Source organism: Vibrio sp. 3-2(1) (assembly GCF_963887575.1).
Classification (GTDB): domain Bacteria; phylum Pseudomonadota; class Gammaproteobacteria; order Enterobacterales; family Vibrionaceae; genus Vibrio; species Vibrio anguillarum.
Genome location: NZ_CAWPGB010000008.1, coordinates 1 through 43,949 on the forward strand (window position 1 = coordinate 1; position 43,949 = coordinate 43,949).

Below are 43,949 nucleotides of genomic sequence, written 5' to 3' on the forward strand. Positions count from 1 at the left end.
GTCTAACCAGACACGCTGCGGAGCGGTAGTTCAGTTGGTTAGAATACCGGCCTGTCACGCCGGGGGTCGCGGGTTCGAGTCCCGTCCGCTCCGCCACTTATTAAGAGCCTCAGCAGTCATGTTGAGGCTTTATTCAATGAGTAAGATAAAGTTTTAGGGGTGTAGCTCCAACTGGCAGAGCAGCGGATTCCAAATCCGCGTGTTGGGAGTTCGAATCTCTCCACCCCTGCCATCTATCAAGCCTCCGCAGAAATGCTGAGGCTTTTTGCTATCTGTTCACTTCCTCTATGATAGCAATCCGAAAAATTAACTAATTCCGTTTACCTCATTCCTTCGGCACATTTTTGTGGCCAGCTCTCTGTACTCAAGCTGTATCCAAGAAAGCGATCCCGAGCGTGAAATAGCCTTAATTAGATCATATTGTTACTTCAATTGGCATTAAGAGCGGTTTAGCTTATCCATTTACTCAGTAAGTGACGGATGTAACTTTTAAAAGCACTAGATTATCAGCATAACTTTCCTTGATTATTTTAGTAATTAGGTTCGATTTATTATGCTTAGCGGTTAAAATAACGACGGTTACTTTTAGGAATTCGTTATGGGACAGCTGTCTATTTTAGGTTTTATTGCATTAGGTGGCGCATTTGGCGCATGTGCACGTTATCTAGTTACCGAGCTATGTGTGTTCTTGTTAGGACGCGGGTTTCCTTATGGAACGCTCACCGTTAACGTTGTCGGCTCATTTATTATGGGATTATTGATCGCTGCTTTTGAGAGTGAATTACTTGCAACTGAGCCATGGCGCCAGATTATTGGTTTGGGTTTCTTGGGTGCATTAACCACATTTTCTACATTCTCTATGGATAATGTATTGCTGATGCAGCAAGGAGCCTTTCTGAAAATGGGTGTTAATGTCTTATTAAACGTGGTGTTAAGTATCTCAGCGGCTTGGATAGGTTTCCAGTTGTTGATGAGAAGTTAACGAAATCATAATTTCATCTTGGTTAATGGATAGTCTTTCCCTATAATCGTGACTCAACTTGTCGGAGTGCCATAAGGCTGAGACCGTATTTTCGGGATCCGTTGAACCTGATCAGGCTAATACCTGCGAAGGGAACAAGAGAATATAACCTGCTGGTGATCTATCTAGCGTTATATCCTTAAGATCAAAATTCCATTTTGATCAACTCTTGTGCATTAATCCGTCAAGCATTTATCCCTAGTACAAAAAAGGAAGATGCTATGTCGAGTCGCAAACAAGCGAGACTGAAAGCCAAACAATTCATTGACACATTGTCTGTCGAACCCTACCCAAATTCCTCTAAAATCTATATTACTGGTTCACGTTCGGATATCCGCGTGCCAATGCGTGAGATTAAACTAGCTGACAGCTTGGTCGGGGGCACAAAGTCCTCACCGATTTATCAACCGAATGAATCTATATGCGTTTATGACACTTCAGGTGTCTATACCGACCCATCTCATACTATCGACTTATATCAGGGTTTGCCTAAATTAAGGGATAAATGGATCGCTGATCGGGATGATACCGAGTGGCTTGATGTGGTCAGTTCTGCTTACACTAAAGAACGTTTATCTGATGATACATTGGACGAACTACGTTATGGGAACCTGCCAGCCATACGCCGAGCAAAGAAAGGGAAGTGCGTTACTCAACTTCATTATGCGCGGCAAGGTGTTATCACACCCGAAATGGAATACATTGCCATTCGCGAAAATACGCGACGTGGAGAGTGTATGGATGCACAGCTGAGCCAGCAACATGCAGGGATTCATTTGGGGGCTAATTTACCAAAGCAAATAACTCCTGAGTTTGTGCGTCGTGAAGTTGCCGAAGGACGAGCCATTATCCCGTCGAATATTAACCATCCTGAATCAGAGCCGATGATCATTGGTCGTAATTTTCTCGTCAAAGTGAATGCGAATATCGGTAACTCATCTGTCTCTTCATCAATTGAAGAAGAAGTTGAAAAATTGGTATGGGCAACCCGCTGGGGTGGGGATACCGTGATGGATCTTTCTACTGGTCGCAATATTCACGAAACTCGAGAATGGATTTTGCGTAATAGCCCCGTACCGATTGGGACTGTGCCTATGTATCAAGCATTGGAAAAAGTAAATGGTATTGCGGAGGATTTATCATGGGAAGTAATGCGCGATACCTTACTTGAGCAAGCGGAGCAAGGTGTTGATTACTTTACAATTCATGCTGGTTTGTTGCTTCGTTATGTGCCAATGACCGCGAAACGTGTTACTGGTATCGTTTCGCGTGGCGGCTCTATTATCGCTAAATGGTGTTTAGCCCATCATACTGAGAGTTTTCTTTACACTCATTTCCGTGAAATTTGTGAAATTTGCGCCAAGTATGACGTCGCCCTTTCCTTAGGGGATGGACTACGGCCAGGATCCATTGCCGATGCTAACGATGAAGCACAATTTGCAGAGCTGCGCACTTTAGGTGAGTTGACCAAAATAGCGTGGGAATATGATGTACAGGTCATTATTGAAGGCCCTGGCCATATCCCCATGCATTTGATTAAAGAGAATATGGATGAACAATTAAAGCATTGCCATGAAGCGCCATTCTATACTTTGGGCCCATTAACTACCGATATTGCTCCGGGATATGATCACATCACTTCCGGTATTGGTGCTGCGATGATTGGCTGGTATGGCTGCGCGATGCTTTGCTATGTAACACCGAAAGAGCACCTTGGTTTACCAAACAAAGAAGATGTTAAAACGGGTTTAATTACTTATAAATTGGCAGCACATGCTGCAGACCTTGCGAAAGGGCACCCGGGAGCACAAGTGCGCGATAATGCGTTATCGAAAGCACGTTTTGAGTTTCGTTGGGAAGACCAATTCAATCTTGCATTAGACCCAGTTACGGCGCGTGCTTTTCACGATGAAACTCTTCCGCAAGAGTCTGGTAAAGTTGCGCATTTTTGCTCTATGTGTGGGCCGAAATTCTGCTCGATGAAAATCTCTCAAGAGGTTCGAGAGTATGCGCTAGATACCAAGCAAGTTGCTGCTGATGCGCTCATTTCCGTTACGCTGCTAGATGACCCGTTACAAGGCATGAGACAGAAATCACAAGAGTTTAAAGCCTCAGGATCAGAGCTTTATCATCCTGCTGTTACTCAACGGTCAGTCGTTAGTGAGGAGTAATTAGATGATTCAATTACTTATCCCCCGTGATGACATTGCGTTGACTGCTCAAGTACAACAGGTTTTGCTATTGGCCAAGCATCATGGTTTTGATATCGATGATATTTTTTTGGGTGCCAGCCCAACTTTATATTGTCAGTTAGTAACGCCTTCATACTCATCTTTGATTGGCAGCGATTGCTTAGCCTCGTGCGAAGATGCGCTAAGTGTTTTAACTGATAAGCCCAATTTATTCTTGCAATACCAAGTCAATTTTTGCGCTCAAATGCCATTTGAGCACTCCCAGAAACGAGAAACTTGTTTGGTCAAGATAGGGCTTACAGCGGCTGACTCACACGACTATGTTGATGAGTGGTATCACGGAGAAGAGCTGCGTAGTATAAGATACTCTACGAATGCTCATGCTGCTGATGCAAAGAGTGAGCACTTTGCTTGGGTTCTATCATTGTTGTGTCTCGACTTTCCACTAGAGGATGCTTTAGTGGTTGCTCGCGCGGCAATGAGTGTTTCACGTGAAACATGGCCAACGGATAGCCGATATTTTCCTCAGCTACAACATTCAGTAGCTGGCATCTTTGCTGACGATAAACAAAATCACATCTATTTTCCAAAGATAGACAAAAATATTGGCCTTTATCCTGTTGTGGATAGCGTTGAGTGGGTTGATCGGTTATTGAAGTTTGATGTAAAGACAATCCAACTGCGAATAAAAGATTCAACACATCCTGATCTCGAATCACAAATTATCGCCGCTATTGAGCTTGGACAAGCCTATCAAGCACAGGTTTTCATTAATGATCATTGGCAGCTTGCGATAAAGCATGGTGCTTTTGGCATTCATCTTGGACAAGAAGATCTCACCAATGCAGATTTAGCACAAATTGCTCAAGCTGGGATCTGTTTAGGCATTTCAACTCACGGCTATTATGAGATTCTGAACATCGCTTCACTAAATCCCAGCTATATCGCTTTGGGTCACATATTCCCAACCACCACCAAAATTATGCCCTCTAAGCCACAGGGGCTTGTTAGGTTGAAACTTTACCAGCAGCTAATTGAGAGTTTAAGTTGTGCCGCCAACTCAGATGAAGTTGTAAGTGCAAAAACACCCACAGTTGCAATTGGCGGAATTAACCTAGATAACGCATTGCAAGTTTGGCAGTGCGATGTATCAGGCTTGGCCGTTGTACGTGCAGTAACAGAAGCAAAATCACCTCAGTTGGTCATTGATAGTTTCAATCGAATCATACAAAACCGATTACCAAGTAGTGCTGAGGAGGTATGTGATTATGCTTTCTGATGCGCAATTTATCCGTTATCAAAGACAACTTGAGCTCCCTGAAATAGGTGAGAATGGACAGCAATCTTTACTTGATAGCCGAGTGCTGGTTATTGGTTGTGGTGGTTTAGGGTCTGCGGCCGTTTTGTATTTGGCGAGTGCTGGTATTGGACAACTGGTAATAGTGGATGATGACCGAGTTGAAAGCAGCAACTTACCTCGGCAGGTGATCTACCGAGAGAGGCAAATTGGTCAAACCAAAGTCGATGCGATGGCAGAACAAATTAAAGCCATCAACGTTAATTGCAGAGTAAGAGCGATATCTAAACGCCTTATTGGTACTCAGCTCGAACTGGAAGTGCTGAATGCTGATGTCGTTCTTGACTGCACGGATAACATCCACAGCCGTCAGCAAATTAACCAGTTGTGCCGTAAACTAATTAAGCCATTGATTTCAGGTTCGGCTATTGGATGGAAGGGGCAAGTCATTGCTTTTGATCAACTGCCGTTGTCACCTTGTTATCACTGTTTAGTGCCTGATAGCGAACTGCCTGCCGCGCAGCGTTGTAATGAATTCGGTATTCTGGGGCCTGTCGTCGGAATCATCGGAACCCTGCAAGCTTTGCAAGCCATCATGATATTGACTCGACAGACGATGCGTAATGCTAACCAACTGACACTGTTTGATGCTCATTTGTTTCAATTCCAAACCTTAAATGTCGTTAAAGATCCCCAGTGCGAGGTGTGTAGGTACCCACAGACTGATCAGATGAAGGGAGAAGCCACATGTCAGATATAACCATCAAGATTAATCAGCAGTTTCATCAAGTTTCAGCGGGAACCAGTATTGCGGATCTCACCAAACTGCTTTCTATCGCTATTACCGGTTGTGTGTTTGCCCTGAATCAGAGCGTGGTGCCACGTAGTGCGTGGTCAACGACCCTATTAAGTGAAGGCGACCAAATATCGCTGTTTCAAGCCATTGCAGGAGGCTAAATGTTAACGATAGCGAATAAACAGTTTGAATCTCGCCTGTTCACTGGTACGGGGAAATTTGCCAACCGAGAGTTAATGACAAAAGCTATTGCCACATCTGGCTCACAAATGGCGACAATGGCATTAAAGCGAGTCGATCTTAATCAACTAAATGATGATATTTTAGCGCCACTTATCGAGTCAGGCGTCCATCTTTTACCCAACACATCGGGTGCGAAAAATGCGAAGGATGCGATTTTTGCCGCCCATTTAGCGCGTGAAGCGTTATCGACATCGTGGCTGAAGCTAGAAATTCATCCCGATCCTAAGTATCTGATGCCTGACCCTATCGAAACGTTAAAAGCAGCGGAACAATTAGTGAAAGATGGATTTATCGTATTACCTTATTGTCATGCTGACCCTGTACTCTGTAAGCGTTTAGAGGAGGTGGGGTGCGCGGCCGTAATGCCATTAGGTGCGCCAATTGGATCGAATAAGGGACTGGTCTCACGAGATTTTTTAGAAATCATCATTAACCAAGCTCGTGTACCCGTGATTATTGATGCCGGTATTGGCGCGCCTTCGCATGCGGCTTTTGCGATGGAATTGGGCGCGGATGCTGTCTTAGTTAACACCGCAATTGCGGCCGCGCGCGATCCGATACAAATGGCGTTGGCATTTAAGTTGGCGGTGGAGTCGGGTCGAATGGCCTATGAGGCTGGGCTTGCAACTCAGGTTCATCATGCTATCGCATCCAGCCCTCTAACTGCATTTTTGGATCAATAGCGATGAGCTTTTTAGAACGTTTCAAACAACTCGATTGGGACGATATTGCGTTATCAATCCGTTCCAAAACAGCGTCAGATGTCGAGCGAGCATTGCATAAAGAGAAGCGCGATTTGGAGGATTTTAAGGCATTAATCTCTCCTGCTGCTGAGCCTTATATCGAGCAGTTAGCGCAACTTTCTTACGCACTGACGAGGCAACGCTTTGGCAATACTCTTTCTTTTTATATCCCGCTTTATCTTTCAAATTTGTGTGCCAATGCGTGCACTTATTGTGGATTTTCGATGGAGAATCGCATTAAGCGGCGTACATTAAGTTTGCATGAAGTTGAACGTGAATTGGCAGTTATCAAGCAGATGCAGTTTGATAATGTGTTGTTGGTAACCGGTGAGCATGAAACCAAAGTAGGCATGAACTATTTCCGGCAGATACTGCCGTTGATAAAGCGTGAAGTCAGCTATGTTGCTATGGAGGTTCAACCGCTTCAGCAAGCGCAGTATGCGGAGCTAAAGAGCTTAGGTTTAGATGCGGTAATGGTATATCAAGAGACTTATCATCCATCGACTTACGCTTTACATCATCTGCGAGGCAACAAAATGGATTTTAACTTTCGCCTTGAAACACCGGACCGACTTGCCCGGGCAGGGATTGATAAGATTGGTCTTGGCGCTTTGATTGGCTTGGAAGATTGGCGGGCCGATTGTTTTTACGTGGCCGCTCACCTGGATTATCTTGAAAAGAGATATTGGAAGACGCGCTATTCGATTTCGTTTCCTCGCTTGCGACCTTGTGAAGGTGGTCTGCAACCTAAATCGGTTATGTCTGACAAGCAACTGGTTCAGCTCATCTGTGCATTTCGCTTGCTAAATTCAGAAGTGGAACTCTCGCTTTCTACCCGCGAATCGGCGCACTTTAGGGATAAGCTCATCCCACTTGGGATCACCAGCATATCGGCGGGATCAAAAACACAGCCTGGAGGTTATGCAATGCAAGAGACCGAACTTGAGCAATTTGTGATTAGCGATGAACGTACAGCCGCACAAGTTGCCGCCGCTGTTAAAGGGCAAGGTTTTGAAGTCGTGTGGCGAGATTGGCATGCTGCCTATTCTGGATGAGATTATGGCTTGCACGTTTCACGTGAAACATATGGATGCATTAAAGTATGATGATTTAGCTAATTAAGGTGAGTTCGAGTTAAGAGAATCATAAGTTAAAGTAAAGGCGACTCGAGGTCGCCTTTCATCTTTCTAGGTTAAGTTACTACAGATAAACTACCTACAGCGCATTTGTTTTATCATGCTGTTGTTTAATCATGCTCAATAGGCAGCGTCGCTTGGCGCAACCACGCTTTGTTATCACCCTCAACGAGTGGACCAACTTGATCCCATACTTTTTGATGGTAGTCATTTAGCCATGTGAGCTCTGGTCGAGTTAACATATTGATGTTGATCGCGCGCTTATCAATCGGGCAACGCGTGAGTGACTCAAACCCCAACACAGAGAAATCACCTTGTGTTTCAACTTCGACCACCAGTTCTAAGTTTTCTATACGAATGCCAAACGCATCGGCACGGTAATAACCGGGTTCGTTCGACAGTACCATACCCGGAAGCAGTGCGACGTTGTTGAAAACTTTGCTGATGCGTTGTGGCCCTTCATGGACACTCAAAAAGTGGCCGACTCCATGACCAGTGCCATGATCATAATCGAAGCCATTAGCCCATAGGTGCTGACGGGCAAGCACATCAAGCTGATGACCACAAGTGCCTTTTGGAAAGCGTGCTCTGGCTAGTGCAATATGACCTTTAAGCACTAAAGTGAACTGTTTTTTCATCTCTTCACTGGGGTTACCAATAGCAATGGTACGCGTAATGTCAGTCGTACCGTCACAATATTGGCCGCCAGAATCGACAAGATAAAGTGAGTCTTGGGCTAATTGTCCTGGTTTTACTTGGTTGATGTGGTTGTAATGGCACATAGCTGCATTACTGCCTGCCGCTGAAATAGTATCAAAACTAAGATCGGCTAGAGTTGGATCTTCCTCTCTAAATGCTTGTAAGCGGTCAGATAAATAGCCTTCGTCGTGCAGTCTTTGGCTAGCCACTTCATTATCCAACCAAGCAAGAAATTTCGTCATCGCCACACCATCACGCACATGGCACGCTTTCATTCCAGAGACTTCGGTTGCATTTTTTGCCGCTTTTAGCAGTAAGCACGGATCGGCGTCATTAATGATTTCAGCAGCGGAATTTTGTAAAGTCAGCGTAAACCATGCATTACTGGTAGCAGGGTCGATCATCACTTTTTTACCTGCGAGTAAATTAAGCTGCTTTTCTAGTTGATCTGGATGGTGAACGCGAACGCCGCCACCGACATGCTTGGCAAATTCCGCAGGAAGACGAGCAGGGTCAAGGAAGAAATCGACGCTGGAGTCAGCATAAATAATGGCATGGGAAAGTAATACTGGTAATCGGGAAACATCAAGGCCACGGATATTTAGCAGCCAGCAGATGGAATCAAGTTCTGTCAGTACCGCCGCATCAATCTTTTTCTTACTCAGCTGATGAGCTATTTGCTCACGCTTATCATGGCTACTGATACCGACGAGTTCATTACCCATCAAGCGCACTGCTGAAATTGCAGCGCTAGGACGGTCCTTCCATAACTCATCGATTGGATTACTGCCGACGGCAATAAGCTGTAACTCATCAGACAATTTTGCCTGTGCTGCTTTAAGCCAGCTTGCTCGATGCATGCGCGGATCAAATCCCACTTTACTACCTAAGACCAATGCGCTTTGGAGCCAATCGAGAACGGGTTCTTCAATCAAGTGACGGTACTCAAAGGTTGCCTCTGGCACTTGTTTACGAACTTGCACGGTATAGCGGCCATCCACAAAAATAGCCGCGCTATCGTGGGTGACCACAGCCGCGCCTGCCGAGCCAGTAAAACCAGTTAACCAATGTAGGCGTTCGTTGTGTTGCGGTACATATTCCCCGAGATATTCATCTTCGTGTGGAATGATGATGGCATCAAGCCCTTGCTGTGTGAGCCAGCCACGTAAGGCTGATACGCGTTGTGCGATTGAATCATGCATCTGTGTTATATCCTTTCTCATAACCGTCCGTTGTAGGTGTAGGGAGCTGTGCAAATCCATAGCAAACCCTGACTTTATTATTGTGTCTATGGGGTTGTGGCGATGGGGACGAGCTTCAATAAGCTACTCTTTTTATCGAACTGGCGCAAACCGCAGCTTCACCTGAGATGCAGTGTTTTGGTTTGGATCATCTGCCTTAACCAGCTCAATGCGGGGTCACTTTCTCTGTCTCTGTGCCAAAATAACGTGTAAGCCATAGGTGGAAACTCCATCGGTAATGGTAACACGACGAGATCCATCTGCCTGGCTACTAGGTGGGTGAAGTGGCTCGGCGCGGTAAAGATAAAATCAGTATAAGTACAAAGGCTGGCGGCACTATTAAAATCCGGTACTGTAATTGCGATGTCCCTTTCTCGGCCGATATCCGCCAAGCGATAGTCGAGTAGCCAGCGATCGTTACCATCGCAGCGCACTTGTACATGACGTAACGATAAATAGCGCTCCAACGTCCAATTGTCTCGTAATGCTGGGTGGTCTTTACGTACCACGCACATTTGGCTATCTCGATAGATCTCTTGCTCACAGATATCACTGGGTGGCAGCATCGTTAATTTGGCATCGTTGATATCAATGTCCTTGCCGGTAATGCCTAAATCCAACTCACCAAGCTGCAATTTCTTAAAGGTTTGATCGTTCCATGAGTGGGTGTTGATGTTGAGATTTGGACCTTGGCTGAAAATAGCGGGCAAAAAATGGGGGAGAATTAATGGGTAGACGCTTTCTACTGCCGCAATATGAAAACGGTATTCACTGCTTTGTGGTGAAAATTGTTGTGGTTGAGTGAGTAGCTCGAGCTGATTGATGAGAGTGTCGAGTTTGGGTTTGAGATAGAGCGCTTGCGGCGTTGCCTTTAAGCCATGTGAATTACGAATAAACAACGGGTCATTAAACTGCTGACGAAGCTTGGCAAGCGATTTACTGACGGCAGATTGACTCAAACAGAGGCGATGGGCGGCGCGCGTTACGTTCAGTTCTTCTAGCAGTACGGACAGACAAACAAGCAAATTAAGATCGATTCTGGCTAATTTTTCTATATTCATCTGTATTTCCATTTGGGAATAATTGTGATGAGTATAAGCCATTTCTATTCATATCATCATTGCTCTATTATAGCCGAGTTGTAAAAGTGTGTTCTTTCTCATTACTGGAGTGTTTCGTGAAGCAAATAACCTCTGACGCGCATAGCAAGCGTCAATTGGCATTACTGATTTTGTTGGTTCTGTTTAGCCCGTTAGCGATTGATATTTATCTACCAGCTTTACCGCAAATTTCTCAAACGTTTCACGTGGAACACGCTTATGCACAAGATACGATTACTTGGTTTCTGTTTGCTATGGGAGTCGGTCAACTCTTCGCTGGCCCGCTAGCGGACAAACTCGGTCGTCGAACTGTTGCATTAGGAGGGATCAGTATTTATGCATTGAGTGCTTGCTTGGCGTGGGCCGCTCAAAGTATTGAATGGATGCTGATGGCTCGGCTACTACAAGGCTTCGGTGCGTGCGCGACATCGGTAGCGGCTTTTGCAACAGTTCGCGATATTTTTGGTCCACAACGTAGCGGCAAAATGATCAGCTACTTAAATGGTGCAATCTGTTTTATTCCTGCATTAGCGCCAATCCTTGGTAGTTGGTTAACTCAGCAATTTGGCTGGCGCAGTAACTTCAGCTTTATGGCTGGTTTTGCCGTGGTCGCGGGTTTAATGATGGTGATTGGTATGAAAGAAACCAACCCGCAAGCCACCGAACAGCAAGCGTTCTTTAAGTTATCGCGTTACTGGTCCGTATTGAAAACACCATCTTTTCTCTTCCATGCTTCATTATGTATGTTAGCGATGGCGGTTATTTTAGCCTATGTCACTTCTGCCCCAGTGGTATTAATGGAAGGTTATGGATTGACCATGAATGAATTTACTTTCTGGTTTGGACTCAATGCCATCATTAATATCGTTGCTTGCCTGAGTGCGCCGAAATTTATGGATAGGTTTGGTACCCATATGGCGCTGGTGGTTGGAATTGGCACGTTATTGGTTGCGGGGACTACTATGGTCGCGCTGGCACAACAGAAAACGGCGATTGCCTTTATGCTGCCCATTTTTATGTCATCAATCGGTTTTGCTTGGATTCTGGGAGCGGCCGCAGGAAAAGCACTGGCGCCATTTGGTGACCGTGCGGGAACCGCCGCAGCACTGCTTGGTTTGTTTCAGATGAGTGGTGCTGGCTTGTTAGTTGGCACCATGCAGCGTGTTGGGTTAGAGCCTCAGATATTAATTGCACTGCAAATGTGGCTGATTGCGCCAGCGTTGTTTATCCTGTTTTCTAAAGCAGGGCGTTATTGGCATCAATTAGTGGTGAATTAATAAATTGTCACCTGCTGTTTTATATTCTTTTTAACGGGTGTATATTTAGTCACTTAATTATTTCAATTGCACTTTGGAAACGAAACAACAATGTCAATGACAACCTATGAAATGGCTCGAATTTGGGAACAACTCGACGAGTCTCCAGAAAAGGTCATGTTCGGAAAATTGCTGAATGAATTAGGCAACCAAAGTAGTGAGCGTATTCGCAGTGCCGCCAAACAAGTACCATTACCAGTTCTGCGTGATTTAGTCTTTCAGTTTCAACAAGTGATTGAAGCGCGTAAAGGCGAGCAAGTCGAAATCATGGCGAAAGAATTGGCAAAGCAGGGTATTTCGGCTGAAGAGCTTTTAACTTATCTGAACAAATAATTTATTATCAGTACCGATGTCATAGCCCGGAATTTAGTTTCGGGCTTTTTATTGCGTGGTGTTTGCGGCTTCGGTGATTAAGGATTCACATTTCGGTTAATCGGGTTCTGCAAGGAAATAAGCGTCTCTGTGGATTGCACTTCATCAATAGCCTGTAATTTGTCGATCAGCACAAATTGTAATTCCTCGATCGAGCGGCACATTAGCTTCACAAAAATATTATAGGCTCCTGTGGTGTAATAGGCTTCCACCACTTCGTCCAGCGCATTGAGTTTGGCGAGCGCCGAATGGTAGTCTCGCGCGGCATTGAGATTGATACCGATAAAACAACACACGTCATAACCCAATTTTTTGGTATTGACGATCACTTCCGTACCCTGAATGATATCGGCCGATTTCATCTTTTCAATGCGAACATGGATAGTGGCAGGACTAACGTTGAACTGCTTGGCCATTTCTGCGTAGGGCGTGCGTGCATCGTCCATTAAAATTTTTAAAATGGCGCGGTCGAGTTCGTCCAGTTTAGCGGTAGTGGCTTGCATCACAGCATCCTTATCATTGAAATGGTTCGCTCAGTTTATCACTGGTCGTTGTTTCTCGTAAGCCGCCGTTTAAGAAAAGCGATAAGCTTTAGTCACGTCAGTGAAAATTGGGTAAACTCAAGCCTCCTCATTATTTCCTTTGTTTCGGAGTTAACTTGCAGCTACAACTGATTTGCGAAGTTCCTGCTCAGCAAGCACATTTGGATACATTAGCCGCGCGTTGGGGATTAAAACCATGCGCTGAGAGCCCATTTGCCTTGGTATTAACTCAGTATCGTCTTGAGTTGCGTAAACTGGATGAGCCTAAACTCGGCGCTATTTATGTCGATTTAGTCACGGGGGCGGTTGCTCACCGACGTAAATTTGGTGGCGGTAAAGGTCAGTCGATAGCCAAAGCTGCTGGACTAAACAAAGGAGCGACACCGACCGTGTTAGATGCAACGGCCGGGTTAGGTCGTGATGCATTTGTGTTGGCCTCGCTCGGCTGTAAAGTGCAAATGGTCGAGCGGCATCCCGTTGTGGCCGCGCTGCTCGATGATGGTTTAGAGCGTGCCAAGCAAGATGCGGAGATTGGCGGCTGGGTAAGCGAGCGGATGTCGTTACTTCACGCTTCGAGTCATGATGCGCTCGAAAAACTGGCGCAAGATGAAAATTTTGTAAAGCCAGATGTGGTGTATCTTGACCCCATGTACCCACATCCGGAAAGTAAAAAACAAACGGCTTTGGTAAAAAAGGAGATGCGCGTCTTTCAATCGCTGGTGGGCGCTGACTTGGATGCTGATGCATTATTAAACCCAGCCTTAAGTTTGGCGACCAAACGCGTGGTGGTGAAGCGTCCTGACTATGCCGATTGGTTAGACAAACAGAAGCCGAGTATGGCGATTGAAACCAAGAAAAATCGTTTTGATGTGTATGTGAAAGCGGCGATGATCTAACGCATTCAATACGTTAGCTTTGGCGAGAAAATCTCGTGGCCCATAGATGTAATTTAGTGCTTGCTTAATCGTGTTTGGAATTGTATATCTAACTAATAATTATTCCTATTCGTGATCGAGGCGTACATGAATAAGCGTTTATGCAAATTGAACCGACACGATATTACTAGCCAGCTTGGGGATATCCATCAGATTGTGGCTGCGCCAAAATTTCTTTGTCGCTCATGTGCTCGTTCATCATCGGATAAAAACACGCTGTGCAAGCCTGCTGCTATTCCGAGTGCATCGACAAAGCTTGTTTCGGAAGGGAAGAAACAACTGCGCTCTGGTACGTCAAATGGCATGACGGACAAAGGTAAAAAGGCCGCCAAGCGATCGGAAAAACAGAACAAGAAAGCGTTAAAAAAACAAAAAAAAGTACTGAAGAAGTTAGAAAAAGTGCTGAAACAGCAGCAAAAACTGTTAAAGAAACATCCTGCATTACAAGTAAAGTTTGCCGATGTGAATCAACGAATTTCTTCGGTTAGTGAACGTTCACTACAACGGCAGATTCACTAAAAACAGATAGTTTACTAAAAATAGATGGTTTACTGAAAACAGATGGTGAGTTAAACCGAGCCACGATAGCCCCTTTTTCAACAACAAAGCCCGCGATGATTGCGGGCTTTGTTGTTTTTAACACTCAACCTGATTCAGTGAGTACGGCTGGCAGCGACTTTGCGCTTTACCCAAGTTTCATTGACCCACAGTGAGAACAAAATGATCACGCCGCCAATTGCAAGGCGGATTAAATCTACGTCGCGATTCCAAATCAGAATGTTCACCACTAATCCGGCGGGAACCAGCGCATTATTCATAATCGCTAATGCGCCTGCATTGACTAAACAGGCTCCTTTGTTCCACACGAAGTAACCAAGCCCAGAAGCAATTACCCCTAAGTAGATCAAAATACCCCATTGCAAAGAGGTAGTGGGCAGTTTTTCACTATTGCCAAACAGTAAAAATGCCACGCTTGCTACCACCAATGCACCTAAGTAGAAATAACCGAATACGCTGTGTTGCGCTAAAGTGATGGTCTCTTTTTCCATGACGTATTTATAAGCCACTTGGCCGATAGCAAAACAGAGGTTAGCTCCTTGCACCACCAAAAAACCCAGCAAAAAGTGCTCGTTTATTGCTGCAAATTTAATAAAAACGGCACCGATTACGGCAATGGCCGCCGTCACTAAGTACCACGGAGAAAAGCGGCCTTTCAGTAGATCGTAGATCAGCGTGACGTAGATTGGCGTAAACACCGTAAACAGCAAAACTTCAGGAACCGATAGCAGTAAAAATGATTGATAGTAGAAACAGTACATCAGGCCCAGTTGAATTCCACCAATGGTCATCAACTTAGCGATCAAAGGAGCGGGAACGGTTTTAAACCTGATCAAAGGTAGAAATACTAAGCTCGCTAATGCAACGCGCATCCAAACCGCGAACCAAGAATCAACTTGACCGGCGAGATAAACGCCGATCAAGCTAAATGAAAATGCCCAAAGTAGGGTGACTGCAGAGAGATAGGCCATAACAAACAACGCTGAACAGTAAATAACCCGCAGTCTAACCGAGTTTTGGCTTGTCGTCAGTCGTGAAGTGGTATTACAAGCATGTCGACTGGCGAACAGTTAATCAGTTGCCGAGTGGATGAGAGTAACTTGCTCCAAAAATCTTGATGATGACCGCAGACCACCAAATCAACACTGAATTCAGCGATGGTTTCGCATAGCTCATTACTGAGGTCGCCGCTGCCTACTAGTGTATGGCGGATAGGGTATTGCGCGTGTTCCGCTAAGGCTTGCAGCTGCTTTTGTGACGCTTCCATCGCGTGATGTTGAGTTTCTGCTAAATTGATATCAATGAGTCCGGTATACAGCTCGGCATAGTTGACATCAATGTGAATGAAAGAAACGTCAGCATCGAGTGGTTTTGCCAGTGCAACAGCTTTGTCGACTAAGAGTTTACTGTCTTCTGAAAGATCAATGGCAACCAAAATATGTTGATAACTCATTGTATTATCTCCTGATGGGGTACTGATTAAAGATTAGCACTGAGGCCGAGAGTTTTTTGTCGTCGTGATCTCATATCCGCATACCTGGCTCAAAGTGTTATGGTGAGGTTCATGGTATAGTCAATTCAAATCGTTACATAAACTAGGAGTCGACATGTTGTCACAAGCTATGGTTGAAAAACTGAATGAACAAATTAATCTGGAATTTTTTTCATCCAATCTATACTTACAAATGAGTGCTTGGTGTGAAGATAAAGGATTTGAAGGTGCTGCCGAGTTTTTACGCGCTCATGCCGTAGAAGAAATGCAGCACATGCAGCGTTTATTCACCTACGTGAGTGAAACGGGTGCACTGCCTATCCTTGGTGCGATCGCAGCGCCAAAACATAAGTTTACGAGCCTTGGTGAAGTGTTTCGCGAAACTTATCAACATGAGCAGATGATTACTCAGCAGATTAATAAACTCGCTCATGCGGCGTTCACATCTCAAGACTACTCAACGTTTAACTTCCTTCAGTGGTACGTTGCGGAGCAACATGAAGAAGAGAAGTTGTTTAAAGGGATTTTAGATAAGCTAGAGCTTGTGGGTGATGATGGTAAGGCGCTGTTCTTCATCGACAAAGACCTAGCCGCAATGGCAAAAGCCGGCTCATCTTCTGTAATGGATACCCAAGCTGTGTAATCGCAGCAGAAAGAGTATGAAGCGATCGTCTTTTTCTTTGGGTTCTATGCAAAGGTGTAGGGAGGAAAAGATGATCACTGGGGATACAATTTTATTTGCGCTAATGCTGGTCACTGGGGTTAACCTAGTCAGGTATCTTACTGCGCTACGCTCACTTATTTACATCATGCGTGAAGCTCATCCATTGCTTTATCAACAAGTGGATGGCGGTGGCTTTTTTACCACTCACGGTAATGTCACCAAGCAGGTTCGTCTTTTCCATTATTTGAAAGGTAAAGAGTATCACCATCACCACGATCCCCTATTTACGGGCAAGTGTGATCGCGTTAGAGCGCTGTTTATCTTGTCGATGTCATTGCTGGCCGTGACAACCTTCGCGGCTTGTATCGTATAACTGAGCCAGTCATTGTATTGATTAAAGGAGCTATCGTGCTCCTTTTTTATCGTCTGTATAAAGTCATCGACTTATTTCTTCACTATTATGCATCTTCATTGTGCGGCGACTATTATTAGCAAGAGCAATCGAAAGGAGAAAAATAATGGATGAAAAAGCACTGCTCGCACGTTTGAATGAGTTACCTCGTATTCAACAAGTATTACAAGAACTACTCGAAATGGTTAATAAGGAAGAGGTCGATTTTGGTGCGCTCACAAAAAAAATTGCCATGGAACAAGTGTTGAGTGCGCGGCTGCTTCGCCTTGCAAATTCGGCACATTTTGGCGGAAGCCGCACAGTGGCCTCTATCAATGATGCGGTGATTCGTGTCGGAAGTGGCTCGGTGAGAACTATGGTGGTGGCATCGGTATTATCCAGTGCTTTTCCTAAAATTGACACCTTGGATCTGCAGCAATATTGGTCCGATACCTTTGAAATTGCCATTATCGCCAGCAAACTGGGGGCCGCTTGTAAACTCGATGCCAATAGCGTTTTTACTACCGGAATATTGCACAACATTGGCCAATTGATGATCCACACATTAGCGCCGCAAGAAGCGTTGAAAATTCGCCTTTGTGTTGATGCTGGTGAAGTTGAACTAGAAGCACAACAGCAAATCATCCATACCGATGCGAATGTACTGGGGGCGAAGCTAGCCAAAGCTTGGAAGTTTCCTGATGAGATGGTCGATGCGATCGCCTACTCTGCGCAGCCAGAAAAAGCGCAGCTTTCACCAAAACTTGCCCGTGTATTGCATTTTGCCCGTGATATCCACCATCAATGGGATATCCTGACCGAAAAAGAAAAACGCTTATTTCTGGCTGAGCACCCAGATGCTCGTGTGCTGGCAATATCTGCCACATTTGCTGAAACAATTGACGCCGTTCGCGGAAAAGGGCGCGAGCTTGCCGAGCAGCTCGTCTAATACCGTCGCTGGTGGATTAACCTTGTCTTCACTCAATTAGTCGTTAAAATGTCCCCCATTGATAAGGATGTACGCCACCAGCGCTGCATCCTTTTTGTTTGTCATTAGGTGCGTATGCGTCTAGTTAAATGAAGGTGAAAGCATGAGTCAGTCGTTTGATGTTGTCGTTATTGGTGCTGGCGCCGCCGGGCTAATGTGCGCCGCGCAAGCTGGCCTGCGCGGGCGCAGCGTATGCGTTCTCGATCATGCCAAAAAGCCTGGCCGTAAAATTTTGATCTCAGGTGGCGGTCGCTGTAATTTCACCAATTATGAACTATCGGCCGCCAACTACTTATGCCGCAATCCTCATTTCGTTAAATCAGCGTTATCGCAGTACAGCCAGTGGGACTTTATCTCGCTGGTCAGTAAATACAATATTGCGTTTGAAGAGCGCGATCATGGCCAGCTCTTTTGCCTTGATTCGGCGAAGGACATCGTCAATATGTTGCTAAAAGAGTGCGATTTACCGACGGTCAAGCAGCGTTATCAAGTCGAGATTCAATCGATAGATAAGGTGCCAAACGGTTTTCAGCTCACCACCAATGACGGGCCAATCCAATGCCAGTCACTGGTGGTCGCAACGGGTGGCTTGTCGATGCCCAAACTCGGCGCGACTCCTTTGGGTTACAAAATTGCAGAGCAGTTTGGACTGGCGGTGATCCCAACCACGGCCGGGCTCGTGCCTTTTACACTGCATAAACAAGATAAAGAAGATTTCGCCGAACTGGCCGGCATTGCCATTCCAACTGAAATCACTACTGAAGATGGCACTGTGTTTAAAGAAGCACTGCTGTTTACTCATCGTGGTTTATCTGGGCCGGCGGTGTTGCAAATTTCTTCTTACTGGAAAGCGGGGCAGAAGGTCAGTATCAACTTAATACCGGAAGTAGACATCGAGCGGCTATTGAATGAATCACGTGAAGCGCACCCAAATCAAAGCTTAAAAAACACACTCGCGAAAGTACTGCCTAAGCGTTTGGTTGAAGTGCTGATTGAGCGCAAAGCTTTTGTCGATAAACCGCTCAAACAGTTAAACCCACACGAAATAACCGCTATCGCACACGACTTACAACATTGGCCGATTCTTCCCAATGGTACTGAAGGTTATCGCACAGCCGAAGTCACATTAGGTGGCGTAGACACCGATTGCCTCTCATCGAAAACCATGGAATGCAAATCGGTTCCGGGCCTCTATTTTATTGGTGAGGTAATGGATGTGACGGGCTGGCTTGGCGGCTATAATTTCCAATGGTGTTGGTCAAGCGGCTATGTCGCCGGACAGTGGGTGTAAGTGTTGTGTAGAAACAATAAAGTTCGCCCGTAAGCACTAAAGTCTGCCCGCAAGAGCATTTTGAGACAATAAAGTTTGCCCGTAGTAGCTCTGCTTACTATGATTAGTTTAGGCGAACTTTATTGGATTTAGCATGGGACATGGCCGAAAAATTGAGTCGTTGGATGATTATCAACGGCACTTAAAGAACAAATACGGTATAGGCCAAGGCGCTAACTATAAACCTTGGCTTAGGATTCAGGATGTCAAATCTAAGGGTATACGCTCGCTGATTTACGGTAGGAAATCTCAAAGAGACCACCATATGATGTCCTCAATAGAAAGTGAGCACTTTTATCTTGCTGAGTTTTCGAACCGTGTAGTTGATATCAGAGAACAATTTCCTCTCTTCCCTTTAAATTTTACGCAGAAAGTTGCTAAAACCCTTGGGGTTAAACACCCTACCCACCCTCATACGAAAGAACCGATTATCATGACAACGGATCAGTTGCTCACGATAGACTCCCCTCAAGGTATTATATATCACGCTGTTTCTGCAAAATCAGAAGAGGATTCTAGTGATCTACGTGTACTGGAAAAAAATGATATCGAGAGGGTTTGTTGGGAGTTGCTTGGGGTTAAATTCAGTTACTTTACTGGGAATGAATTAACAAGAGTCCAAAGCAGCAACCTTCAATGGGCTACCTCACCTTTCCGTAAGAACCCTGCGAGCTTTTCATCCGATCTGGTTAATTGCGCGCTCTCTATCTTAACCGTTCGGCAGTACTTTATTGAAGACCTTTGTAATCAACTAATCTCATTGAATGTTACTACTCATGAAGATGCTCTATTACTAATTCGTTTCTTAATCGCTGATAGATACATTGAAGTGGATCTTTCTACAAATATTGTTGAATCAGGGCTTATTGACGTAACGTATGTGACTGAACAACAAGGAGGCATTCTATATGGAGCTTCCTAGAAATAGCGTTTGGAGTGTGAATGATTCGGATCTGCTTGAAGATGGGCTCTATCGTTTGCTGGATATCATGCAAGATGTTGAGTCTGTCATTTTATACTCGCTAGAGGTTACAACGGTAAGACCTATAGCAGTTTCTCTAGAAGGTTTCATTGAGCTCGTTTCTAGCCGTAAAGCTAAAAAAGCTCAGTATGAATTGCCAGTTTATCTATTAGTTGATGAAGAAAGCATCCCAGATGAACATATTGGCCGTCGAGACAATAATTATAATTTAATCAAAGGTGTTATATCAGATAGTACTTTTATTTTTGATTATGCGACTAAGAGGCGCTCACCTCAGCTTGCTGAATATGCGAAACAAGTTAATGTTGACCGTAAGTCTTTAGCCCGACTACTTTCTCAATATTGGCGAAATGGACAGGACAGAATGGCTCTGTTGCCCGCATTTTCGAACAGTGGAGGTTCTGGGCTAGAGCGAATTCCAACAACGAAACCATTGGGAGCACCAAAACAACCAAGAACTCTAGCTGTGGATAGAGTGGCTAAATATATTGTGAATGATGATGATAAAATTAAATTCAGAAAAGCGTTAAAAAAGTATTACCTTAGAGAGTCAGGTCTGACACTAGCAAAAACTTATGACAACTTACTCAAAGATAGCTATTCAAAAGAGATAAAATTAGCTGAAGCTAGTGGTAGGCCTCCCTTAGTCCCAACCCAAAAGCAGTTTAGTTACTGGCGAACAAAGCTATTCAGTAAAGAACAAATAATCAAACAACGAACCTCAGAAAACGATTACCTCAGAAACAAAAGAGCGACGTTAGGCAGTATAACTGATCGAAGTTACTTGCCTGGAGCGCACTTTGAAATTGATGCAACAGTTGCTGATGTGCATATTGTATCCGAGCTTGGGTCTCAATATATTTTAGGGCGACCGACGATTTATATCGTTGCAGACAGAGCTAGCCGAATGATAGTTGGTATGCATGTATCGCTCTATCATGCTTCATGGCGAGCAGCACGTCAGGCATTAACGAATAGTTTCTTACCTAAATCGACTTACTGTAAAAGCTTTGGCGTAGATATTGAAGATTCAGAATGGCCTTGTGCTCACATTCCTAAAGAGTTGGTTTGTGACAATGGTGAAATGATTGGTATACAACCCCTAAAAGCACTGACACCTATGACACAACTATCGTTTACTCCACCTTATAGACCCGATTGTAAAGGTGTTGTAGAGAAACGATTCGATATTATCAACAAAGAAGTAGTTCATGAGTTACTTGGAACAACTAGAGGTGGGCAAGTTGTTAGAGGGAGTAGAGATCCACGAAAAGATGCAATCTATACGCTAAAAGAGGTTACCACTGAGATTATAAAAGCAGTACTAGAACATAATCGATCAATTCTTGACGGTTTGGCTTATGCTAGTCCATTACTCATAGAGAACGATCTCTCTCCTATGCCTTTGAATTACTGGAAAATCCATATCGCAAAACATAAACATGAACTTCAATCAGCTAATAGTGATGAAGTTATAGCTAGGTTGCTGCCTCCAGCTGAAGTCAGCATGACTCGAAGCGGAATATATTTTAAAGGTATGTACTATTCTTGTTCAGAAGTTGAAGAACGTAATCTAGCATCGGTCGCTAGGTCGTCAGGACGTTGGAGACTAGAAGCACGTATTGATGAGAATACAACGAATTACATTTATGTTCGCTTAGACAAAAATAGAGAGTTCATTAGGTGTAACTTGTTACCTCGAAGTCGAATGTTGGGTGATAATTCTATGTATGAAGCGGAATTTATTCAGGATTGGCTCGATACTAAGAAAGATCTAACACCAATATCAACGACCTCAATTGATGATCATAAGCATCGTCAGGAAGTCACTCGGCAAGCGAAGCGTAGAAGTAAAGATGCTGAAAATGTCTCTTTTAAAGATAAAACGAGCAACACCCGTCAGCGCCGAAAGGAAGAATTAGAAGCTACAACAAATATAATTGCACCAGATTCTGAGACTTCAGTTACTAATAATAGTCCTGATTCTTTCTCTTTAGGTAATAAAATTATTCTTTTACCAAAAGGTAGAAAAAGAAGAACCAATGGAGGTGGGTCATGAGAGTGGAACCTGCTGTATATAAAAAGGCAATTTTACCTGAGCATCAAGGCAATCCGCTTATAGAAGCACTCCCAACCAAGAAATCATGGGAAAGTGTCATGGAGGATTTTAGTAATTACCCTGACTACTCAGAAGAAATAGCTGATCACCCTGATCCATTGGTTCGCGATGAGTATCTAAATCGTATTGAAGAAATTAGGCAACCACTGACTGATTATGAAGCATGTTTTAGAGCAGTAGAGAGGTCTATCAAAAAGGGTTATTCGGCCAAGAATCCACTTAGCCCTACCACTGCACAGTACCTACATTATTTAGTTGATGAAAGACCTGACATAGAACCACGAACAGGCTTTTTTCAGCCTAAAGGAGATGGGCTGACTCTCATTGGTGAAAGCGGTGTAGGTAAAACCTCGATGATTGAACAAGTTCTGGGTTACTTCCCAAATGTTATTATTCATGAGTCCTATCAAGGTCAGCCACTAGAACTAAGAAAACAAGTGGTCTGGATAAAAGTTGACTGTCCTAGTAACTCAAGCGTTAGGGATTTGTGTGAAGAAATATTATCAACGTTAGACCTAACACTTGATAGAGAAAAAACTAAGCCTGCAGCAACGATAGGCGCTTTAATTCGACAGCTAGAACAGTGTATCAAGTCTAGTTTTCTAGGCATGTTAGTTATTGATGAAATGCAGAACCTCAAGTTCAAAAGAACAGGTGGTGAGAACAACTTATTAAGGTTTTTACATAGATTAGTGAACAAACTGGGTGTGCCACTTTTCTTCGTCGCAAATCCTCCGTTTGATCAGTCTCTTATTAAGGAGCTCAAGGCTGCCCGTCGAGCAGAAAGTGGTTACCATCATACTATGTCAGTCTTGGCTAGAGACAGTGTTTCATGGAATGCATTTATAGAGCAACTTTGGCAGTATCAATGGACGAATGTTTATACAGAGCTTACAGAAGAACTTAATGATGTTCTTCATTCTCTTTCGGTTGGCAATATTGATATGGCAAGCCGTACATACAGAGAGGCGCAACGGTTAATTATTGGAGCTGATGACGAGCGTATTACTCCTTCTTCATTAAGGGCTGGTAATACTTTTGCATGTGGGCTTTCAAGACAAACAGAAGAAGTGAATGCGCTGAAAAGTGCTATCGTTTCTTTACCTAAAGGCAAGCAACGTAACACACCAATTCCAAATAAAATGACAGTGCAAGTTATCGACAAAACAGGTGATATCACTAAACCTCAGCATCCAGAATTTGCCTCTAAAGTGATAGAACTGCTGCACGCAGTAGACTTATCTTGCCGAATCGATGATCCGGACCTGTTTCAACAAGCCGCGGAAGTTGATGACCCTATTCAATACTTGAGAAAGCGAAAGGTTTTGTTAGACGATCCTTTGTCAGAACTATCCTATAGTTAAATAAATTGATTAACGAAAAGGGTTCATTATGCATTTGCCGAACGCATTGCCAGATGAAACCCTTTTTAGTCGTATTGTTCGATATCTTTCCTTATCTGGAACTCTTAAAGAGCAGTGTTTAAAAGACTTAGTTGGTAATCAGCGAGCTGTTATTCACCCTTATCTTACTGCTGACCTAACAACTATTAGCGCATTTACTAGTGAATCAGCTGTGGAGCTGTGTCGTAAGCAAACGTTAAGACCTTGGTTTGCTTATTACTTGCCACGCCATCAAGAAACAATATGTGATTGTTCTATTGGAAGTAATAAACTACTTAGAGCTTGCCAAATATCCACGTTTAGAGAACGAGAGCCACTTACAGTTAAGTACTGTACATTGTGCGCTAGTGAAGATCTTAAGAATTTAGGGGTGGCTTATTGGCACCTCCAGCATCAAATACCAGGAATAGATGTGTGCTATATCCATGGTATTTGGTTGTCACATTTTAATCTAATTGATAGGGAACATCTTCGAGTGGGTTTTTTGCCTACTCCGAGTGGCAATCGGGGACATTGTGAACCGCTAGCAATACAGTTTGCTCAATTTGCGGAGAGAAAACTCAGGTTTATTCAAGAGCCCCCCAGAGGACACTATTATTTTGACTTATATAAAGATCAGTTAATTGATAGAGGGTTTGCAACGAATACCGAAAGAATTAAACGTATTGAGCTGATGAGGTCTCTTTATTTTCTTTCCGATAAAATTATGATGCCAAACAATCCATTACGTATAACTTCAGATCAAGACGTTAGATACATATCGTCCTTACTTAATGGTATGTTTCAAGTTCATCCATTTAAACATTTGTTACTCGAGTTTTTTCTTACTCAGGGTTACGTTAGCGAAGGCTCACTGACACAATATGTGTCGGCAGAGATAAGAGAGCGTGATGTTTGTGAAATAGAAGCTCGTTGTTGTGATTTGTTGCAACAGGGGTCTTCAATGGCACAGGTTGGTCGTGATATCGGCAAAAGCAGATGTTACGTTAAGGCTATAGCTCTTAAACATCATATACCGGTAAATTTGAAGCCTTATAAAATTACTGATGGGGTGAAAAATAAAGTATCCAGGATGGCGTATAAGGGAAAACATCGAGCCACTATCGCCCAGCAACTAGGAATATCTTCAGGTAGCGTAGAAATGATTATTTCTTCGGTCGAGGGGTTAGTCGAGTGGAGAAAAAAATGCAAAGCGGACTCGAAAAGAAGACGTTATCAATGTCAAATTTTACGGTATGTTCAGCAGTATCCTCAAAGAATGAGACAGAGTGTTAAAGAAGAATGTGAAGCAGCATTTTTCTGGTTGTACTTACATAATCCAGATTGGTTGGAGCAACATCTTCCGAATCCACTGAAAACCCAACATGTTGATAGAGTTGATTGGGGTGAAAGAGATAAAGAATTGGCGCAGCGCGTTGTTCAAATTATGGATAAGGCTGGCCATGCAATTTCGCGAACTCAACTGGATCGTGAGCTTGGCTCTCATGGTTGGTTAACTGCGAAGAAAGAGAATCTTCCTTTAACTCTACAAGCTTATTATCAATGGATTAAGTTGAGAAAATAGTTGTTGCTAGGATATCTGTGTGAAAGCTTGGAATGTGGCTAGGGTTTAATCTCTTTCATGTTAGTATTGTCCGCTTTGGCACTGTATCTATCAAGTGGTTGGTATGGAGCAAAAATCTGATTATCTTCTCACCTAAGGCATATGTGTTTAGGTTATTATTGTAAGTGTTTTTTGTTTGTCACTTGCTTATTTTATGAGTAAGCGAAAGTGATTGGGGGATGTATGGCTAGTGGAAAATTGTTGAGATTACTTGTTCAATCAGGTGCTTCCGGCGATCCTACAGCCTTTAGAAGTGCTACGGAGCAATTGATAAAAGAAGAGCGCCAAAAGCAGCATAACTTATTAGCAAATGACTTAGAGCGTATCCTCTATGGAGATAGAGCAACACCGAACACGACGGCTCATAACATTTTACCTGAAGCTCCAATTGATAAAGAAAGTGGTGTTGCGTTAGTTGATATTAGACAGGCCAATCGTTCTATAGAAGAGCTGGTTCTAAATCAGAGTACGTTAGAAATCATTGAAAATGTACTTGAGGAACATCGTCGTGAGGATGTTCTCAGAAGCTATGGAATGATGCCTGCGGAAAAGATTCTCTTTTTTGGACCTCCAGGCTGCGGTAAAACTTTATCTGCAGAAGCCATGGCCTATGAGCTAGATCGACCACTCGTTATTGTTCGCTTGGATTCTCTAGTTTCTTCATTCCTTGGTGAAACAGCCGCAAATTTACGTAAGGTATTTGATTTTATATCCAAGCATAGACTGATTGTTCTTTTTGATGAATTTGATGCTTTAGGAAAAGAGCGTGATGATGGCTCTGAACATGGAGAGCTAAGACGGGTTGTAAATGCTGTTCTTCAGATGATGGACTCATATGATGGAAAAAGTATTATCATTGCTGCTACTAACCATGAGCAGATACTTGATAGCGCTATTTGGCGTCGATTTGATGAGATCGTAGAGTTTCCTGTATTAGAACAATCCCAACTTCAAAATTTATTACAACTCAAATTACGTGGTGTGAGGAGAGAGTTTGATTTAGACACTCCGGAACTTCACTCTATTTTTGATGGGAAATCACCTGCAATTATTGAACGTATAATAAGACGTGCAGTAAAACGTATGATTTTAAAACAAAAAGAGTTCCTAACCATCAGGATGCTAAAAAGTGCATTAGAACTGGAAAGTCGAATTAAATGAGAACCATAAGCAAAGGAATGCAGCATGGCAGGAGCTTACCCTCACCTTTCTTTTTCTAAAGAAGTACCGTTAACTCCACGAAGATCTCGTAATGGTTTCGGTTCTACAATTGAGCGTGATAACCCTAAAGAGCATGCTAAGAATCTACAGGAACAAATAGCAACCTTCCAAAAGGTCATATCATCACAACTGGGTGGCAGTGAATCTCGTAATCTTATTCAAATAAAATTGATTGAGAAAATGAGCTTTGAAGAAATCACAAAGCACGGTATTTCCATTGTCGGTCAAGAAGATCAAATGATTTACATTGCTTTTGCTGATGAACAACAACTACATGAATTTAACGAACGCCTATCTAAGCTTGTTGATGGTGAACACGTTACATACGCGAACTTGTTATTTGCTATTGATAAAATTGATGCTTGGAGTGCTGAAGATAGAAAAAGCTGGGCAGTAAAACATTTTGGATTCCCTTCTGAGGATACCTTCCGAGTCGATGTTGAGTTGTGGCCATTGGGCTATGTGGGTAGCGCAGAGCGGAATAGTGTTGTTGACGACTTTGTGTCGTGGTTATCTTCTGAGAGCATTCAGTGTTTAGATAAGGTTAACCGAGACAGTTTAGTGATGTTCCGTGTTAATGTTAATTTAAAGCAAGCTCAAGACTTATTGTTGCACAAAGATATACGTCAAGTAGATCTACCACCTAAAACAGGAGTAGATTTTTCCCAATTGAATGTCGATATGAACATTCTTCCTCCTAAACTTAACATCCTAACCGAATCAGCAAGCAAAATTTGCGTATTGGATAGTGGTATCAATGCTAACCATGTCCTGCTGCAAGGTGCTGTTGGTGATGCCCAGAGTTTTATTGAAGGTGAAGATGAATTTGATTATGTCGGCCACGGAACGGCAGTGGCTGGTGTTGCTTTGTTTGGTGATTTGGAAGAGCGCATAGAAGCGAATGACTGGACTCGAGAGCTGTGGCTTTTAAGCGGAAAAGTGCTGACTAAAAACCAATATGGGGAAACTGAGTTTGATACAAAAACTATTGAAACAACATTGATTGATGCTATCACGTATTTTCATAGTGAGTATGGATGTCGAATTTTTAATTTATCCATTGGTAACCAGAATGCTCCGTACCAACATACTCATGTATCAGGTATGGCCGTTATCTTAGATGAACTGGCTCGGGAGCTTGATATATTAATTGTTGTGTCAGCAGGAAACTTTAGCGGCTCTGAGAGGATAAATAACTGGCGAGAAGATTATCCGCATTATCTCTTATCTGATGATGCTGCATTAATAGATCCCGCGCCGGCGGTGAATGTAATAACTGTAGGAGCCTATGCTAAACATACTGCTACTTATAATGAGCGTCGCTTTCAGCAGCAAGGTGATATCAATGAGCTGCATGTAGCGAATGAAGGCCAAATCTCTCCATTTTCCCGAAGTAGCCAAAGTGACAAAGCTCCGTTGAAGCCTGACTTACTTGCTCATGGTGGAAATTTTGCAATATCAGTACGATTAGATAATCAAGGTTGGAAGCCAATATCAAAACACCTTGGCGTAGTGACGCTAAACTATCGCCCACAGGGAAATACATTGTTGAGTGAATATAGCGGGACTAGCTTTGCAGCGCCATATATTACTCACTTAGCAGGAAGGATTTTAAATAACTACCCAGATTCGTCTGCGAACTTGCTTCGGGCTCTTTTGGCTAATCATGCTCATGTAACACAAGAAATATCTTCCTCTTTTAAGGAAAAAGAACACGTAAAACGTGTTGCAGGCTATGGCATTGTTGATGAGGAAAGCTTATTTAGGTCATCCGAAGAGCATGTGGTTTTAATCAGTGAAGAAGAAATTGAAAATGACAAGCATCAGTTTTTTGAGTTGCCAATTCCTGATGATTACTTTCGAAAAGGGAAAGCGACCAGAACTATTACAGTTAGTCTTGCTTACAGCCCTTCAGTCCGTACTACTCGATTAGAGTATCTTGCAACCAAGATTAAATATCATTTAATTCATGGTGATTCATTAGAATCTGTAGCGAAGTCATTTAACAATGATAATAAGAAAACCATAAAAGCTATTCCCGAATGCGATAGTTCTAAGAGAAGTTTCACTCAAGATGATAGAAGCCGAGGTACGCTTCAATCTAGCACTTGGACTTATAATCAATTTAATAAACCAAGAAAGTTGTTCCTCGTAGTAACACGTCAAGATTTACCGTGGGCAACTAACCAAGTAAAAGAGAAAGAAAGTTACGCGTTAGCTATATCTATCACTGATAGAGAAAACGAAGAAGCTAGGCTATACCAACAAATTTCTGAAAAACTTCAAGCTAGAGAGAAAGCTAGAGAGAAAGCTAGAGCTAGGGCAAAGCTTGGTTAGGCTGTTGTGGTTGAGTACATAGCTTTTGGTACGTTGGCTAACTTATGTATTACTATGAGTTAATTGGTTACTGTGTATAAGCTACCTTTTACATATATCGATTCGTGTTAATATTGTCCGATAATTCTGGTTAACGGATTGATATATGGGTATTAAGAGCACGAGCAACTTTTCTTTTTTAACAGAACATGACCCGTTGTTTCTTGAGTTGGCCATAGGTGCCGAGCGAGCTTTCTCAAGTGACCCCAACACAACGTTGATTAAGCTTCGTCAACTTGGAGAAGCTATTGCTCAACATATTGCCGTTTTGGTTGGAGTCGAATTCGATGATAAAACTACCCAAGCTGACCTCATCTATCGTCTCAACCGCGAACTGAAATTTGACCCCGTTGTTAAAGAGCTATTCCATACCCTTCGTATTGAGGGCAACAAAGCAACTCATCAGTTCAAAACACAGCATAAAGAAGCCTTAGATGGACTGAAATTAGCTCGAGCGCTATCCATATGGTTTCACCAATCTTTTGGCAAACAAGGTACTCAATTCAAATCTGGGCCGTTTGTTCCACCCCAGGACCCGAGTAATCAATTACGCCAACTACAATCCGAAATTGAGAAGCTCAAATCTGACCTTACACAAGCCAATGTTGAATTAGATACCAGTAAACAATTACATGATCTTATCGCACAAGAAAAAGCGGAGTATGAAGCTTTAGCGCTTGCGATGGATGAAGAATCTAAGCAGCTTGCTGACTTAGCCGCTGAGCATGAAAGCGCGCTAATCAAACAAAAGAAAGAATACGAAGCGAAGCTTCAGGCTTTGCAGCAGCAACTTGAGCTGCAAGATGAAAAAGACACAGCTACTCAGAGGCAACAAGTCAGTAATAAAACTCGTAAAGCCAGCCAACAAATAGTGTTGAGTGAAGAACTCACACGCATCCTTATTGATCAACAGTTGATAGAATCAGGCTGGACTGCAGACAGTCAAGAGCTAACTTACAAAAATGGTACTCGACCTGAAAAAGGCATAAATAAGGCAATTGCAGAATGGCCCACTAAACATAATGGCGAGAATGGTCGAGCTGATTATGTATTATTCCTTGGGTTGGCACCGATTGCTGTGGTTGAAGCCAAAAAAGAAAACACCAATGTAGCCGGAAAAATCACTCAGGCAGAACGTTATAGTCGAGGATTTCAGGTCGATTCTTCCATGGTTGGTGCTTGGGAATTAGAAGGGCTTACTATTGCATGGCCAGATGAGGATGAAGGCCACTACAAGGTTCCATTTGTCTATTCCTGCAATGGGCGTCCGTATATCCCTCAGTTAGCTGAACAATCTGGTAAGTGGTTTAGGGATGTTCGCAAACCAAGCAATACCAAAAGAGCCTTACAAGAGTTCCATACACCAGATGGCCTTATTGATTTACTTAAGCGAAATAAAGAAATTGCCGAACGTAAACTACAGCAAGAGGGATTTAGTTATCTCAAACTGAGGGATTATCAGGAAAAAGCTATCCATGCAGTAGAAAGCACGCTAGCAAAAGATATTCGAACAGTACTGCTTGCAATGGCGACTGGTACCGGAAAGACACGTACTATCGTAGGCTTAATGTACCGATTTTTAAAGTCCGAACGCTTTAAGCGAATCTTGTTTTTGGTTGACCGTACCTCGTTAGGTGATCAGGCAACAGACACCTTTAAAGAGATGCCGTTGGAGCAAAACCAGACGCTATCAAAAATCTATAACATTGCCGAGTTGGGCGATATGGCTGCTGAAGCGGAAACCCGAGTTCAAGTAGCAACAGTTCAGGCAATGGTTAAGCGCATTTTTATGTCGGATACCCCGCCAGCCATTGATGAGTTTGACTGTATTATTGTTGATGAAGCTCACCGTGGTTATACCTTGGATCAAGAGATGACCGAAGGTGAACTAGCAACTCGTGATGCTGGTCAGTACCTTTCTAGCTATCGTCGTGTACTCGATTATTTCGATGCGGTTAAAGTCGGCTTGACCGCGACTCCTGCTAAACATACCAGTGAAATCTTTGGTAAGCCTGTTTATACCTATTCATACAGAGAGGCTGTTGCAGCTGATTGGCTTATCGATCATGAACCTCCAGTACGATACGAAACTTTATTGACTCAAAAAGGCATTCATTTTGACAAGGGCGATAAAGTCTCCGCAATCAATACTCAAACAGGTGAGGTGGAATCAGCTGAACTAGAGGATGAACTGCAGTTTGAGGTGGATGCCTTTAACCGTAGAGTTATCAATGAGAATTTTAACCGGGTGATCTGTGAGCAGCTTGTCCAAGAACTTGATCCATTTGGTGAAGAGAAAACACTCATTTTTTGTGCCACAGATCTGCATGCCGATATGGTTAAGCGCCTTTTAGACCAGGCATTTAAAGATTTGTATGAAGATGAATATAACCAGGCTGCTGTAGAGAAAATTACGGGGAAAAGTGACAAAGTAGATCAGTTGATTCGCAAATACAAAAACGAAACTTACCCGAACATTGCAATCACAGTGGATCTGCTAACAACAGGTATCGATGTACCTAGAATCTGTAACCTTGTGTTCTTACGTCGAGTGAAATCCCGCATCCTCTATGAGCAGATGATTGGCCGTGCAACACGCCGATGTGATGACATCGGTAAGACAGTTTTCCGCATTTATGACCCTGTCGATATCTATGCTGCTTTGAGTGAGGTCAATACCATGAAGCCTTTGGTAAAAGACCCCAACATCACTATTGAGCAGCTTGTCGATGAATTGGTTGACCCTGAGAAGTTAGAGCAGGCGCTAAGTAGTCCCGGAGACCAACAAGGTGGGTCGCAAGCGGACGCGGTGTTGAGCCAGTTAACTCAGAAAGTGATGCGTGTACTGCGAAAAGCTGAGAAAAAGGCTGATGCTAAACCAGAGCTTCGAGAGAAACTGAATGAGCTACAGACGCTTTGGGGAGTGGAGCCCAAGTTGTTGCATAAACATTTGCATCAGCTTGGGCCTAAGCAGGCATCTCAGTTTGTTCAGCAGCATTCAGGCTTACTCAGCCAGTTGGAAGAAGTGGTGACGTTAATTGGTAGTGAAAGAAAGCCCGTGATCTCTAATCATGAAGATGAAATACGAGATCGCCGGCAGGATTATGGTGCTAATAAACGTCCCGGGGATTACTTAGAAGACTTCGAGCAGTTTATTAAACGACAGCTTAACCAATCGGCGGCATTAGCTGTCATTGTCAATAAGCCAAGAGATTTAACCCGAGAACAGCTTCAAGAAGTGAAGTTGTTGCTTGATGGTGAAGGTTATTCAGAAGCGAAACTACGAGCTGCGATTCGAGAGGAAACGAATCAAGATATTGCAGCGAGTATTCTTGGGCACATTCGTCGAGCGGCATTAGGTGAGCCATTAGTGCCATTTGAGCAGCGCGTGATGCAGGCAATGGACCGCATTTATAGTAGCCATAAATGGACTCCAAATCAGAGGAAGTGGCTTGAACGTTTGGCTAAGCAACTGGTGCATGAGGTGATTGTTGATCGTGAATATGTCAATGAACGGTTTGCTGAAAAAGGCGGCGCTAAACAACTCGATAAGGTTTTAGTCAACAAGCTGGATGACGTATTATCTGAGCTAAATGATGCTATGTGGCCAGCACAAGCAGCAAACTAACAACGAATTGTCATGGTATCTTGCCATGCAAACCAAAAATCAGGAAATAGAATGACTAACGATAATATCGTTCAAAAACTCTGGAACCTATGTGATGTACTGCGTGATGACGGTATTAACTATTCTGACTATGTAACAGAATTGGTTCTATTGCTATTTATTAAAATGGTTCATGAGAACACAGAAGCTAAGGTATTAGATAAATACACCTTACCAGAAGGTTGCCAGTGGACGGATTTGAATACCAAATCTGGCATCAATTTACTGAATGATTATCGAGCTATCTTACTTGCACTATCTACGGGTAAGAGAGTTGAAGCTGATCCTGAAAATCCAGGTTCAACTAAAGAAGTGGAAATCCATAATGACCCACTTATTCGTGCTATATATGCAGATGCACAGACTCGTCTACGTGAACCTCGCCACTTAGAGCAACTGATTAAATCTTTAGATCAAATCGATTGGTTTAGTGCTCAAAAAGACGGTTTAGGTAACCTGTATGAAGGTTTATTACAGAAGAACGCTAATGAAACCAAATCGGGTGCGGGGCAATACTTTACTCCTCGTGATTTAATTGATTCGATGGTGCGTTGTATCAAACCTCAAAAAGGTGAAAAGATTCAAGATCCAGCGGCTGGCACTGCAGGGTTCTTAATCGCAGCCGATCGCTACGTTCGTGAACAAACCGATGATTATTTTGATCTGACTAACCAAGAGTTACGTTTCCAAAAAGATAAAGCTTTTGTAGGTGTTGAACTGGTTCCTTCTACGCGCCGTTTAGCGTTAATGAACTGTTTGCTGCACGGTATGGAAGGTGATGATGAAGGTGTGGTGCATTTGGGTAATGCTTTAGGTCAAGTTGGTGCTAGCCTCGAAAGAGCTGATATTATTCTCGCCAACCCGCCATTTGGTACCAGCAAAGGTGGTGAAGCCTCAATAACACGCGATGATTTGACCTATCCAACCAGTAATAAACAATTGGCATTTTTGCAGCATATCTACCGTAACTTAAAGCCTGGCGGTCGAGCTGCCGTGGTATTACCCGATAACGTCTTATTTGAATCAGGTGTGGGTACGGACGTTCGTCGTGATTTGATGAACAAATGTAACCTTCATACCATCTTACGCTTACCAACCGGTATCTTTTATGCTCAGGGTGTGAAAACCAACGTGTTGTTCTTCACGAAGGGCAGTGCAAAGAACAAATTGCAAGAAGAAAACTGTACTGAAAATGTTTGGGTTTACGACCTGCGTACCAATATGCCCAGCTTTGGTAAACGAACACCATTTAATGGCTCTCATCTTGCACCATTTGAAAAAGTGTATGGCGAGGATCCAAATGGTCAGAGTCCCCGTCAAGAAGGTGAATGGTCGTTTAATGCTTTTGAAATTAAAGTTGATAAGTTCGTAAGCGAAGAAAATCAAAATGTTGATGATGACTTAGCTCATAGCCGCTGGCGCTGTTTTAGCCGCGACTGGATTCGTCAAAGCAAAGGCGATTCTCTTGATATTAGCTGGTTAAAGGACAAAAACAGTTTCGATGCGTCAAGTCTTCCTGAGCCAAGTACGTTAGCAAAAGAAGCCAAGCAACAATTGAATGATGCTTTGGCTGAGATTGACAACTTGCTTGTAGAACTTGGTGAGGAAGATAGTTATGCCAGAAGTTAACTTTCCATCTGATTGGGTGTTTTGCTCAATCTCTGATATTGCGCAAGTTAATCCCAAAAAAATAGATGCAGAACCAGATACGGTGTCTGGTTTTGTGCCAATGTCTTTAGCTCCCGTTTCATTTTCTGACTCATTTCGTTATGAAGAGAAATATTGGAAAGAAATCAATAAGTCTTACACTAACTTTCAAAACGGAGATGTTATCTTTGCCAAGGTAACACCTTGTTTTGAAAACGGTAAAGCAGCTATTGCTGATGGATTGCCCAATGGTATAGGTGCTGGAAGCTCTGAGTTTTATGTCTTACGACCTCATACTCCTCATGTCTTGCCTGATATTTTATTTGCACTAATTAAAACACAAAAATTTGCGAATGATGGTGTGGCAAATATGACAGGGGCAGTTGGCCTACGACGTGTACCAAGAGCCTTTGTTGAAAGCTTTGATGCTCCGATGATTCCAATAGCTGAACAAAAAGTCATTGCCGAAAAGTTGGGCACCCTGCTAGCGCAAGTTGAAGCGACCAAAGTTCGTTTAGAGAATACGCTTGAAACGCTCAAGCAATTCCGTCAATCGGTGTTAGCTGCTGCGGTTAGTGGGAAGCTGACGGAAGATTGGAGAAAATCAAATCGTGTTGAAAGCGGATATAGAAGTATTACTTTGGGTGATGTTATTAATGACGGTCCTCAAAACGGCATTTATAAACCGTCCACGTTATATGGTTCAGGTACTAAGATAATCCGTATCGATGGTTTTTATGATGGTGAGCTTTGCTCTTGGGAGTCGTTTAAGAGGGTGAATGTTGATCAAGAAGAAGCTGAAAAATGGGCTTTGAAAGAAAATGACATCCTTATTAATCGGGTAAATAGTATTGAGTATCTTGGTAAGTGTGGGCTCGTTCGAACATTACCTGAAACGGCTATTTTCGAAAGCAATATAATGAGAGTATCTATTGACGAAAATAAAGCTCGACCTGAGTTTATAAAGATTTTTCTTACTAGTCCCAAAGGGCTGGATAGTCTAAGGGCGAATGCCAAATTAGCGGTAAACCAAGCTAGTATCAACCAACAAGATGTTAAGTCATGCCCATTAGATCTCCCCGAAACTAACGAACAAAGAGAAATTATTAGAAAAGTAAATTTGCTACTCTCCGGAGCCGATTCTACCGAATTACTAGTCAATCAAGCACTAGAGCGAGTCAATAACCTCACGCAGTCTATCCTTGCCAAAGCATTCCGTGGTGAACTAACCGAGCAATGGCGCAAAGAAAATCCTGAGCTAATTTCTGGCGATAACTCAGCAGAAGCTTTGTTGGCAAAGATAAAGGCAGAGCGTGAAACGGTGAAGCCAAAGCGTAAGACCAAAAAGTAAAAATTTAGAGCTTCTATTTAGGTTAAATATTTTTCTGATCTGGAGTTAGTACAACAGGTTCGTTAACAACATCAGGTGATAAGCGATAACGATATGTTTCAAATACAGGATTTAGTCGATCTTCAAACTTTGTCAGAGTCAGCTGAGTTGGAATTCAAATTAGCTCAAGGACAAGATGGCAAAGGTAAATTACCTGATGATTTTTGGCCAACGTACAGTGCAATGGCGAACTCTCGAGGCGGTTATGTGGTTCTTGGTGTTCGAGAAAAAAAGGGGCAACTGACCTTAGCTGGGATTGAAGCTATAGAGGTGGTTCGTAAGCAACTGTTTGATATTGCGGGTAACAATGCCAAAGTAAATATCAATTTACTGACTGATGATAACGTTCAAGTTGTTAGCATTGATGGCAAATCTTTATTAGTGATAGACATACCGGCCGCACGCCGAGAGCAAAAGCCTGTTTATCTGAAAAATCAACCAATGAAGGAAACGTATACTCGCCTACATGAGGGTGATCACCGTTGTAGTGAGGAACAGGTCAAACGGATGATGGCTGAACAGGTTGAGGATAGCCGAGACGACAAGATTCTCACCGGCTTTGACTTTACTGATATCGATATGGATAGCTTGAAGGCATACAAGAACCTATTTGCGGTAGCAAAGCCTCAACATCCGTGGTTGGAATTAGACCTGTTTGAATTGTTTAAGAAACTGGGTGGATGGCGTAAAGATAGGCAGGCTGGTGTCGAAGGTATCACGTTAGCGGGAGTTTTAATGTTTGGTACTTGGGATGCGATTCAGGATGCAGTCCCCAATTACTTTGTTGATTACCGAGAACGAGATGAAGCCAGTGTTGAACGCTGGATTGACCGCCTGTATCCCGATGGTTCTTGGTCCGGAAATGTTTTTGATTTCTATCGTCGTACCTACCGGAAATTAGTTACTGACTTAAAGGTGCCATTTGAGCTTCAAGATGGTATTCGCTTAGATGATTCAAAAGCTCATGAGGCTATCCGTGAAGCATTAGTTAATACCCTTGTTCATGCTGATTACACTGGACGTAGCTCTATCCTGATTGTTAAACGCCCTGACTTGTTTGGTTTCCGTAATCCTGGGCTGATGCGTGTTCCCCCAGAAATAGCAGTTAAAGGCGGAGAAAGTGATTGTCGTAACCGCCGAATGCATCAGATGTTTCTAATGATTGGTGCGGGAGAACGAGCGGGTTCTGGTATCCCTAAAATATATAGCGGCTGGGAGTGGGCTAAATGGCGAACTCCCAAACTGTATGAAAAATACGAGCCATCAGAGCAAACATTATTAGAGCTATCTACGGCTAGTCTTATCCCGGAAGAAGTAACTCAATTGCTAGCAGTGATGTTTGGTAAGAGCTTCTATTTACTGAATGAGCTTGAGCAAATGATCGTTGTAACAGCAGCAATTGAAGGCTGGGTTAACCATGAGCGTGCTTGCCAGCTGACCAGTAAACATTCACGAGACGTCACTTTAACGTTACCTCGCCTTGTTGATAAAGGTTTTCTAGTAGCAAGCGGAGAAAAAAGAGATAAATCGTATAGTCTACCTGGAATGGAGCCGCCATCACCTGAAGATGTTTTTTCTAATGCGTTAACTCCAACAAGTAACTTAACGCATAACGTTGATAGCTTAACGCATAAAGTTAATAACTTAACGCATAACGACAATAACACTGATGATACTAGTGATGTTAGAGACAGCAAAGGTAGGTTTATCAGTGCCTTAATCGATAAGCCATTTATTGATAGTCTGGAAGCATTAAGTGAGGTTTTCCGACAACAACTTAACGCTTTGGGCGTCCCTGCTAGAGAGCAACATCGATTGGATACAGAGACAATGAAGTCTCTGATTATGGCGTTATGTCGAGAACATTACATCTCCGTATCTATATTGGAAATGCTATTAGATCGTAAACCTCAAAGCTTACGGCAAAACTATTTGAAGCCTATGGTCTCTGACGGGCTATTAAAAATGGCTTTCCCTCACAAGCCTAACTCACCAAAACAAGGGTATACCTCGACGGACGAATAGTCGTGGTATCAATCCCAAATAGAAGGAAATTGCAAAAATGAAGTTAATATCTTTAACTTTAAATGGTGAGTATAAAGGACTAGCCAATCAGAGCTTTAATTTCAGCCAGACACAAGGCAGCATACTTGCTCTGATTGGGCTTAATGGTTCTGGGAAATCACAACTACTTGAAGTTATTGCTGAAGTTTTTGCCTTCATCGAGCGTCATCAAAGAGAAGACTTTCTTGTTAGGACGCCTTTAGGATTTGGATTTGAAGTTGTTTATGAATTATCAGGGACTTTTGAACCGCGGGTCGGGCAAACTCACATGAGGATCAACTCTCCTGCATTTTTTGTAGGAGGGCTTTCAAATCCAAAGTTTAAAGTTGTCATGGAAAGAGATAGTAAAGCTTTAAAAGCTTTTCTTTGGTCAAGGGATGAATGGGCAAGTATTCCGACTGCGGAGCTTAGATTACCGTATGTGGTTGGATATGCATCTGGTTTGAATGAGAATTTACAGCGTAGTTTTATGAAAAATGCCGTGCAGTATTTTTCAAATATTCGGACTCGGTTAAATCGAAGAAAAGCAGTCGAGAAAGCCGAAGATGATTACGACATATCAAGTGTTAACCGAAAGTTCATGATTCGCTATCCTCATTTATTCAAACCTGGGGATGCACTAACAGCACAGATGCTTGAATCTGGTTATCTTGGAGGCTATACACCTGAAATACTAGAAGATTTCTTCTTACTCGATGTTGAAGATAAGCCCTCTCGAGTTAGTAACTCGATTTATATTGATTATGACTGTGCTGGTTTAGCATTGGCTTGCCTATCGATCCTATCTAAAGAGCAATTTGATAATTTATTTGAAGAAATTAGTTATCGTTACCCTCAAAGAATGGTTTTGAAATATGATCTTACTGGTGGCATTGCTGGTGTTGATGAAGTCAGTGAAATCAAAATGCTGATGAGAGTCGCTGGACCAAATGGTATTGAGGGACTAGGTAAGCGGACTAAAGATGAACAGTATGATCTATATGAGTTAGATTACATTTCCGGCCTTATTACCATCGATTTTTCAGATGATCATGTGTGTAGTGAATTACGTGAAGCCAGTTACAACAACCCGTTATCTTTGTTTTTAAGGCTTTATAAGTTGCAACAACTTGGGGTCAAAAATTGGCAGGGGGAAACAAGGCGTTTGCTTGGCAAAGATAATTTTATCGGTACAGTTAAGAAGCCACTAAAAACCAAACTTCCTTTGTCTATTCAAGAGTTAACGCTAAGTGATGAACATGGTAAACAAGTTACATTAGATGACTTGTCTGACGGTGAAGCACAATTTATTCAAGTTCTTGCCACTGCAAAAGTGTTTAGTGATGAACAAGCTATTTTTTTGTTTGATGAGCCAGAAACTCACTTAAACCCATCTTGGCGAACATATTTTCATCACTATCTTAGCAAGGCTTTAGACACTAAGGAGCACAACTCGCAGGTGTTTGTTTCTACTCATTCGCCATTCATGATTTCCTCTTTGAAAAAAGAAGATGTCTTGTTTTTCGAGCGTGATGAGCATAGCAAGATTTTAATGGAGCCAATTGGAACTCAGACTTATGGCTCTTCTTTTGAAGTGCTTATAAAGAAACACTTTGGTTTACGCTCTCTGATATCACAAACAGTTGTTGAAGCAGTAAAAGAACATCTTCCAAAAGATGGTAATCAAGCTTCTATTCAAGAAGCAAAGCAGTGGATTGAGAACAACCTTGGGGATTCGATGGAAAAAGCCTATCTACTAAGGAAGTTGCAAAGCTGATGTTGTTTCCTCTTGACCCTAATACCCCTCAATGTGCAGTGTTTGAAGTACTTAATAATGAGCTGCTGCATTTCCTTCATTCATCCATCCATGCTCGTGTATTTGATGAGAATCTTTTTTCTGAGTATCACTTCGATGGTGAAGACGTTAGAAGTGTGTGTTGGACTAATGGGCCGACTAGAGAAAAGTTTAAGTCTCTCTGGAATGAGTTGCCAGCAGGCATTGGTGATAGGCAAGCATTGTATGATCTTGTTTTCACTGGACAGGATATTGTCGTATATTTTGATAACCTTACTGTCCAACTTCCGGTATTACAAGGAAGGGAACTGTTCGAAGCTTTTAAATCTCTGACTACTTACTTATTTACTCAAACAATGAAGTTAAGTAGTGCTCGAAAGCAAAGTAATAGTACAATTAATCATCACTATGGGGCATTTAAACAGGCTAACCAAAATACCTCTTTATGCTATATATGTGGCACGGAGTTGTTGTCTCAAGACCGCATAGGGTTAAGTGCTGATGATAACTGGCGTGCAGACTACGATCACATCCTATGTAAGGATAAGTATCCAATCTATTCTGTGCATCCTGGTAACTTTGTTCCTACTTGTCATACTTGTAATAGTAAAGCCAAAGGGGCAAAAGATGCTCTCAATGATCGCCGTGGCCGACGGAAAGCATTTTATCCGTTGCCACCCTCGCAAGAGTCCTGTTACCAGTCAGCAATGATAGTCCCACATTTCTTAGAACTTGATGATTTCATAGGTGGTGATTGGGAGTCACCGCTATCGGCATCGCCTGTTACGTTTCCAAATTCTCCTGCTGCTGTTAGCTCAAAAATTCACGTATGGAAAGAGCTTTACGAAGTTCCACAACGAGTTGAACAACATATCGTGACCAATTTTTGCGAACGTATTGCAGGGGATCTTAATTTAACCTCTCAAGATAACTTTGATGATTTTTCTCACCAATTACAGAGGGCCGCAAGATCACAACCGGCGGATATGAAAAGGACTGAATGGAAATTTTGGTTCTATCTACTTTATTGTTTTTTGCACAATCAAGATGTTGAATATAAAAGAGATATTTGGGCTATGCTTCGTTGGAAGTTGGGTTTAAGTAGCCAAGATGACATGGATGAAACCTTTGGGTGATGTAGTTGCACAGTGATTTTGACCAAAGATTTGTTCCGAAGTGTACATGCATGTTTATGAGAAGTACTCAGGCTAAGGACTGAGTGTTTACTGAGTAAGATAACTCAACGGTGATGTGAGTAAGTCCAATGTGGATAAGAAAAGGTGAGTCTTTAACTAGCTTTTTAGTTCGAAAGAAAAATGTTACTGGCTCACCGTTGACTCAAGATGTGCGTAGAGCGGTGTTTACTGATAGTGGGTGGAAAAATGTACCTTCAATATATGTTGGTGATATTTGTGAAAAGGATGGAGGTGGATTGGCAGCCCATGTTGACCTGCTATTTAAACATACAGCATTAAAAGCATATGCTCCTACCTTACCCCCAGATACCGTAGTTAAATTTATTGATAGTTGTATGGAGTCATACCAAGAAAGCTTATCGATGGGGTTGCGTGGTGCACTATATTCAGTATTTAACCGCAGTCGTATTTTTAAGTTTTGTTTTCATTGTGTGCATGAACGAGCAATTAATTTTGGTCTTGTCTGGATTGATATAGATTGGTGTTTAGATGGTCATTATTTTTGCTCGAAACATCAGACTAGGTTGAGCCTGCCAATTTGCTCTAATTGTGGTAAGAGTTTAGAAAACCAGTTTGATACGATGCTTAGTTATTTGAATCGACGCTGTAAGCACTGTGACTTTTTACTTTGTAATGAGCAGTCTTTTGAAAAAATTAAGCTTCTTGATTCTTCTATGCTTCCTTTCACGAGTGAATACAGGGTGTTTAAGAAAAATTACCCTCATTTTTCAAGCTCATTAACTCGAAAATTTGTCGATGAGGCAGTGCTCAAAGCAAACGGAATTTCTTTTGATGGCAAGAAAAGCATCCAACTTAATCAGCTATCTATTCCTAAGTCTTTAGGAGGTGCGAACTTAAGAAACTATTTTATGAATAAAACTAAAGCCGTACCACAGGATGTGTTTTGGTTATGTGTTCAAAGTATCTTTAAGGACTTTGAGTCTTTTAATGAATACCTAGATGCCAATACTTGTACCGTAAAGTTAAGCTCTAAAGAACTCAGTAATGAAGTGAAAAATGATTTTATAATCATTTATTTAGATTTGAAGTGAACCTCGGTTGACTTAGCGAGTTATTGTACTTGCCCATTTAGTGGCTTTATATCGAGGCTTCAGCGTGAAATTAAAGTGAATGAATGCCCCTGATCTGATCGTAAGATTTTGATTTAGTCCATTCAATTTATGCAACAAAACCTCCGTGATCAACTAAATAAAGATTGTTTTGACATGTCTCTATTCGCAATGTAGGCCAAAAATAATCCAAAGTTTGCTAGCTAAGTGTCTAGTTAAGTTTTGGAGGAGCCTAATGAATGGCTGCGGATCTGCTCTAGCGCAAAAACTTTATCTCACTTACTTATCAACAGTTCAATATTGTAAGTTATTGATACAAAGGCAGACATATCATCGCTATCTGAAGATAGTAGCACTTGCGTACAATAATTTTGGACTTGTTAGTATGAGTAAGCTTAAAAATCACCTCAACACACCACTAAGCCCTTCATTCACTTACTAAAATCTGAAATCGAAGATGTTTTTTGTTCACTACCTTTAGGATGAGAGTGGTTAAGATCTAATATTCCCGTATTAGGTGGATTAACTCCTATTGAAGTTATCCAAAATGGAGATTTGAACTTAGTTTTAGATACTTTGAATAAAATGAAATACGGGGATATGTGCAGCTAAGCAAAGTTAGTAAAACCTCCCTCATAAAACTCGTTCTATTCAAAGATTATTTGATATAAATGTTCTAGCAAGTTGTACCTGACTGATTTCTTGCCCATTCCACACAGCAAGCTAGTATCTACTATTTTCAAATAGTACCCCACTTTCAATCTAGCTAAGGATTTCTAATGACTGTAGTTTAGACCGAGCACACTAATGACATTGGTAGTTTGACTGTTCGTTGGAGGATTACACAATGTTCGGGAAAAAAAGCGCCTCAATACTGAAGCGCTTCTTGTGTAAAAAATCTGGGCTGCTCTTTTAGTTTGATTATCCTGCTCACTGGCTAGGGGAATCTCTTCCGACATCAGCATCCTCAGTAATGAGTTCCAGTCCTACGCTGACAGCCTCAAACTATTAGAATATTGGAACGATGTCAATCGCGATGATCACAGGTAGTCCAGCTCTAATCAAACTTGTTTGTGCCCAGAAACGTACCAGTACGGTCACAGCTAGCACAATTTGTGCCCCATTGCGTGTTTCGAACAAGTTTCTACATTACGGCTAGTAGCTCTTTATGCTATAAATTATCTAATGTCTGTTTTTAATCGAGAAACGACTTATGAGCAAGAAAAGGCTATCAGAAAAAGAGCTGCTTGATGGTATCACACCTGATACTGCACACGCTGATGAGCTTGCAACAGTATCATGGGATGAACTAAGGCTAGAATTCTCAGAAAGCGACTATAAAGCCGCTATGAAGAGAATTGAATCCCTGTTTGATGTGGTTGAACCAGGCACACCCGAAGGTGACGAACTTGAAAAACTAGTGACTTGGGTTGAAGCGTATGAAGAAGAGCACTTCCCATTTTAAGTTAGCTAGTCCTCTACTAACTAATATTTATCCCGAAACGTATCAGAAAGCATAGTACCAGCAACAGAGCTAGCTAATGTGCAAAATATGCGCGTTGCTCATCAAGCAACTACCGAGAATTCCTCGGGAGTTGAACTGTTGCAACTTTTGCAATAATTGCTTGAGCCATGAGAAAGTTAAGTTGTTGCAGAATCAGCAAACACTACCAACGGCTCCAATTATGCAACAGCCTGTTGCACAAATTAGCCGGAATCAAGATTGCTCTGAAGCGTTAATGGTTGATAAGCTTTGGTAATGATTTCAGGCCCTATAATGTGTTGTAGTCTAAGAATTTTTATTACCAGTGAAGGTACTTTTATTAAGCAATAGTATGTTAGGAGTTAATATGTTTTATGTAGGTGTTAGCCATTATTACGCGACGGGTGAAGGCGTTACAATTTATGTCGCCAGCGGTAGTGAAGAATCAATTCGTAAAGCTATTCCGGAATACTTTCACCAAGGACTGACCCTTTTAACTCCTTCTGATTGGCTAAAAGCAGCTGATGGGGACTGTGTAGATGAATACTACCAATCGGATGCAGAAGTTCTTAAGACCTATTTACCCATGTTGTGGAAGCAGATTGAAGAAAGAGCGTTAGAAAGAGGATGCTATCTGGAGCTTTTTATGAAGCATCATTTTAACTATGCCTAATATGAACTCGGTCGAGATTTAGTGATTAGATAAACGTGGTTCTGATACTTATATGAGTGCGAATCACCTGGTAATTTGAAGGGCTGGCATTGTCTTATCGTAAGCGCATCATAAACCCCACATTCTAATCAATATCGGTACGTCCTAAGATCAAATCTCCAACCTCAAGGAGATCTGAAATGGCAAAACGGCGCACCAACAAAGAATGGCAAACCCTGTTTGAAA

35 protein-coding genes, 2 tRNA genes, 1 pseudogene and 1 riboswitch are annotated in these 43,949 nt (G+C 42.5%); of the genes and pseudogenes, 33 read left to right on the forward strand and 5 right to left on the reverse strand.

Annotation, left to right across the window (positions count from 1 at the left end; translation table 11 throughout):
- Nucleotides 1-19: 19 nt before the first annotated feature.
- From AACQ79_RS02170 to thiH, 9 genes are all read left to right on the forward strand, one after another.
- Nucleotides 20-96, forward strand: a tRNA-Asp gene (locus AACQ79_RS02170).
- Nucleotides 97-155: 59 nt separating this feature from the next.
- Nucleotides 156-232, forward strand: a tRNA-Trp gene (locus AACQ79_RS02175).
- 366 nt (nucleotides 233-598) lie between these two features.
- Nucleotides 599-982 (forward strand): fluoride efflux transporter CrcB, encoded by a 384-nt coding sequence (gene crcB, locus AACQ79_RS02180; RefSeq protein WP_013855606.1) that lies wholly within the window; start codon nucleotides 599-601, stop codon nucleotides 980-982.
- Nucleotides 983-1,034: 52 nt separating this feature from the next.
- A riboswitch (TPP riboswitch) is annotated at nucleotides 1,035-1,133 on the forward strand.
- A 109-nt stretch (nucleotides 1,134-1,242) separates the two neighbouring features.
- Nucleotides 1,243-3,192, forward strand: a complete 1,950-nt coding sequence (thiC, locus tag AACQ79_RS02185; protein WP_170899669.1) for a phosphomethylpyrimidine synthase ThiC — start codon at nucleotides 1,243-1,245, stop codon at nucleotides 3,190-3,192.
- Between the two features lie 4 nt (nucleotides 3,193-3,196).
- Nucleotides 3,197-4,492 carry a thiamine phosphate synthase gene (gene thiE / locus AACQ79_RS02190; RefSeq protein WP_170899670.1) on the forward strand — a complete coding sequence of 432 codons (1,296 nt, stop codon included), beginning with the start codon at nucleotides 3,197-3,199 and terminating at the stop codon, nucleotides 4,490-4,492.
- Nucleotides 4,482-5,270: a HesA/MoeB/ThiF family protein gene (locus AACQ79_RS02195; protein ID WP_170899700.1), complete on the forward strand. Its 789-nt coding sequence runs from the start codon at nucleotides 4,482-4,484 to the stop codon at nucleotides 5,268-5,270. The genes thiE and AACQ79_RS02195 overlap by 11 nt, the downstream gene beginning before the upstream one ends.
- On the forward strand, nucleotides 5,258-5,467 hold the full coding sequence (gene thiS / locus AACQ79_RS02200; RefSeq protein ID WP_017048427.1) for a sulfur carrier protein ThiS: 210 nt from the start codon (nucleotides 5,258-5,260) through the stop codon (nucleotides 5,465-5,467). The genes AACQ79_RS02195 and thiS overlap by 13 nt, the downstream gene beginning before the upstream one ends.
- Nucleotides 5,468-6,232: a thiazole synthase gene (locus tag AACQ79_RS02205; protein ID WP_094164030.1), complete on the forward strand. Its 765-nt coding sequence runs from the start codon at nucleotides 5,468-5,470 to the stop codon at nucleotides 6,230-6,232.
- 2 nt (nucleotides 6,233-6,234) lie between these two features.
- A complete protein-coding gene (thiH, locus tag AACQ79_RS02210) occupies nucleotides 6,235-7,347 on the forward strand; it encodes a 2-iminoacetate synthase ThiH (RefSeq protein WP_088721462.1) in 1,113 nt (370 codons plus the stop codon).
- Nucleotides 7,348-7,538: 191 nt separating this feature from the next.
- Here the strand turns inward: thiH and AACQ79_RS02215 are convergent, their stop codons facing one another.
- A complete protein-coding gene (locus tag AACQ79_RS02215; protein ID WP_170899671.1) occupies nucleotides 7,539-9,329 on the reverse strand; it encodes an aminopeptidase P family protein in 1,791 nt (596 codons plus the stop codon).
- Between the two features lie 158 nt (nucleotides 9,330-9,487).
- Nucleotides 9,488-10,429, reverse strand: coding sequence for a LysR family transcriptional regulator (locus tag AACQ79_RS02220; RefSeq protein WP_170899672.1), 942 nt, complete (start codon nucleotides 10,427-10,429; stop codon nucleotides 9,488-9,490).
- Nucleotides 10,430-10,545: 116 nt separating this feature from the next.
- Here AACQ79_RS02220 and AACQ79_RS02225 point away from each other — a divergent pair, with 116 nt between their 5' ends.
- Both AACQ79_RS02225 and tsrA read left to right on the forward strand, forming a co-directional pair.
- Complete coding sequence (locus AACQ79_RS02225) at nucleotides 10,546-11,745, forward strand: multidrug effflux MFS transporter (RefSeq protein ID WP_010319414.1); 1,200 nt, start codon at nucleotides 10,546-10,548, stop codon at nucleotides 11,743-11,745.
- Nucleotides 11,746-11,835: 90 nt separating this feature from the next.
- On the forward strand, nucleotides 11,836-12,117 hold the full coding sequence (gene tsrA, locus AACQ79_RS02230; RefSeq protein WP_017044523.1) for an H-NS-like global regulator TsrA: 282 nt from the start codon (nucleotides 11,836-11,838) through the stop codon (nucleotides 12,115-12,117).
- A 77-nt stretch (nucleotides 12,118-12,194) separates the two neighbouring features.
- On the opposite strand, the gene asnC is transcribed toward tsrA, so the two are convergent.
- Nucleotides 12,195-12,659 carry a transcriptional regulator AsnC gene (gene asnC, locus AACQ79_RS02235; protein ID WP_010319577.1) on the reverse strand — a complete coding sequence of 155 codons (465 nt, stop codon included), beginning with the start codon at nucleotides 12,657-12,659 and terminating at the stop codon, nucleotides 12,195-12,197.
- Nucleotides 12,660-12,814: 155 nt separating this feature from the next.
- Here asnC and AACQ79_RS02240 point away from each other — a divergent pair, with 155 nt between their 5' ends.
- A complete protein-coding gene (locus AACQ79_RS02240; RefSeq protein ID WP_047690329.1) occupies nucleotides 12,815-13,594 on the forward strand; it encodes a class I SAM-dependent methyltransferase in 780 nt (259 codons plus the stop codon).
- 111 nt (nucleotides 13,595-13,705) lie between these two features.
- Nucleotides 13,706-14,152 (forward strand): hypothetical protein, encoded by a 447-nt coding sequence (locus AACQ79_RS02245; protein ID WP_013855620.1) that lies wholly within the window; start codon nucleotides 13,706-13,708, stop codon nucleotides 14,150-14,152.
- A 134-nt stretch (nucleotides 14,153-14,286) separates the two neighbouring features.
- Here the strand turns inward: AACQ79_RS02245 and AACQ79_RS02250 are convergent, their stop codons facing one another.
- Complete coding sequence (locus tag AACQ79_RS02250; RefSeq protein ID WP_088721460.1) at nucleotides 14,287-15,162, reverse strand: carboxylate/amino acid/amine transporter; 876 nt, start codon at nucleotides 15,160-15,162, stop codon at nucleotides 14,287-14,289.
- A 56-nt stretch (nucleotides 15,163-15,218) separates the two neighbouring features.
- Nucleotides 15,219-15,644 (reverse strand): universal stress protein, encoded by a 426-nt coding sequence (locus tag AACQ79_RS02255; protein WP_010319581.1) that lies wholly within the window; start codon nucleotides 15,642-15,644, stop codon nucleotides 15,219-15,221.
- 154 nt (nucleotides 15,645-15,798) lie between these two features.
- On the opposite strand from AACQ79_RS02255, the gene ftnA reads away from it, so the two are divergent.
- From ftnA to AACQ79_RS02350, 20 genes and pseudogenes are all read left to right on the forward strand, one after another.
- Nucleotides 15,799-16,326: a non-heme ferritin gene (gene ftnA, locus AACQ79_RS02260; RefSeq protein ID WP_013855622.1), complete on the forward strand. Its 528-nt coding sequence runs from the start codon at nucleotides 15,799-15,801 to the stop codon at nucleotides 16,324-16,326.
- Nucleotides 16,327-16,396: 70 nt separating this feature from the next.
- Complete coding sequence (uspB, locus tag AACQ79_RS02265) at nucleotides 16,397-16,720, forward strand: universal stress protein UspB (RefSeq protein WP_010319583.1); 324 nt, start codon at nucleotides 16,397-16,399, stop codon at nucleotides 16,718-16,720.
- Nucleotides 16,721-16,865: 145 nt separating this feature from the next.
- On the forward strand, nucleotides 16,866-17,687 hold the full coding sequence (locus AACQ79_RS02270) for an HDOD domain-containing protein (protein WP_019282127.1): 822 nt from the start codon (nucleotides 16,866-16,868) through the stop codon (nucleotides 17,685-17,687).
- 142 nt (nucleotides 17,688-17,829) lie between these two features.
- A complete protein-coding gene (locus tag AACQ79_RS02275) occupies nucleotides 17,830-19,017 on the forward strand; it encodes an NAD(P)/FAD-dependent oxidoreductase (RefSeq protein WP_170899674.1) in 1,188 nt (395 codons plus the stop codon).
- 133 nt (nucleotides 19,018-19,150) lie between these two features.
- Complete coding sequence (locus tag AACQ79_RS02280) at nucleotides 19,151-19,978, forward strand: TnsA endonuclease N-terminal domain-containing protein (RefSeq protein ID WP_170899675.1); 828 nt, start codon at nucleotides 19,151-19,153, stop codon at nucleotides 19,976-19,978.
- Nucleotides 19,965-22,097, forward strand: coding sequence for a transposase (locus AACQ79_RS02285; protein WP_170899676.1), 2,133 nt, complete (start codon nucleotides 19,965-19,967; stop codon nucleotides 22,095-22,097). Before AACQ79_RS02280 ends, AACQ79_RS02285 begins: the two co-directional genes overlap by 14 nt.
- Nucleotides 22,094-23,521, forward strand: a complete 1,428-nt coding sequence (locus AACQ79_RS02290) for an ATP-binding protein (RefSeq protein WP_170899678.1) — start codon at nucleotides 22,094-22,096, stop codon at nucleotides 23,519-23,521. The genes AACQ79_RS02285 and AACQ79_RS02290 overlap by 4 nt, the downstream gene beginning before the upstream one ends.
- Before the next feature lie 28 nt (nucleotides 23,522-23,549).
- Complete coding sequence (locus AACQ79_RS02295; RefSeq protein WP_170899679.1) at nucleotides 23,550-25,124, forward strand: TnsD family Tn7-like transposition protein; 1,575 nt, start codon at nucleotides 23,550-23,552, stop codon at nucleotides 25,122-25,124.
- Between the two features lie 222 nt (nucleotides 25,125-25,346).
- A complete protein-coding gene (locus AACQ79_RS02300) occupies nucleotides 25,347-26,324 on the forward strand; it encodes an AAA family ATPase (protein WP_170899681.1) in 978 nt (325 codons plus the stop codon).
- Between the two features lie 24 nt (nucleotides 26,325-26,348).
- Nucleotides 26,349-28,721, forward strand: coding sequence for a S8 family peptidase (locus tag AACQ79_RS02305; protein ID WP_170899683.1), 2,373 nt, complete (start codon nucleotides 26,349-26,351; stop codon nucleotides 28,719-28,721).
- A 145-nt stretch (nucleotides 28,722-28,866) separates the two neighbouring features.
- Nucleotides 28,867-32,388 carry a type I restriction-modification system endonuclease gene (gene hsdR, locus AACQ79_RS02310; RefSeq protein WP_170899684.1) on the forward strand — a complete coding sequence of 1,174 codons (3,522 nt, stop codon included), beginning with the start codon at nucleotides 28,867-28,869 and terminating at the stop codon, nucleotides 32,386-32,388.
- 51 nt (nucleotides 32,389-32,439) lie between these two features.
- Complete coding sequence (locus AACQ79_RS02315; RefSeq protein ID WP_170899686.1) at nucleotides 32,440-34,056, forward strand: class I SAM-dependent DNA methyltransferase; 1,617 nt, start codon at nucleotides 32,440-32,442, stop codon at nucleotides 34,054-34,056.
- A complete protein-coding gene (locus tag AACQ79_RS02320; RefSeq protein ID WP_170899688.1) occupies nucleotides 34,043-35,425 on the forward strand; it encodes a restriction endonuclease subunit S in 1,383 nt (460 codons plus the stop codon). The genes AACQ79_RS02315 and AACQ79_RS02320 overlap by 14 nt, the downstream gene beginning before the upstream one ends.
- Nucleotides 35,426-35,518: 93 nt before the next feature.
- A complete protein-coding gene (locus AACQ79_RS02325; protein WP_170899689.1) occupies nucleotides 35,519-37,489 on the forward strand; it encodes an RNA-binding domain-containing protein in 1,971 nt (656 codons plus the stop codon).
- Between the two features lie 37 nt (nucleotides 37,490-37,526).
- Complete coding sequence (locus tag AACQ79_RS02330) at nucleotides 37,527-39,284, forward strand: AAA family ATPase (protein ID WP_170899691.1); 1,758 nt, start codon at nucleotides 37,527-37,529, stop codon at nucleotides 39,282-39,284.
- Nucleotides 39,284-40,438, forward strand: a complete 1,155-nt coding sequence (locus AACQ79_RS02335) for a hypothetical protein (protein ID WP_170899693.1) — start codon at nucleotides 39,284-39,286, stop codon at nucleotides 40,436-40,438. The genes AACQ79_RS02330 and AACQ79_RS02335 overlap by 1 nt, the downstream gene beginning before the upstream one ends.
- A 128-nt stretch (nucleotides 40,439-40,566) precedes the next feature.
- Nucleotides 40,567-41,550, forward strand: a complete 984-nt coding sequence (locus tag AACQ79_RS02340; RefSeq protein ID WP_170899694.1) for a TniQ family protein — start codon at nucleotides 40,567-40,569, stop codon at nucleotides 41,548-41,550.
- Between the two features lie 519 nt (nucleotides 41,551-42,069).
- A pseudogene (locus AACQ79_RS18355) lies at nucleotides 42,070-42,180 on the forward strand (MbcA/ParS/Xre antitoxin family protein); the annotation flags it as partial.
- Between the two features lie 601 nt (nucleotides 42,181-42,781).
- Nucleotides 42,782-43,033, forward strand: coding sequence for a hypothetical protein (locus AACQ79_RS02345; protein WP_170899696.1), 252 nt, complete (start codon nucleotides 42,782-42,784; stop codon nucleotides 43,031-43,033).
- 385 nt (nucleotides 43,034-43,418) lie between these two features.
- Nucleotides 43,419-43,724, forward strand: coding sequence for a hypothetical protein (locus AACQ79_RS02350; RefSeq protein WP_170899698.1), 306 nt, complete (start codon nucleotides 43,419-43,421; stop codon nucleotides 43,722-43,724).
- The last annotated feature ends 225 nt before the right edge of the window (nucleotides 43,725-43,949 follow it).

Excerpts from the sequence above, each read along its gene's own strand:
- crcB (WP_013855606.1), top strand. The coding sequence starts at position 599 with ATGGGACAGCTGTCTATTTTAGGTTTTATTGCATTAGGTGGCGCATTT.
- thiC (WP_170899669.1), top strand. The coding sequence starts at position 1,243 with ATGTCGAGTCGCAAACAAGCGAGACTGAAAGCCAAACAATTCATTGAC.
- thiE (WP_170899670.1), top strand. The coding sequence starts at position 3,197 with ATGATTCAATTACTTATCCCCCGTGATGACATTGCGTTGACTGCTCAA.
- AACQ79_RS02195 (WP_170899700.1), top strand. The coding sequence starts at position 4,482 with ATGCTTTCTGATGCGCAATTTATCCGTTATCAAAGACAACTTGAGCTC.
- thiS (WP_017048427.1), top strand. The coding sequence starts at position 5,258 with ATGTCAGATATAACCATCAAGATTAATCAGCAGTTTCATCAAGTTTCA.
- AACQ79_RS02205 (WP_094164030.1), top strand. The coding sequence starts at position 5,468 with ATGTTAACGATAGCGAATAAACAGTTTGAATCTCGCCTGTTCACTGGT.
- thiH (WP_088721462.1), top strand. The coding sequence starts at position 6,235 with ATGAGCTTTTTAGAACGTTTCAAACAACTCGATTGGGACGATATTGCG.
- AACQ79_RS02215 (WP_170899671.1), bottom strand. The coding sequence starts at position 9,329 with ATGCATGATTCAATCGCACAACGCGTATCAGCCTTACGTGGCTGGCTC.
- AACQ79_RS02220 (WP_170899672.1), bottom strand. The coding sequence starts at position 10,429 with ATGAATATAGAAAAATTAGCCAGAATCGATCTTAATTTGCTTGTTTGT.
- tsrA (WP_017044523.1), top strand. The coding sequence starts at position 11,836 with ATGTCAATGACAACCTATGAAATGGCTCGAATTTGGGAACAACTCGAC.
- asnC (WP_010319577.1), bottom strand. The coding sequence starts at position 12,659 with ATGCAAGCCACTACCGCTAAACTGGACGAACTCGACCGCGCCATTTTA.
- AACQ79_RS02250 (WP_088721460.1), bottom strand. The coding sequence starts at position 15,162 with ATGGCCTATCTCTCTGCAGTCACCCTACTTTGGGCATTTTCATTTAGC.
- AACQ79_RS02255 (WP_010319581.1), bottom strand. The coding sequence starts at position 15,644 with ATGAGTTATCAACATATTTTGGTTGCCATTGATCTTTCAGAAGACAGT.
- ftnA (WP_013855622.1), top strand. The coding sequence starts at position 15,799 with ATGTTGTCACAAGCTATGGTTGAAAAACTGAATGAACAAATTAATCTG.
- uspB (WP_010319583.1), top strand. The coding sequence starts at position 16,397 with ATGATCACTGGGGATACAATTTTATTTGCGCTAATGCTGGTCACTGGG.
- AACQ79_RS02270 (WP_019282127.1), top strand. The coding sequence starts at position 16,866 with ATGGATGAAAAAGCACTGCTCGCACGTTTGAATGAGTTACCTCGTATT.
- AACQ79_RS02275 (WP_170899674.1), top strand. The coding sequence starts at position 17,830 with ATGAGTCAGTCGTTTGATGTTGTCGTTATTGGTGCTGGCGCCGCCGGG.
- AACQ79_RS02280 (WP_170899675.1), top strand. The coding sequence starts at position 19,151 with ATGGGACATGGCCGAAAAATTGAGTCGTTGGATGATTATCAACGGCAC.
- AACQ79_RS02285 (WP_170899676.1), top strand. The coding sequence starts at position 19,965 with ATGGAGCTTCCTAGAAATAGCGTTTGGAGTGTGAATGATTCGGATCTG.
- AACQ79_RS02290 (WP_170899678.1), top strand. The coding sequence starts at position 22,094 with ATGAGAGTGGAACCTGCTGTATATAAAAAGGCAATTTTACCTGAGCAT.
- AACQ79_RS02295 (WP_170899679.1), top strand. The coding sequence starts at position 23,550 with ATGCATTTGCCGAACGCATTGCCAGATGAAACCCTTTTTAGTCGTATT.
- AACQ79_RS02300 (WP_170899681.1), top strand. The coding sequence starts at position 25,347 with ATGGCTAGTGGAAAATTGTTGAGATTACTTGTTCAATCAGGTGCTTCC.
- AACQ79_RS02305 (WP_170899683.1), top strand. The coding sequence starts at position 26,349 with ATGGCAGGAGCTTACCCTCACCTTTCTTTTTCTAAAGAAGTACCGTTA.
- hsdR (WP_170899684.1), top strand. The coding sequence starts at position 28,867 with ATGGGTATTAAGAGCACGAGCAACTTTTCTTTTTTAACAGAACATGAC.
- AACQ79_RS02315 (WP_170899686.1), top strand. The coding sequence starts at position 32,440 with ATGACTAACGATAATATCGTTCAAAAACTCTGGAACCTATGTGATGTA.
- AACQ79_RS02320 (WP_170899688.1), top strand. The coding sequence starts at position 34,043 with ATGCCAGAAGTTAACTTTCCATCTGATTGGGTGTTTTGCTCAATCTCT.
- AACQ79_RS02325 (WP_170899689.1), top strand. The coding sequence starts at position 35,519 with ATGTTTCAAATACAGGATTTAGTCGATCTTCAAACTTTGTCAGAGTCA.
- AACQ79_RS02330 (WP_170899691.1), top strand. The coding sequence starts at position 37,527 with ATGAAGTTAATATCTTTAACTTTAAATGGTGAGTATAAAGGACTAGCC.
- AACQ79_RS02335 (WP_170899693.1), top strand. The coding sequence starts at position 39,284 with ATGTTGTTTCCTCTTGACCCTAATACCCCTCAATGTGCAGTGTTTGAA.
- AACQ79_RS02340 (WP_170899694.1), top strand. The coding sequence starts at position 40,567 with ATGTGGATAAGAAAAGGTGAGTCTTTAACTAGCTTTTTAGTTCGAAAG.
- AACQ79_RS02345 (WP_170899696.1), top strand. The coding sequence starts at position 42,782 with ATGAGCAAGAAAAGGCTATCAGAAAAAGAGCTGCTTGATGGTATCACA.
- AACQ79_RS02350 (WP_170899698.1), top strand. The coding sequence starts at position 43,419 with ATGTTTTATGTAGGTGTTAGCCATTATTACGCGACGGGTGAAGGCGTT.